This window comes from Niabella digestorum (genome assembly GCF_036409055.1).
GTDB lineage: Bacteria > Bacteroidota > Bacteroidia > Chitinophagales > Chitinophagaceae > Niabella > Niabella composti.
In genome coordinates, this window is the sequence record NZ_JAZGLY010000002.1 from 461,374 (window position 1) to 519,044 (window position 57,671).

51 protein-coding genes and 1 tRNA gene (2 of these 52 only partly in view) are annotated in these 57,671 nt (G+C 40.9%); 23 read left to right on the forward strand and 29 right to left on the reverse strand.

Translation table 11 applies throughout. From position 1 onward, the window contains the following. On the reverse strand, positions 1 to 397 hold the 5' portion of the coding sequence (gene cmk, locus V2H41_RS04695; protein WP_330973973.1) for a (d)CMP kinase. Its footprint begins 290 nt before the window's first position; the window shows 397 of its 687 coding nt (coding positions 1-397); its start codon is at positions 395 to 397; the stop codon falls past the left edge of the window. Positions 398 to 500: 103 nt separating this feature from the next. Between cmk and V2H41_RS04700 the strand changes: the two genes are divergently transcribed. Next, on the forward strand, positions 501 to 1,361 hold the full coding sequence (locus V2H41_RS04700; RefSeq protein ID WP_330973974.1) for a dienelactone hydrolase family protein: 861 nt from the start codon (positions 501 to 503) through the stop codon (positions 1,359 to 1,361). A 344-nt stretch (positions 1,362 to 1,705) separates the two neighbouring features. Then, complete coding sequence (locus V2H41_RS04705; protein WP_330973975.1) at positions 1,706 to 3,067, forward strand: Gfo/Idh/MocA family protein; 1,362 nt, start codon at positions 1,706 to 1,708, stop codon at positions 3,065 to 3,067. A gap of 179 nt (positions 3,068 to 3,246) precedes the next feature. Here the strand turns inward: V2H41_RS04705 and V2H41_RS04710 are convergent, their stop codons facing one another. Together V2H41_RS04710 and V2H41_RS04715 are read right to left on the reverse strand one after the other, a co-directional pair. Further along, a complete protein-coding gene (locus V2H41_RS04710) occupies positions 3,247 to 4,029 on the reverse strand; it encodes an MBL fold metallo-hydrolase (RefSeq protein WP_330973976.1) in 783 nt (260 codons plus the stop codon). 59 nt (positions 4,030 to 4,088) lie between these two features. Next, on the reverse strand, positions 4,089 to 4,391 hold the full coding sequence (locus V2H41_RS04715; protein WP_330973977.1) for a hypothetical protein: 303 nt from the start codon (positions 4,389 to 4,391) through the stop codon (positions 4,089 to 4,091). A 117-nt stretch (positions 4,392 to 4,508) separates the two neighbouring features. Between V2H41_RS04715 and V2H41_RS04720 the strand changes: the two genes are divergently transcribed. From V2H41_RS04720 to V2H41_RS04735, 4 genes are all read left to right on the forward strand, one after another. After that, complete coding sequence (locus V2H41_RS04720; RefSeq protein WP_330973978.1) at positions 4,509 to 5,726, forward strand: HD domain-containing protein; 1,218 nt, start codon at positions 4,509 to 4,511, stop codon at positions 5,724 to 5,726. 81 nt (positions 5,727 to 5,807) lie between these two features. Continuing rightward, positions 5,808 to 6,851: a UDP-3-O-(3-hydroxymyristoyl)glucosamine N-acyltransferase gene (gene lpxD / locus V2H41_RS04725; RefSeq protein WP_330973979.1), complete on the forward strand. Its 1,044-nt coding sequence runs from the start codon at positions 5,808 to 5,810 to the stop codon at positions 6,849 to 6,851. A 22-nt stretch (positions 6,852 to 6,873) separates the two neighbouring features. Beyond that, positions 6,874 to 7,638: a sugar phosphate isomerase/epimerase family protein gene (locus tag V2H41_RS04730; RefSeq protein ID WP_330973980.1), complete on the forward strand. Its 765-nt coding sequence runs from the start codon at positions 6,874 to 6,876 to the stop codon at positions 7,636 to 7,638. A gap of 19 nt (positions 7,639 to 7,657) precedes the next feature. Beyond that, on the forward strand, positions 7,658 to 8,344 hold the full coding sequence (locus V2H41_RS04735) for an SMUG2 DNA glycosylase family protein (RefSeq protein ID WP_330973981.1): 687 nt from the start codon (positions 7,658 to 7,660) through the stop codon (positions 8,342 to 8,344). 61 nt (positions 8,345 to 8,405) lie between these two features. On the opposite strand, the gene V2H41_RS04740 is transcribed toward V2H41_RS04735, so the two are convergent. From V2H41_RS04740 to V2H41_RS04750, 3 genes are read right to left on the reverse strand one after another with little or no spacing between them, the layout of a single operon-like run. Next, a complete protein-coding gene (locus tag V2H41_RS04740) occupies positions 8,406 to 9,308 on the reverse strand; it encodes a DUF4097 family beta strand repeat-containing protein (RefSeq protein WP_330973982.1) in 903 nt (300 codons plus the stop codon). Then, positions 9,286 to 9,945, reverse strand: a complete 660-nt coding sequence (locus V2H41_RS04745) for a hypothetical protein (protein WP_330973983.1) — start codon at positions 9,943 to 9,945, stop codon at positions 9,286 to 9,288. Before V2H41_RS04745 ends, V2H41_RS04740 begins: the two co-directional genes overlap by 23 nt. Continuing rightward, entirely contained in the window at positions 9,929 to 10,483 is a 555-nt protein-coding gene (locus V2H41_RS04750; protein ID WP_330973984.1) for an RNA polymerase sigma factor, read from the reverse strand. Before V2H41_RS04750 ends, V2H41_RS04745 begins: the two co-directional genes overlap by 17 nt. 239 nt (positions 10,484 to 10,722) lie before the next feature. Between V2H41_RS04750 and V2H41_RS04755 the strand changes: the two genes are divergently transcribed. Next, the gene (locus tag V2H41_RS04755; RefSeq protein WP_330973985.1) at positions 10,723 to 12,321 is read left to right on the forward strand and encodes a hypothetical protein; all 1,599 of its coding nucleotides are present in this window, start codon (positions 10,723 to 10,725) and stop codon (positions 12,319 to 12,321) included. 114 nt (positions 12,322 to 12,435) lie between these two features. Here V2H41_RS04755 and V2H41_RS04760 read toward each other — a convergent pair whose 3' ends face one another. Further along, positions 12,436 to 12,657, reverse strand: coding sequence for a PspC domain-containing protein (locus tag V2H41_RS04760; RefSeq protein WP_330973986.1), 222 nt, complete (start codon positions 12,655 to 12,657; stop codon positions 12,436 to 12,438). 140 nt (positions 12,658 to 12,797) lie between these two features. Between V2H41_RS04760 and V2H41_RS04765 the strand changes: the two genes are divergently transcribed. Beyond that, positions 12,798 to 15,068, forward strand: coding sequence for an aconitate hydratase (locus tag V2H41_RS04765; RefSeq protein WP_330973987.1), 2,271 nt, complete (start codon positions 12,798 to 12,800; stop codon positions 15,066 to 15,068). A gap of 233 nt (positions 15,069 to 15,301) precedes the next feature. On the opposite strand, the gene V2H41_RS04770 is transcribed toward V2H41_RS04765, so the two are convergent. From V2H41_RS04770 to V2H41_RS04810, 9 genes are all read right to left on the reverse strand, one after another. Continuing rightward, a tRNA-Met gene (locus V2H41_RS04770) sits at positions 15,302 to 15,375 on the reverse strand. Positions 15,376 to 15,429: 54 nt separating this feature from the next. Beyond that, on the reverse strand, positions 15,430 to 15,759 hold the full coding sequence (ytxJ, locus tag V2H41_RS04775; RefSeq protein WP_330973988.1) for a bacillithiol system redox-active protein YtxJ: 330 nt from the start codon (positions 15,757 to 15,759) through the stop codon (positions 15,430 to 15,432). 14 nt (positions 15,760 to 15,773) lie between these two features. Continuing rightward, positions 15,774 to 16,844, reverse strand: coding sequence for a 3-isopropylmalate dehydrogenase (gene leuB / locus V2H41_RS04780; protein ID WP_330973989.1), 1,071 nt, complete (start codon positions 16,842 to 16,844; stop codon positions 15,774 to 15,776). Positions 16,845 to 16,864: 20 nt separating this feature from the next. Then, on the reverse strand, positions 16,865 to 17,509 hold the full coding sequence (locus V2H41_RS04785) for a hypothetical protein (protein ID WP_330973990.1): 645 nt from the start codon (positions 17,507 to 17,509) through the stop codon (positions 16,865 to 16,867). Positions 17,510 to 17,577: 68 nt separating this feature from the next. After that, positions 17,578 to 19,152: an alpha-isopropylmalate synthase regulatory domain-containing protein gene (locus V2H41_RS04790; RefSeq protein WP_330973991.1), complete on the reverse strand. Its 1,575-nt coding sequence runs from the start codon at positions 19,150 to 19,152 to the stop codon at positions 17,578 to 17,580. Between the two features lie 50 nt (positions 19,153 to 19,202). Then, positions 19,203 to 19,799 (reverse strand): 3-isopropylmalate dehydratase small subunit, encoded by a 597-nt coding sequence (leuD, locus tag V2H41_RS04795; protein ID WP_330973992.1) that lies wholly within the window; start codon positions 19,797 to 19,799, stop codon positions 19,203 to 19,205. Between the two features lie 85 nt (positions 19,800 to 19,884). Continuing rightward, a complete protein-coding gene (leuC, locus tag V2H41_RS04800) occupies positions 19,885 to 21,312 on the reverse strand; it encodes a 3-isopropylmalate dehydratase large subunit (RefSeq protein ID WP_330973993.1) in 1,428 nt (475 codons plus the stop codon). Between the two features lie 339 nt (positions 21,313 to 21,651). After that, on the reverse strand, positions 21,652 to 22,155 hold the full coding sequence (locus V2H41_RS04805; RefSeq protein WP_330973994.1) for a GNAT family N-acetyltransferase: 504 nt from the start codon (positions 22,153 to 22,155) through the stop codon (positions 21,652 to 21,654). A gap of 81 nt (positions 22,156 to 22,236) precedes the next feature. Further along, positions 22,237 to 23,469, reverse strand: coding sequence for an isocitrate dehydrogenase (NADP(+)) (locus tag V2H41_RS04810; RefSeq protein ID WP_330973995.1), 1,233 nt, complete (start codon positions 23,467 to 23,469; stop codon positions 22,237 to 22,239). 166 nt (positions 23,470 to 23,635) lie between these two features. Here V2H41_RS04810 and V2H41_RS04815 point away from each other — a divergent pair, with 166 nt between their 5' ends. Then, positions 23,636 to 24,259 carry a Crp/Fnr family transcriptional regulator gene (locus V2H41_RS04815; protein WP_330973996.1) on the forward strand — a complete coding sequence of 208 codons (624 nt, stop codon included), beginning with the start codon at positions 23,636 to 23,638 and terminating at the stop codon, positions 24,257 to 24,259. 4 nt (positions 24,260 to 24,263) lie between these two features. Here the strand turns inward: V2H41_RS04815 and V2H41_RS04820 are convergent, their stop codons facing one another. Further along, on the reverse strand, positions 24,264 to 26,144 hold the full coding sequence (locus V2H41_RS04820; protein WP_330973997.1) for an Nramp family divalent metal transporter: 1,881 nt from the start codon (positions 26,142 to 26,144) through the stop codon (positions 24,264 to 24,266). Between the two features lie 226 nt (positions 26,145 to 26,370). Here V2H41_RS04820 and V2H41_RS04825 point away from each other — a divergent pair, with 226 nt between their 5' ends. Both V2H41_RS04825 and V2H41_RS04830 read left to right on the forward strand, forming a co-directional pair. Further along, positions 26,371 to 27,342, forward strand: coding sequence for a hypothetical protein (locus V2H41_RS04825; RefSeq protein WP_330973998.1), 972 nt, complete (start codon positions 26,371 to 26,373; stop codon positions 27,340 to 27,342). A gap of 87 nt (positions 27,343 to 27,429) precedes the next feature. Then, the gene (locus V2H41_RS04830) at positions 27,430 to 28,101 is read left to right on the forward strand and encodes a YggS family pyridoxal phosphate-dependent enzyme (RefSeq protein ID WP_330973999.1); all 672 of its coding nucleotides are present in this window, start codon (positions 27,430 to 27,432) and stop codon (positions 28,099 to 28,101) included. A gap of 75 nt (positions 28,102 to 28,176) precedes the next feature. On the opposite strand, the gene V2H41_RS04835 is transcribed toward V2H41_RS04830, so the two are convergent. Together V2H41_RS04835 and V2H41_RS04840 are read right to left on the reverse strand one after the other, a co-directional pair. Further along, positions 28,177 to 28,590 (reverse strand): OsmC family protein, encoded by a 414-nt coding sequence (locus V2H41_RS04835; RefSeq protein ID WP_330974000.1) that lies wholly within the window; start codon positions 28,588 to 28,590, stop codon positions 28,177 to 28,179. Positions 28,591 to 28,766: 176 nt separating this feature from the next. Further along, positions 28,767 to 29,192, reverse strand: coding sequence for a YybH family protein (locus V2H41_RS04840; RefSeq protein WP_330974001.1), 426 nt, complete (start codon positions 29,190 to 29,192; stop codon positions 28,767 to 28,769). Between the two features lie 305 nt (positions 29,193 to 29,497). Between V2H41_RS04840 and V2H41_RS04845 the strand changes: the two genes are divergently transcribed. The 12 genes from V2H41_RS04845 to V2H41_RS04900 all read left to right on the forward strand — a co-directional run bounded on the left by V2H41_RS04845 (position 29,498) and on the right by V2H41_RS04900 (position 42,530). Continuing rightward, entirely contained in the window at positions 29,498 to 30,643 is a 1,146-nt protein-coding gene (locus V2H41_RS04845; protein ID WP_330974002.1) for a DmpA family aminopeptidase, read from the forward strand. Further along, positions 30,640 to 31,476 (forward strand): aminotransferase class IV, encoded by an 837-nt coding sequence (locus tag V2H41_RS04850; RefSeq protein WP_330974003.1) that lies wholly within the window; start codon positions 30,640 to 30,642, stop codon positions 31,474 to 31,476. The genes V2H41_RS04845 and V2H41_RS04850 overlap by 4 nt, the downstream gene beginning before the upstream one ends. Before the next feature lie 10 nt (positions 31,477 to 31,486). Then, positions 31,487 to 31,996, forward strand: coding sequence for a gluconokinase (locus tag V2H41_RS04855; RefSeq protein ID WP_330974004.1), 510 nt, complete (start codon positions 31,487 to 31,489; stop codon positions 31,994 to 31,996). A gap of 12 nt (positions 31,997 to 32,008) precedes the next feature. Continuing rightward, entirely contained in the window at positions 32,009 to 33,331 is a 1,323-nt protein-coding gene (locus tag V2H41_RS04860) for a GntT/GntP/DsdX family permease (protein WP_330974005.1), read from the forward strand. A 160-nt stretch (positions 33,332 to 33,491) separates the two neighbouring features. After that, positions 33,492 to 34,313: a DUF3822 family protein gene (locus tag V2H41_RS04865; protein ID WP_330974006.1), complete on the forward strand. Its 822-nt coding sequence runs from the start codon at positions 33,492 to 33,494 to the stop codon at positions 34,311 to 34,313. Continuing rightward, positions 34,289 to 34,825 (forward strand): RsmD family RNA methyltransferase, encoded by a 537-nt coding sequence (locus tag V2H41_RS04870; RefSeq protein ID WP_330974007.1) that lies wholly within the window; start codon positions 34,289 to 34,291, stop codon positions 34,823 to 34,825. The genes V2H41_RS04865 and V2H41_RS04870 overlap by 25 nt, the downstream gene beginning before the upstream one ends. Positions 34,826 to 34,859: 34 nt before the next feature. Beyond that, the gene (locus tag V2H41_RS04875) at positions 34,860 to 35,429 is read left to right on the forward strand and encodes a 5-formyltetrahydrofolate cyclo-ligase (RefSeq protein ID WP_330974008.1); all 570 of its coding nucleotides are present in this window, start codon (positions 34,860 to 34,862) and stop codon (positions 35,427 to 35,429) included. After that, positions 35,419 to 36,492 (forward strand): tetraacyldisaccharide 4'-kinase, encoded by a 1,074-nt coding sequence (gene lpxK / locus V2H41_RS04880; protein ID WP_330974009.1) that lies wholly within the window; start codon positions 35,419 to 35,421, stop codon positions 36,490 to 36,492. Before V2H41_RS04875 ends, lpxK begins: the two co-directional genes overlap by 11 nt. Before the next feature lie 126 nt (positions 36,493 to 36,618). Further along, the gene (rnr, locus tag V2H41_RS04885; protein WP_330974010.1) at positions 36,619 to 38,598 is read left to right on the forward strand and encodes a ribonuclease R; all 1,980 of its coding nucleotides are present in this window, start codon (positions 36,619 to 36,621) and stop codon (positions 38,596 to 38,598) included. Positions 38,599 to 38,721: 123 nt separating this feature from the next. Further along, positions 38,722 to 39,687, forward strand: a complete 966-nt coding sequence (locus V2H41_RS04890) for a polyprenyl synthetase family protein (RefSeq protein ID WP_330974011.1) — start codon at positions 38,722 to 38,724, stop codon at positions 39,685 to 39,687. Between the two features lie 34 nt (positions 39,688 to 39,721). Then, complete coding sequence (locus V2H41_RS04895) at positions 39,722 to 41,419, forward strand: amino acid permease (protein ID WP_330974012.1); 1,698 nt, start codon at positions 39,722 to 39,724, stop codon at positions 41,417 to 41,419. A gap of 88 nt (positions 41,420 to 41,507) precedes the next feature. Beyond that, the gene (locus V2H41_RS04900; protein WP_330974013.1) at positions 41,508 to 42,530 is read left to right on the forward strand and encodes a Smr/MutS family protein; all 1,023 of its coding nucleotides are present in this window, start codon (positions 41,508 to 41,510) and stop codon (positions 42,528 to 42,530) included. 30 nt (positions 42,531 to 42,560) lie between these two features. Here the strand turns inward: V2H41_RS04900 and V2H41_RS04905 are convergent, their stop codons facing one another. The 10 genes from V2H41_RS04905 to V2H41_RS04950 all read right to left on the reverse strand — a co-directional run. Beyond that, a complete protein-coding gene (locus tag V2H41_RS04905) occupies positions 42,561 to 43,406 on the reverse strand; it encodes a ThuA domain-containing protein (RefSeq protein WP_330974014.1) in 846 nt (281 codons plus the stop codon). 65 nt (positions 43,407 to 43,471) lie between these two features. After that, complete coding sequence (locus V2H41_RS04910; RefSeq protein ID WP_330974015.1) at positions 43,472 to 44,722, reverse strand: DUF6807 domain-containing protein; 1,251 nt, start codon at positions 44,720 to 44,722, stop codon at positions 43,472 to 43,474. Continuing rightward, a complete protein-coding gene (locus tag V2H41_RS04915) occupies positions 44,722 to 46,101 on the reverse strand; it encodes a putative oxidoreductase C-terminal domain-containing protein (protein ID WP_330974016.1) in 1,380 nt (459 codons plus the stop codon). Before V2H41_RS04915 ends, V2H41_RS04910 begins: the two co-directional genes overlap by 1 nt. Before the next feature lie 2 nt (positions 46,102 to 46,103). Continuing rightward, positions 46,104 to 47,534, reverse strand: coding sequence for a Gfo/Idh/MocA family protein (locus V2H41_RS04920; RefSeq protein ID WP_330974017.1), 1,431 nt, complete (start codon positions 47,532 to 47,534; stop codon positions 46,104 to 46,106). Positions 47,535 to 47,780: 246 nt separating this feature from the next. Then, on the reverse strand, positions 47,781 to 49,664 hold the full coding sequence (locus V2H41_RS04925) for a RagB/SusD family nutrient uptake outer membrane protein (RefSeq protein ID WP_330974018.1): 1,884 nt from the start codon (positions 49,662 to 49,664) through the stop codon (positions 47,781 to 47,783). Between the two features lie 11 nt (positions 49,665 to 49,675). Continuing rightward, on the reverse strand, positions 49,676 to 52,816 hold the full coding sequence (locus V2H41_RS04930; RefSeq protein ID WP_330974019.1) for a SusC/RagA family TonB-linked outer membrane protein: 3,141 nt from the start codon (positions 52,814 to 52,816) through the stop codon (positions 49,676 to 49,678). A 369-nt stretch (positions 52,817 to 53,185) separates the two neighbouring features. Next, positions 53,186 to 54,298: a DUF4998 domain-containing protein gene (locus V2H41_RS04935; RefSeq protein WP_330974020.1), complete on the reverse strand. Its 1,113-nt coding sequence runs from the start codon at positions 54,296 to 54,298 to the stop codon at positions 53,186 to 53,188. Positions 54,299 to 54,325: 27 nt separating this feature from the next. Further along, positions 54,326 to 55,525, reverse strand: a complete 1,200-nt coding sequence (locus tag V2H41_RS04940) for a DUF5000 domain-containing lipoprotein (protein WP_330974021.1) — start codon at positions 55,523 to 55,525, stop codon at positions 54,326 to 54,328. 26 nt (positions 55,526 to 55,551) lie between these two features. Then, positions 55,552 to 57,429, reverse strand: coding sequence for a RagB/SusD family nutrient uptake outer membrane protein (locus V2H41_RS04945; RefSeq protein ID WP_330974022.1), 1,878 nt, complete (start codon positions 57,427 to 57,429; stop codon positions 55,552 to 55,554). A gap of 48 nt (positions 57,430 to 57,477) precedes the next feature. Then, a protein-coding gene (locus V2H41_RS04950; protein WP_330974023.1) for a SusC/RagA family TonB-linked outer membrane protein crosses the window boundary here: on the reverse strand, positions 57,478 to 57,671 show its 3' end. It continues 2,950 nt past the right edge of the window; the window shows 194 of its 3,144 coding nt (coding positions 2,951-3,144); its start codon lies off the right edge, out of view — the gene reads right to left on this strand; its stop codon occupies positions 57,478 to 57,480.

The window sequence follows — 57,671 nt, forward strand, 5'->3', positions numbered from 1 at the left end:
GCCCGTCCATGATAATTCCTTTTTTAGCCCCCATTTTTTGCTGCTGTTTTACGGCGAACTCGCGTACTTCAGGAATGGCTGCTACTTCACTTACTTTGTCAGCAACAATCATTTCCCGAATCAAATACTCCACGTTTTCGTTATTCATGAACATTTCTACTTTTCCGGTTTGCTCATTTAGTCTGAAGTCCAGATCCATTCCGTCAAGAGCATTGAGTATTTGTTCTTTATTATTAAAATCGATGTTGTTTCTCAGAAAATATAATGTAATGGCACGATACATGGCACCACTATCTACATACAGATAGTTGAGCTCTTTGGCCAGCTGGCGGGCAATGGTACTTTTCCCACAACTGGACAAGCCATCAATCGCAATGACAATTTTTTTCTCGCTCATTTAATTACTAAATAAATTTGTATAAAGGTAGAAATTAATCTTTAATCAGTAATTTTATTGTCTGCTAGCGATGCTTATTTAATCTGTGATATAAAAAAGTATAATGATGAAGTCATTTAAAATTGCATGTTTTAGTTTGTCTATTATCGCACTTTCTTTACTAAGCTGTAACGGAAACAATAATTCTAAAAACGAATCAGATAGCGATGCTATGAGTACAACAGATTCAACTGTCATTACAGAGTTAGCTGTTGATTATTCAGCAGGGGATCAAACTTTTAAGAGTTATGCCGCTTACAAGGAGGGTGGTGAAAATCTTCCTGTAGTACTGGTAGTACCCGAATGGTGGGGTGTTAATGATTACACTCGCAGCCGAGTGAAACAATTGGCTGAGCTTGGTTACTTTGCCATGGCCGTAGATATGTACGGTGATGGGAAAACTGCAGACGATCCGGCTACAGCGGGCGAACTGGCAACACCGTTCTACAAAGATGCTCAGTTAGCAAGAAAGCATTTTGAAGCAGCACTCGAAAAGGCAAAAAGCTTTAATCAGGTAGATAGCTCCAAAATCGCAGCTATCGGTTATTGTTTTGGAGGATCCATGGTATTGAATATGGCACGTTTGGGGCTTGATCTCAAAGGCGTTGTCAGCTTTCATGGCGGTTTGAATGGAGGGTTACCACCGGCTCAGAAAGGTTCTATAAAAGCAGCCCTTTTGGTTTTACATGGCGAGGCAGACTCTATGGTGCCTGAGGAAGAAGTAAAGGCGTTCAAAAAAGAAATGGATGAGGCTGAAGTTAATTATAAATTTATAGGGTACCCAGGTGCCAAACATGCATTTACGAATCCCAATGCTACAGCTGTTGGGCAAAAACATAATATCGATGTAGCTTACGACGAAACAGCAGATAAAGCTTCTTGGGAAGAACTAGTGAGCTTTCTCAGTTCTGTATTCCAATATTAGGGACAATCGTTTGCACAAACAGTATAATTAAGGGATAATCAGCGTTTCTTAATAGCTGTTTATCCCTTATTTATTGTATGCATTCTCCAGTTGTAGTAATGGGTGTTTTGATATGTTGTTATCATGATTAATGCAATCACTCAAGTATTCCCTATTAGAGTTTATGGTGTTATGAGAGGGAGGAAAATGAATAAGCATAAGCATAAGAAAATATTTCTATGACTATTGTTGAACGAATGCGCAAACGATTGAATGATATTTAATGTTGATTACTGATTATTTTCGTAGAAGTGATACTACAATTGCTTCCATAGCATCCTAAAAATTTAAATTTTTTACAGGAAATGAAAAGAAAAGACTTCGTTAAAAGCACTGGGGTGGTCATGGCAGGACTTTCTGTAATGCCCGCTAACAGTGTGTTTAGTATAATCGGAAAACCACAGGCGGGTTTAAAAACTGCTTTAATTGGTGTTGGCGCCAGAGGGATTACACACCTCGATCTACTGCTCCGCAGGAATGATGTGGATGTAGTGGCTGTGTGTGATATCGATCCAATAATGATCGAAAAATCTAAGCAGCTGGTTGCTAAAGCAGGAAAAAAGCAACCGCAGTATTTTACAGAGGGAGTGGATGCTTGGAGGAAGATGCTAGAGTTGAAGGGTATTGAAGCCATCATCATATCTACTCCCTGGGAGCTTCATAAGCCTATGATTATAGAGTCTCTGGAAGCCGGTATTAAATATGTAGGTACCGAAGTAGTATTGGGTATTACTTTGCAGGATCACTGGGATGTAGTAAAGGCAGCAGAAAAGTATAAAGGTCATGTGATGATGCTGGAGAATGTATGTTATCGGCGCGATGTGATGGCAGTGCTAAACATGGTGCGTCAGGGTATTTTTGGTGAGTTGATTCACTTACAAGGAGGCTATCAGCATGATTTGCGGGGAGTGAAATTCAACGACGGCAAAACCCCTTACGGTAAAGGTGCTGAGTTTGGCCCTGTGGATGGTTACTCAGAGTCCAGATGGAGAACAGATCATTCTGTACATCGCAATGGAGATTTGTACCCAACTCATGGCATCGGTCCTATTGCTCACTACATCAATATTAATAGAGGGAACCGTTTTATTTCGTTGAACTCTTTTGCATCTAAAGCAAGAGGCTTGCATAATTATATTGTAGAAGTAGGCGGTCCTAACCATAAAAACGCTAAGGTGCAGTTTAAACTGGGTGATGTGGTTACCACCCAGATTGCTTGTGCCAATGGCGAAACCATTCTACTACAACATGATACCAACTTACCCCGTCCTTATTCGCTGGGTTTCAGAGTGCAGGGCACCAAAGGATTATGGATGGATGTAGCAAAAAGCATTTATGTGGAAGGTAAGTCCCAATCTCATAAATGGGATGAAGCTAAAAAATGGCTGGACGAATACGACCATCCTTTATGGAAAAAATATAGCCAGGATGCTGCGGGAGCAGGACATGGAGGCATGGACTGGTTTGTTATAAATTCGTTCATTGAGTCGGCCAAGCGTAAAGAGCCCACTCAAATGGATGTGTATGATGCAGCGGCTTGGAGTGCTATCACACCTTTAAGTGAAATGTCCATTGCTCTGGGTAATGAGACGGTGGAGTTCCCAGACTTTACGGGCGGAGAGTGGATGTATCGCAAACCGGTATTTGCACTCAATGACGATTTCTAACAATTCATCTTTGCATAGCTAGCGCTTTCTTTAGGGTAGAACTAAAGGAAGCGTTTTTGTATAAAAAAACCGTCACCTCGTGACGGTTTTTCATTTGTTCGTGTGTTTCATAGGTTAGGCAAACAATTGAGGTCGTACAGTTGCAAAAGTATAGATTTTTTTATATAAACTAACAAATGTTAGTATATTTTTAGTTGTAAGCCGTCATATGAGAGATGTTTGCCCGGAGGGAGTATACGTGTTATTGCATCGTGGGTGCCCAACTGATGCGACATGTGGATAAAATAAGTGTCGGATACACCCAGTTCATCAGCAATTGCTATCGCTTCCTGTAGAGTAAAGTGGGATATATGTTTTTGGTGACGTAGCGCATTGATTACCAGTATCTTACTACCTTGTATTTTATCTTTGGAGGCATCGTCGATACGGTTGGCATCGGTAATATAGGTAAAATCGCCTAGTCTAAACCCTAGGACGGGCATATGCAGATGCCACACAGGAATAGGAATAATGTGCAGATCGCCAATAGTAAAACTTTCGTTTTCCTGAATAGGATGCAGATTGATGGAGGGCACACCGGCATATTTTACCTCCGTAAAAGCATAATCAAATTCGGTTTTGATTCTATCTAGGCTTTGGACACTGCCATAAACATCCATCGGCTTCTGTTGAAAGAAATTGTATGCACGCACTTCATCTAATCCTGCGATATGATCTTTATGCGAGTGTGTAATCAACACGGCGTCTAGCTTCGTGACGTCGTGAGTAAGCATTTGCTGTCTGAAATCGGGACCGGTATCAATAACAATAGTAGTAGTAGGGGATTCTATTAGAATACTAGATCGTAGGCGTTTATCTCTGGGATCTGAAGAGGTACATACCTCACATTTACAACCTATCATCGGGACACCCGAACTGGTACCCGTACCCAAAAACGTGATTTGTAATTGAGGATATGACAAAACGTTAGAGTCGAAATGATAATGAACAATGAAATCAGGATAAAAATATTATTTATTACTCAATTTTTACCCGTTGAGTCCTCTTTAGGTAAAGGCCCCTTCTCATTCTCAAATATTTCGGTATAAAACTTTTTGGAGTTCTCGTCAAGCAAATTCGTGTCAATTTCCAGCTGAGGGATAATTTCCAGTAATGTATTAATACGTCCCTCAATTTGCAGAAACTTATTAATTACAATTACCTTCTTATTGTCCAATATACAATATCCGCTTTGAAAATTACCACGCTCATACCGCAGTATATAGCCGCATTGTTCAGCAATGGTCTCGAGCTTATCTAACGTGTTTTGTGTATATCTGATCATATTGTTTATTGCCCCGCAAAGATAAAGATTTAAAAACAGGCTAAGATACTATGTGAATATTGTGGGGAATGATACAAAATAGGCAGTAGCATCATACATTTGCATTTTTAATAAATTATGCCACAGGCACGCAAAATTATCAATGATCCTGTTTACGGGTTCATTACCATAAACCACCCTGTATTATTACGGGTAATTTCTCATCCGCTGTACCAGCGTTTGCGCAATATACACCAAATGGCTTTTGGTTATCTCGTTTATCCAGGAGCCGTACATAGCCGTTTGCATCATTCTTTGGGTGCTTATCATCTAATGTGCACTGCATTAAATGAGTTGAAAGGTAAGGGGGTAGAAATTACCGAAGATGAAGAGCTGGGCGCTAAACTGGCTATCTTGCTGCATGATATTGGGCATGGTCCTTTCTCGCATGCACTTGAAAATGAATTGATAATAGGAGCCCATCATGAGAAGATTTCTTTGTTGATTATGCAAAAGCTGAATATGGAGATGGATGGTGCGCTGAACACAGCTATTGAAATCTTCACTAACAGGCATCCCAAAAAATTCCTCCATCAGCTGGTTTCGGGTCAGCTAGATACCGATCGTATGGATTATCTCACCCGTGATAGTTTTTTCACCGGTGTAGCCGAAGGGGTAATAGGCTACGATCGTATTATAAAAATGCTTTGTGTGAAAGATGGTAATCTGGTAGTGGAGGAAAAAGCTATTTATTCGATCGAAAAATTTCTCTTGAGTCGCAGACTCATGTATTGGCAGGTTTATCTGCATAAAACAGTGGTAGCAGCTGAAAAAATGCTGATTATGATTATCCGCAGGGCAAAGGAACTGATAGCAAAGGGAGTACCTATCACTGCGGCAACTGCCCCTCTTAATAGATTCTTACATGCCAGAGACACTTCGGTGAATATAGAGGAATTGTTAGATGACTTTTGCAGTATGGATGACCATGATGTAATGGTAACGATAAAGAATTGGTGTAGGCATGAAGATAAAGTACTCTCTACCTTATGTACAGCCCTTATTCAGCGCAAAATCATGCACATCAAGTTACAGGCCCGGCCTTTTGATGAGCAGGTGCTGATTGATAAATGTAAAGAGCTGGCCCAAGTGATGCAAGTTAGTGAAGAGGAAGCGCGATACTTTGCATTTAGCGGTGAGGCTACCAATACATTGTATAACTTAAACGAAGAAAATATCAGTATTTTGTATAAGGATGGTACGCTGAAGGATATTTCTCAAGTAGACAATGCCATTATCGACGTAAAGGCCAGTGAACCTGTTAAAAAATATTATATCTGTTTTTTGCGCCTGTAGCTCGGGTGCCATAAGTTTTTAATATTTTTACCCGTTGGGTTTTCGATCTTAATCAATAAATTATTAATTAAATATTAAACAATGTATTTTTCTGCTTCGCAAATTGCATTAATGATTGGGGGAAAAGTGGATGGCGACCCCAATGCTACTGTGAATTCATTCGGTAAGATTGAGGAAGCTGGCGCGGGGCAGTTGAGCTTTCTGGCAAATCCGAAATACGAAGAATATTTATATATTACCAAAGCTTCTATCATTATTGTAAAGGAATCACTGGAGCTCAAACATCCAGTAGCCTCTACTTTAATCAGAGTAGGCGACCCTTATACAGCCTTTGCTACCTTATTGCAAAAATATCAGGAGTTCATGCAGCAACAGCTGAAAGGGATTCAGCAACCTTGTTATATTGCGCAGAGTGCGAAATATGGAGAAAACGTGTATATAGGCGCTTTTGCGTATTTGGGTGAAAATGTAAAAGTAGGTAACAATACCAAGATTTACCCAGGCGTCTATCTAGGTGATAATGTAACTGTTGGCGACAATTCTGTGATTCTCCCTGGGGTAAAAATTTTGCATAATTGTGTTATCGGTAATAATGTAACCATTCATGCTGGAACCATCATAGGAAGCGATGGCTTCGGATTTGCACCGCAGGCTGATGGTAGTTTTTCCAAAGTACCCCAAATTGGAAATGTAGTGATTGAGGATGATGTAGAGATAGGAGCTAACTGTACTATTGACAGGGCAACGATAGGCTCTACTATTATCCGGAAAGGAGTGAAGATGGACAATCTTATTCAGATTGCCCACAATGTAGAAATTGGTGGTAGCACAGTAGTGGCCGCTCAAGCGGGCATCAGCGGTAGTACCAAGGTAGGTAAGGGTGTGATGATTGGTGGGCAGGCTGGCATTGTAGGGCATCTACATATTGGTGACGGAGCAAAGATTAATGCACAGAGTGGTGTGAGTAAGAGTATTGAACCTGGCAAAGCAGTGACCGGTTCTCCTGCTCATGATTATGCAGCTGCTTTACGCAGTCAGGCACTAAGTCGTAATCTGCCGGATATCGAACGTCGCATTAAGCAATTAGAGCAGCTTGTGCAACAACTGGTAAAAACTACTTCATAAAACTTTTTTCATCTTTCCTGAAATGACGCTACGTATCGGAGCACAACTATGGTCTTTGCGAGAAATACTTCAGAAAGACCCTATGGGTACATTATCGTTGCTCTCCGATGTTGGGTATCGTTATGTAGAGCCTGCCGGATTTAGTGTTCAGGATAAAACAATTCAAGGATTCAGACCTGAGGACTTAAAAACGATGGTAGAAACACAGGGGATGAGTATGCCTTGTGGCCATTTTTTCTTTCTTCCGCAGGAAGTTCATATTGTGTGTGAATGCGCTGCTCAAATGGGGATGCAATATATAGTACTACCCTATTTAGAAGATGCGTATAAATTATCAAAAGATACCTATAAAAAAGCCGCTGAAATGTTAAATGAAATAGGAGTCATTGTTAACTCCTATGGTCTTCGACTGGCATATCATAATCATGCTTACGAATTTGAGATGCTAAATCAGCAACATCCCTTTGATATATTACTTGAAAATACGGATCCGAACTTTGTATTTTTTGAAATGGATATGGGATGGATGGAGTACGCCGCTCAATCTCCTTTGTCTTATTTTGAGCGCTATGCCCATAGATTCCCTTTGTGGCATCTGAGAGATTTAGATGCTCAAACAAAGAATACTACCATTATCGGAAAAGGTATAGTGGATTTTAAAGGAATATTTGAAAACCAACATCAGGCCGGACTGGAGTACGCTTTTATTGAAATGGCCTCGGGGACTACTGCATTGCTGGAGAAGATGATACAAAGTATACGGAACTTACAACAGTGCTTAAGTTGAGGAATATAATTAGAGGATTATGGCGCTCACTTTTGCAGATAGGGTAATTGCATTTAATCAAAACTTAAAGTACATCGGTAAACTGCCTAAAGGTTTTCAGGTGATGAATCCCTATTTAGACAATCCTGAAACTTTGATAGTAATGCAGCAGTTTTACCATAAATATTATGGTGATCACAATAAACGAAGGTTCTTGATTGGTATTAATCCTAGTAGGCATGGGGCAGGGGTAACAGGGGTGCCTTTTACCGATACCAAACGCTTGGCCGCTGCCTGTGGTATCGAAATGAAAACGGCCCATACCCATGAAATATCATCGGTGTTTATGTACGACATGATTGAGGCCTATGGAGGGCCGAAACTTTTTTACCATGATTTTTATATTAACTCGCCATTTCCACTGGCTATTATTCGTAATGTAAAAGGCAAATGGGTGAATGCTAATTATTATGACGATCCTGAATTGTATAAGTGTGTAAAAGATTTTATGATACAATCCCTGAGGGAGCACGTGAAAATGGGTTTGTACACAGAGGAGGTATACGTGCTAGGAAAGAAAAATGCCGGATATATTGCTGCTTTAAATAAAGAGGCACAATTGTTCGGTAAGATTCAAATACTCGAACACCCCCGTTTTATTCAACAATATAAGTCGAAAGAAAAGCAGTATTATATAGAGAAGTATCTTTTAATGTTAAAGCAATAGTAGTTTGTTGATATTCTTAAGTGTAAATTTTCTTTTATTTTGAAAGTGTATCTGAAAAATTTTATTTTAAAGTTATATTGCCGAAGCTAGCGCTAATATTAACCGGCACTTTTCCTGAACCTTTTACACCCTTATAGGATTTGTCAAAGGTAGGTCCGTATCTTTTTTCTCTGGTTTGATTTACAATTTCGGTTCCGCTCAGATTTTTTAGGTCTCCATAGCTGGTGGATATCTGAAAGGTGGCATCTAATGCAGGGGCAATTTTGCATACAATGTCCGAGTAGCTGGTTTTAAGATCCAGTTTTTCAAGAGCATTGTGTAATCCTAAGTGCACCCCACTACAAAAATCGATTTTCCCACTTACTGTGCCTGTAAGCTTGTCAATATGGAGTTTAGAATAGGAAATTTTAATATCTCCACCATGAATCGCAGTAGCGTTCAAGCCTCCAAATTTTACTCTTATACTTTTGACATTAGCGATACTGCCTACCGAAAGCTCTCCGAAGGCCTGGTCGATGTCTATAACGCCCTTCCAGTCGGGAAGGAAAGTGTTTCCAAACTCATTTTTTATTTCCAATGGATTGGAAGAAGGCATATAGATAACATAATTAACTTCCATTTTGGACTGTGAGGATTTTCCTCGGGCCGTGCTTCCCGAAAACCGTGTAGTAAATGTTATAGATGTACCTGCACGACTTTCAATGTTGATATGATCCAATAATTGTTGGGCCATTCTTTCATCCTTTGCAGAAGTAATGATGGTAGCTTCTACTTTTACTTCGTTGCGGTTCCAAGAATTGACTACAACTTTCCCGAATTTGTTGGATATTTTTATCACCTGATTACTTTGCAAGGGGTAGCTCTGTGTATAGGTTTTGATCTTCTCTGCATAGTGAGCATGCGCTGTAATGGTACGGCAGCAGATTGCAATTAACAATATGCTAAAGACTTTTATAGTTTTCATTTTTCTTCTTTTGAATTTCCTTTAAAATATTCAATTGTTTGTTAAGTAGATCAGCTTGCATTTTAAGATTTGTAATCATCGCTTCTAATAGCTGCTCTCTGTTAAGACCTTCTTTAAATTGTTGCTTTAATGCTTTATATTCAGATTCGAGTGCTTCCATATCGGTTGCAAATTCTTTGGAGAGCTCTGGCTCGTTTTCTGTTAGTTTCGCCATCTGCTCCTGTTTAATTTCAATAAGGCGTGAATAATGATATAAAGCCTCCTCCTCTAGGGCATCGGAAGGTGTCTGTTTTTGGTCAGCCAGTAGGGGACTGTTGTTCGATTCTTCCGTTTCCGGAATGGGTACCATCAGCCCTTTGTTGGAGTCTGCCGAGGGCGGAGGAGTTTGTGTATGAGTGATTGTAGGGGAAATATTTTTAGAAATGGTGGTCTGATAAATGATAATGGAAACAGCTAAGAAAACTGCAACTGCTGCGGCAATGCGCATCCATTTATGAGAGTATACTTTTCCCGACTGTTTATCAGGGATGTTGAGCTCCCTTTCAATTCGGTGCCAGAGGGCATCGGATGGTGTGCACTCATCAAAAGTTTCTTTATGTTGTTGTATAAATGTTTCCAGTTTACCTTTTCTGTTCATAATTGATAAACTCCATTATTTTCTTTTTGGCTCTGTGATAAAGGGTACGCACATTATTATGCGAAAGTTTTAGCATTAGCGCGATTTCTTCTTGAGGAATGCCGTCTACCGCATATAAATTAAAGATGATGCGATGCCGGTCTGGAAGTTGCGCAATAGCTTTTTTAATCTGTTCGATATTATAATCCCACTGTTCTTCATCAAACTCATCCTCTTTCAAGGAGCTAAGATTTGTGCTGTCTATGTCTGAAAAATATACTTTTCTTTTGCGGATTAGATTAATGGATTTGTTTATAACAATTCTGCGTAGCCAAGCTTCAAAACTACTTTTGTAAGTAAAACGATCCAGATTTTTAAACGCATCTACGAAAGCTTCCTGTACCACATCTTCTGCATCGGCCAAGTTGTTTAGTATACGCATGCTGCTACTTAACATAGCCTTGCTATATTGTCGGTATACCGCGTAATAGGCAGTTCTATCTCCAGTACGACACCGTTCAACCAGCGGGTCAATTGCTATTTCTTGTACTATCTCCAAATATGTACCGTTGTTTTTATATCTAATAATAGCTAAAAACATCGAAATGTTACACTCAAAGCTTTCCTTATATTTTTCACATAAAGAGTAAAAATATTTCATCGATAAAATAGGTGTATTCAGCGAACAAGTAGTGGCATTCGGCGAATGTTTTCTTCATGAGATGATTTACAGATTTTTTTTGCCCCGTTTTATTACGCCCTTGTGAATTAAAAGTTAACCCTGTAAATCAAATACTTATGAAGAAAATTGAATTTATAATTTCTTTATTTTCAATATTGATTTCAGCCTTCTGTGTGGCTCAAATTCCGTTTCCGGCAGAAACAGCCGTAGTGGTGTCAAAGGCAGGATCCAATTCCCATTATACACTCTACACTATACCGAATGCGGGTATGGAGAATGCCTTGGGGTTCACTTCATGTGCCACAGTGGATTTTTCGCCTCATGAAGTAAACGGGGTTGGTTTGAATAATGTGGACAAATTATTGTATTCTGCTGTGTACAGTGATAACGGCACACCTGAAAATCTCACCGATGACGTACACCTTTACAGAATTGGTGCCGATGGTACTTATCAGGATTTAGGCGTATTGCCCGTTACAGGTGAAGGCAAGAATGTTTCTGATAGGGGATACAAAGTAAAAGTTGAGTACGTGAACTTCTTAGCTGGAACCGTTTATAATGACAAATACATTTATTTCACTATAGCTTTAAGTCATTTGGGGAAGATGGAATCGGTGATAGCATCTAGGAAAAAGCTTTTAGACTTAGATGCTGATGATATTACGATTTATGTAGCTGAAATAGATAATATTTCTTCTTTGACCAGTACCCCCGCCGCTCCTTCTCGTTATTATAAACTGGACATTAGTAACGCGCGTGTAAAGGCAGCCGTTAATGCATTCGTGCAAAGCTTTAATGATAATTACAATAATACGCCTGGCAACTGGGGCGACAAGCTTTACAGTGCCTCGAGAACTGAATCAGGCTTTCACGATATAGATGTGCATCCTGAAACCGGATTATTGTATTCTTATATCAACTATCCACATCCGACACTCGGAGGGGAAGATATGGTAGGTTTCCCAATAGCAGCCAACCTGAACGCATCGAGGAAAGCCTATATCGCTAATCCGGTAGGCACCATAACTAATGAAGTACCCTCTTCACCACTGGTTGGTTTGGCTTTTAATATTGCCGGGAATCATCTGTATGCATTGTTTGCTTCGGGGGAGTATGGCGAAATAGATCTGACAACAGGCGGTGTAAATATTCTGGATGTAAGTAATATTCATAATGATGGAATGGGGTTGATGAATATGAGGTCCGGAGCAGAATATACGCTGCTAGGCGACATGGCTCGTCCTTTTGGAGATATTGTTAATCCGGTTCAGTTTGGCACTATTCAAGCTCTTTTGGCCAAAGAAGGGTTGATTGTAAATTGGCAAACATTATCAGAGGTAAATAATCATCACTTCGATATAGAAGTATCTGTTGATGGTAAACACTTTACCAAAGTAGCAACAGTACTGAGTAAAGCTCAACTGGTAAGCAACACACCGCTGGATTACACACACACTATTGATCGCAGTGCATTACCGCTAGGTGTATTGTCAGTGTCTGTGTTAGGATTGATGAGCCTGGCTGGTTTAGGAAGAAGAGTGTCGAAATGGGGCGTAGCAATGATGATTGCATTAACCGGTATGGGGCTGTATGCATGTAGCAAATCAGATGTTGTTAATACCGGAACAGATAAAACGATTTATGTGCGTATTGCACAGGTAGATATTGACGGAACAACTACCTATTCAAAAGTTATTAAGGCCGTTAAATCTTAAAACACCGTGAAATTCTCAAAGAAGGATGTTCTGCGTATTCGGAACATCCTTCTTTGTTTTTAATTGGGGCTGATAGAAAAATAAATGTAAGAAACAAAAAGATATAAAAGGATGTTATAAATAATACCAAGGGTTTCTTTTGTAAGAATAGATGTACTTTTTGATGTTTTTTAGAAAAGCGAGAATCATGTAAACAACAATGGGCGATCCCATGGTAAGCATGGAGGTGTAAATAAAGTACTGTCGAATACGGCAGGGAGAAATGTTTAACCTTTCACCAATAGATGCACATACACCGAAAGCGCTCCATTCAACAAAACTTTTCAGGCGGTTCATAACTAATTGATTTTAGGTTAACACACCCAAATTTATTAAAACATCTTGTAAAATGCATATCGGATAACCTCTTTACGCCTATTTTTTGTAATTTTGTAACCTTTCTTAAGGGCCTATTATTCAGATAAAAACAACTTCAAATGGCATTTGATATCGATCTAATTAAAAAAACGTACGCAGAATTTGAACAAAAAGTAAATGCTGCACGCCAACTACTTGGCCGTCCTCTGACTTACGCTGAAAAAGTATTATATGCTCACCTTACTACCCCTGCTACACGTCCGTTTGAACGCGGCGTAGATTATGTGGATTTTGCTCCTGACCGTGTAGCGATGCAAGACGCCACTGCCCAAATGGCTTTGTTGCAGTTTATGCAGGCGGGGCGTGATAAAGTGGCTGTGCCTTCTACGGTTCACTGTGATCACCTTATTATGGCACAGACCGGAGCCGAAGAGGACCTGAAAAGAGCCAATGCAGAGAGTAAAGAAGTATATGATTTTCTTGCTTCCGTATCCAATAAATACGGCATCGGTTTCTGGAAACCGGGAGCCGGTATTATTCACCAGGTAGTACTCGAAAACTATGCATTTCCCGGCGGTATGATGATCGGTACCGATAGCCATACCGTAAATGCTGGTGGTTTGGGGATGATTGCAATTGGTGTGGGTGGTGCTGATGCCTGTGATGTAATGGCAGGTCTCCCCTGGGAATTGAAAATGCCTAAATTGATTGGTGTAAAACTGACCGGTAAACTGAACGGTTGGGCTGCACCCAAAGATATCATTCTCAAAGTGGCAGGTATTCTTACCGTAAAAGGTGGTACAGGCTGTATTATTGAATACTTTGGAGAAGGAGCTCAATCATTGAGCTGTACCGGTAAAGGTACCATCTGTAACATGGGGGCCGAAGTAGGAGCTACTACTTCTACTTTTGCTTATGATGAAAGCATGAGCCGCTACTTGAGAGCTACTAACCGTGCCGATGTAGCAGATCTGGCCGATGCACTGGCTGAGCATCTTACAGCGGATCCCGAAGTTTATGCAAATCCTGAAAAATACTTTGATCAATTAATAGAAATTAATCTGGATGAACTAGAGCCGCACTTGAATGGTCCGTTCACTCCTGATTTGGCTACTCCAATTTCCAAAATGAAAGAAGCGGCTGCTGCCAACGGCTGGCCCACTAAAGTAGAAGTAGGCTTGATTGGTAGCTGTACCAACTCTTCTTACGAAGACATTAGCCGTGCGGTATCGCTGGCTAAGCAGGTAAGCGAAAAAAATCTGAAAACTAAAGCCGAGTTCACCATTACCCCGGGTTCTGAACAAGTGCGCTATACCATAGAACGCGACGGGTTCTTGGAAACCTTTGATAAAATCGGTGCTACTGTATTTGCCAACGCTTGTGGACCTTGTATCGGTATGTGGAACAGGGTAGGAGCTGAGAAAAAAGAAAAAAATACCATCGTTCACTCTTTCAATAGAAACTTTGCTAAACGTGCCGATGGTAATCCCAATACTTACGCCTTTGTAGCTTCTCCTGAAATTGTAACGGCACTGGCTATTGCCGGAGATCTAACCTTTAACCCGATGACGGATACGCTGGTGAATGAAGATGGAGTGGAAGTAAAATTGGATCCTCCTACAGGAGATGAGCTGCCTGTTAAAGGTTTTGCAGTGGATGATCCGGGTTATCAAGCCCCAGCTGCAGATGGAAGTAGTGTTCAAGTGATAGTAGATCCTAACAGCCAGCGTTTGCAATTGTTGGAGCCATTCCCCGCATGGGAAGGTACCGACCTGAAAGGGCTGAAACTACTGATTAAAGTAAAAGGTAAATGTACTACCGACCATATCTCTATGGCAGGTCCCTGGCTGAAATACAGAGGTCACTTGGATAATATTTCCAATAACTTACTGATTGGTGCGGTAAACTATTTCAACGATAAAACTGATAACGTTAAAAATCAGCTGACCGGCGAATACGGCCCGGTTCCTGCTACACAGCGTGCATATAAAGCCGCAGGTATCGGAAGTATTGTGGTGGGAGATGAGAACTATGGTGAAGGTAGTAGCCGTGAGCATGCCGCAATGGAGCCCAGACACCTAGGTGTACGTGCTGTGTTGGTAAAGTCATTCGCACGTATTCACGAAACAAACCTCAAAAAACAAGGTATGCTGGCGCTGACTTTTGCTAATAAAGATGATTACGAAAAAATTCAGGAAGACGATACTATCGATATTATCGGCCTGACTGAGTTTGCTCCAGGCAAACCACTTACCTTGGTGTTACATCACGCTGATGGTACTTCAGAGGAAATTCTGGCCAACCATAGCTACAATGCTCAACAAATCGAATGGTTCAAAGCTGGTGGGGCATTGAATATTATCAGAAAACAATTTGCAGGTAATAACTAACCAGGCCTGACATACTAAATAAAATAGGGGTGTTTAGCATTATCTAAGCATCCCTATTTTTTATTTGCTGTGACAGGTTATTGTAATAAAAATTGCTTTTCCATAAAATGTCAAGTAAAGAATGGGGGGAGGAGGCGTAAAAACCGATAAAGTACCTGAGTAAAGATCGATTTCAATAAGTGAGTGTATAAAAAAAGGATTTTCATTCAACAATGAAAATCCTTTAATTTTTGTAGCGGGGATGGGAGTTGAACCCATGACCTCAGGGTTATGAATCCTGCGCTCTAACCACCTGAGCTACCCCGCCGACGGGCCGCAAAAATAGAGATATTTAATTGAAAAAAGAAATCATTTTTTAAGTTTATGAAGCCTTTTCTAGAATATCTTCCATATAAATAGCACTATGGCTTTCATGGAAAATGCATACTCCATCTTTAATCAATAAAACCTGTGGCGATTCGTGCGTTACCTGATAGCGCTCTGCTATTTGATTGGAGATATGCCGATACGCTATGAGGTCTAAATAATAAAAATCCACAGTGTCCGGTGTCTCGTTTTTAAACAACCTGTTTTTTACCACTGTGCTGATAGAACAACGCGTACTGTGTTTAAAAATCAGCTGAGGTTTTTCAAACGATTTTTGATGAATAGTATTTAGCATTTCCTCACTCTCTAAGTTAGTCCAGCCCATAAAAAATAATGTTTTTATAATCGTTTAATGATTTCTTCTCCTATAGCATCGGTACCCAGAATTTTTTCTTTAGGAGTAGATGCATCGGCAATATCGGCAGTTCTGAAACCGGCTTTCAGTACAGCATCTACGGCGTTAATAATAGCATTGCTTTCTTCTTTCAATCCAAAAGAAATATCTAGCAGTAATGCAGCAGAAAGTACGGAAGCCATCGGATTGGCAATACCTTTACCGGTAATATCGTGAGCTGACCCGTGAATGGGCTCGTATACGCCAGTGCCGTCGCCAATAGAGGCGGATGCTAGCATGCCCATAGAGCCTGCAATCTGAGAAGCTTCGTCAGTCAGGATATCTCCAAACAGATTGGCAGTTAACACTACGTCAAAGCGCTTAGGATCCTTAATCAGCAACATAGCGGTAGCGTCTACAAACTGATATTCTACTTCTACATCTGGATAATCCTTAGCTACCTGCTGTACTACTTCTCTCCAAAGACGGCTTGTTTCCAGTACATTGGCTTTATCTACAGAGCATAGTTTTTTTCTGCGTGTGCGTGCTGCTTCAAATGCTTTGCGGGCGATGCGCTCTACCTCAAACTTACTGTAAGTAGCTATATCGTAAGCGCTGTCTCCATTATCTTTTCTACCTTTTTCCCCGAAATAAATATCCCCGGTTAGTTCGCGGAAGAATAAAATGTCGGCACCTTTCAGAATTTCAGGTTTAATGCTGGAAGCACCCAATAATTCGTCGAACAATTTAATGGGGCGTAGATTGGCGTATAGGCCTAGTTCCTTGCGCATTTTCAGCAAACCTTGTTCTGGTCGTACTTTGGCCGAAGGATCGTTGTCGTATTTAGGATGTCCTACAGCTCCAAACAGTACGGCATCACTATTTTTCATTTTTTGCAGGCTTTCGTCTGGTAAGGCCTCCCCAGTAGCTTCAATAGCTACATGTCCTATTAATGCCTCATCATATACAAACTCATGACCGAATTTTTCGGCGATTTTATCCAGCACTTTCTTACCAACCGCTGTTACTTCTTGCCCGATGCCATCACCGGGAACTATAAGAATGTTTTTTTTCATTTCAGGTATTTTATTGAGTGTTATACTATTTTCTTTAATGCTATGGATATCATATAACCGGCAAGCAGGCTTGCTGTAATCATCGATCCGCCATGTATTAATATATCTACTACATTATCATAGTTGAGTTTATTATTGACTGCTGCCCACTGATATGCCTGATTTAGTACAATATCGCAAAATAAAAATAATAGTAATAGAACCAGCGCTTTTAAGCAATGGTTTTTGAATACGATATCACCGCGTTTATAGGCTTCATGGCAAGGAACAAAGACGATAAAACTCAAAAATACTGCCGCAAAAGCTTTCATTAGTGTGAGTCCCTGTTGCCCACTCGTCATGCCAAAAACATTGTAAAAAAAATGACCGAGATAATGATGTATATGAAATATATCTTCCAGTAGCAAGAATGCAGGTATCAGTAACCATGTGAGGTATTTTTTCTCCTTTCTACTCCAGGACAGGGTTAGTATAGCTGCAACGGTGATCAACTGTTTACAATACTGAAAGTATCCACCATAGCTATATTCTTTAGTGATATCATAAGGAGTGTTTTCTGAATGTGTTTCGTGAGGATGACGCACATTCAGCACTATCAGTACTATATCTATACTGAGTAATAAAAGAATCGAAATAAGATATGTGCGGTTCCTTAGTATGTCCAATCCAGAAAATATTTTATCCTCACTAATATTGCTGAAACCTTTGCTTTGGAAGCGGAGTGCCTTCTGTCTTAAATAAGATTAAGCATTTTTTGTGTGGCTTTGATAGCTGCTACGGTTTGGTCACTATCCAGTCCTGTAGTAGTAAATTCTCTTCCGTTAAGCTCCCAGGTAATATGGGTTTCGCAAAGCGCATCGGTTTTACCTCCCGGTGGGATGCGTACTACATAATCACGCAGTTTCGCAAGAGGTAATTTCTTTTTATTGTAGATTTTCTTCAGCGCATTCATGAAAGCATCGTACTGACCATCTCCTGAAGCATGCTCTTCTACCACCTCGTCTTCAAATTTTAAGCGCACGGTAGTGGAGGGACGCATATTTTTTGAATGTGTAAGTACATAATCTTCCACCACCACTTTTTCTGCAAAGGAATGGCTGTCTAGTACATCCGATATGATAAAAGGTAAATCGTCTTGTGTAACGGTTTCTTTCTTATCGCCTAATTCAATTATGCGCTGTGTAACGGTTTTTAGGTCTTCTTCTGAAAGCTGAATGCCCAGTTGTGCCAAGTTATTTTCGATATTGGCCTTTCCGGAAGTCTTGCCTAGCGCATATTTACGTTTACGACCAAATCGCTCCGGCATCAAATCGTTGTGGTAAAGATTTTTCTTTTTATCACCATCGGCATGGATGCCGGCTGTTTGTGTAAATACGTTTTCTCCCACAATAGGCTTGTTCGCCGAAATTCTGAAGCCGGAAAAGGCTTCTACCAGCTTGCTTACTTTGTATAGTGCTTTTTCGTTCACTGAGGTTTTTACATCCTTCTGAAAATCGTTCAATACCGCTACGGTACTTTCCAAAGGTGTGTTGCCGGCACGTTCACCCATACCGTTAATGGTAAGATGCAAGCCACGCACCCCTGCTTTCACGGCTTCGAGTGCATTGGCTACACTAAGGTCGTAATCGTTATGGCCGTGAAAATCGAAATGGATATGAGGATAGCGATTTACGATTTCAGACAGATATGCGTAAGCCTCGGATGGGATTAATATACCCAATGTATCGGGGAGCAGTACTCTCTTTACAGGCTGAGTAGACAGGAAGTCGATAAAGCGGTACACGTAATCTCTCGAATGGCGCATACCGTTACTCCAGTCTTCCAGATACACATTGCACTGAATACCCTTTTTAGTGGCCAATTTAAGAACGGAAGCAATTTCGCTGAAATGCTGCTCGGGCGTTTTTTTCAGCTGATGGGTGAGGTGATTCAAAGAACCTTTGGTGAGCAAGTTCATTACTTTAGCCCCCGCTTTCTGCATCCATTTGATGGAGACGTCTCCGTCTACAAATGTTAATACCTCAACTCTGTCGATAAATCCATTATCGGCAGCCCAGTCTGTAATTTTTTTTACAGCTTTGAATTCGCCTTCCGAAACTCGGGCCGATGCAATTTCAATGCGGTCTACTTTTACTTCGGTTAGTAATAGCTGAGCAATTGTTAGTTTCTCCTGTGCAGAGAAAGACACTCCGCTGGTTTGTTCCCCATCGCGGAGTGTGGTATCCATGATTTCGATATGTCGTACGCCACTTTTATTTCCTTCCTGCACTGTAGATGTATTTACACTATTGGTATGTTGTGAGGTCATTTTTGGTTTAAACGGATTTTAGAATAATGTGGCCGTGTAATCCATTTGTCTTAGTACATGCTTTTCTCGGCAAAAGCCATGATTTCGCTCTTCATGGATTGCAAATAATCGATGTCGTCAAAGCCGTTCATCAGATTATGCTTCTTGTATCCGTTTATATCAAAGGATTCGCTTTCACCGGTAGAAAGTATAGTTACTTTCTGGTTAGGCAGGTCCACCTCGAATGTAGCTTTAGGATCGGCTTCAATGGCTTTGAAGATTTTATCCAGAAATGCTTCGCTTACAGTTACGGGTAGTATGCCGATGTTTAAAGCATTGCCTTTGAAGATATCTGCGAAGAAGCTTGAAATCACACATCTGAAGCCATAGTCATAAATCGCCCACGCAGCGTGCTCCCGGCTACTACCGCTACCAAAGTTTTTACCAGCTACGAGTATTTTACCTGAATAGATAGGATTGTTTAGTACGAAATCTTTTTTAGGCGTATTGTCGCTGTTAAAACGCCAATCGCGAAAAAGATTATCACCAAAACCCTTGCGCTCTGTAGCTTTTAAAAAACGTGCTGGAATAATCTGATCGGTATCCACATTTTCAATTGGCAGCGGAACTGCAGTGGAGGTTAATACTGTGAATTTATCGTATGCCATTGTTTAATTGCTGATTTGAATTGGGTTTAATAATCCATTCCTGACAATATCACTATTCAGGAAATGTGTTCTCATCGAAGCTGCATTAAGCACTTACCGCGGCTTCTTCCTGCAGAAGCTCTCTTGGATCGGTAACCACACCGGTTACGGCTGCGGCTGCCGCTACATAAGGGCTAGCCAGTAAGGTGCGGGCCCCCGGTCCCTGACGACCCTCGAAGTTACGGTTGCTGGTACTTACGGCATATTTACCTGCCGGAATTTTATCATCGTTCATAGCCAGGCAAGCGGAGCATCCCGGTTGTCTTAATTCAAATCCAGCTTCGGTAAGTATATCTAAAATTCCTTCTTCTTTGATTTGTTGCGCTACTAGATGTGAGCCCGGTACGAGCCATGCAGTTACATGGTCGGCTTTCTTTCTGCCTTTTACTATAGAAGCAAAAGCGCGGAAGTCTTCAATACGGCCGTTGGTGCAGCTTCCTAGGAATACGTAGTCGATTTTTTTACCCAGTAAAGGTTCGCCTTCTTTAAAATCCATGTAGTCCAAAGCCTTTTTGAAGGTGATAGCACCGTCTTTTACTTCAGAGGCTTTGGGGATCGTTCTGGTGATGCCAGTTCCCAAGCCGGGATTGGTTCCGTAAGTAATTTGAGGCTCAATATCGGCAGCATCAAATATCAGCTCTTTATCAAATACAGCACCCTCATCTGTTTTCAATGTTTTCCAATACGCTACAGCTTTATCCCAATCTTCTCCTTTAGGGGCTTTATCTCTTCCTTTGATGTAGTTGAAAGTAGTTTCATCGGGAGCAATCATACCACCGCGGGCACCCATTTCAATAGACATGTTGCACACGGTCATACGGCCTTCCATGCTCATGTTTTCAAATACCTCACCGGCATACTCCACAAAATAACCGGTAGCACCGCTGGCAGTGATTTGTGAAATCATGTACAGTGCCACATCTTTAGGTAATACGCCTTTAGCCAGCTTGCCGTTGATGGTGATACGCATTTTTTTAGGCTTCGGCTGCATGATACATTGAGAGGAAAGTACCATTTCTACTTCTGAGGTACCGATACCAAATGCGATACAACCAAATGCTCCGTGAGTAGAAGTATGAGAGTCTCCACACACAATGGTCATTCCGGGTTGGGTAATACCGTTTTCCGGACCTACCACGTGTACAATACCGTTTTTAGGACTTCCCAGTGCCCAAATAGAAATGCCGTATTTAGCTGCATTTCTTGAAAGGGCTTCCAGCTGTTTGGCCGATAGTGGATCCTTTACAGGCAAGTGCTGGTTGATGGTAGGCGTATTGTGGTCGGCAGTAGCAAAAGTACGCTCTGGATATAGCACGCCAATACCTCTGTTTTCCAGGCCTAAAAAGGCTACCGGGCTGGTTACTTCGTGAATAAAATGACGATCGATGAACAACACATCGGGTCCATCCTCAATTTTTCTTACCACATGGGCATCCCAAACTTTATCAAACAAAGTGGTTGGAGTTGTACTCATTTTTCTTGATCAATTTATAGTGATAATATTCTATGCAATCGAAGTTTTCGAAAGGATGTAAAGGTAACAATTATTTGAGGTAAAATGGTGGCTCACAAGCCCTTTTTGCCCCGACGTGGCATGAGGATTGCACTATTGGAAACTGTAAAAAATTGCATTAAAAAATGCCCATCCTTATGGTATTATGTGTCTGAAGGGGTACAGAGAGATGTGTTTTAATATATTGATAGTCAAATGTTTACTTTCGTTTCATTTCTATCTGTTCTCTTTCTGAAAATTGTATTTTTGAGATTTATAAAATGCAATATCTGTTTTGGATACTGTAATTAGGGATGCAATTTATTCGGGCGTGAAATCCTTACGCATTATATAGTCGTTCATCCAAAAGTCGTTGCCAATGGGTATGTCGTCTTCCTTAATGATGCTGTATCCGCAGGCTTCGTAAAAGTAACGTGCTATATTGTATCGGTTCACGTTAAGGGTCATATACCGGGCGCCGTTTTGGGAAGCCACGTGCTCTACATGTTGAATCAGTTTTTTGCCAATGCCCTGCCCCTGATACCGCTGGTGAAGGTAAATTTTGTGTAAATGCCAATACGCGGCATCTTTTCGTTCCACACACGCATAACCGGCATCTATTGAGCCGATACGCATAATAAAGAAATGGTAGCCCTCTTTATGGTATTCGGTGTGTAATGCCTTTAGGCTATAAAACAACTCTAGCATATACCGTATTTGTTCCTGCGACAGAATAGGCGAGTAGGTCTCGGGCCAGATATCGTATGCTAATTGTTGTATGACTTTAAGGTCTGCTTCGGATGCTTCTCTTATCTGAATATTCATTAACACTAAGTTGAAAAATTATGTGCAAAAAAAATGCACCAATGAAAAATTGATGCATTTTTTTGGATTGTAGAAAAAGTATTAAGCTAATTTCTTTTTCAGGTTTTGATCAAGTTCTTCCAGGAACTCTTCGGTGTACAGATAATGGGTGCCATGCTCTACTTTATTGCCATGGATACATACGGCCAGGTCTTTGGTCATTTTACCGGATTCTACGGTTTCGATACATACCTGTTCCAATGCATTAGCAAAGTCGATAAGTTGCTGGTTACCGTCCAGTTTTCCGCGGAAGGCTAAACCACGAGTCCATGCAAAAATACTTGCGATAGGGTTGGTGCTGGTAGGGTTGCCTTTCTGATGCTCGCGGTAGTGACGAGTAACGGTACCATGTGCAGCTTCGGCCTCCATAGTTTTTCCGTCGGGAGTAATCAGTACAGAGGTCATCAACCCCAGCGAACCGAATCCCTGAGCAATGGTATCGCTTTGTACGTCGCCATCGTAGTTTTTACAAGCCCAAACAAAATTGCCGTTCCATTTCAGTGCACTTGCAACCATGTCGTCGATAAGGCGGTGTTCGTAAGTGATACCTGCTTCATCGAACTGGGCTTTAAATTCATTTTGGTAAACTTCTTCGAAAATGTCTTTAAAGCGACCATCGTATTTTTTAAGGATGGTGTTTTTAGTAGAAAGGTATAAAGGCCATTTTTTGTTTAAGGCCATGTTGAAACAGCTACGTGCAAATCCTCTGATGCTCTCATCGGTATTATACATGGTCAATGCTACACCATCGCCTTTGAAGTTGTATACTTCGAAGGTTTGAGGTTCGCCACCATCTTCGGGAGTGAAGGTCATTGTCAGCTTACCTTTTCCTTTGATTACGGTATCGGTAGCACGGTATTGATCTCCGAATGCGTGACGACCAATGATAATAGGAGCGGTCCAGTTAGGCACTAGGCGCGGAATGTTTTTAATTACAATCGGCTCACGGAATACGGTACCATCCAATATATTTCTGATAGTGCCGTTCGGGCTTTTCCACATTTGTTTCAGATTGAATTCCTTTACACGGGCCTCGTCTGGAGTAATTGTTGCGCATTTGATACCTACACCATACTCTTTGATAGCATTGGCTGCATCAATAGTAACCTGGTCATTGGTAGCATCGCGATTTTCTATACCTAAATCAAAGTATTTGATGTCTACATCCACATAGGGCAATATCAACTTATCTTTAATAAATTTCCAGATAATGCGGGTCATTTCATCGCCGTCCAGTTCTACAACCGGGTTAGCTACTTTAATTTTTTCAGCCATACGTATATTATTTTATTTAATTTGTGTAATGTGGCAAACTTACAGATAAAACATCAATACGACAATAACTTATTGCTTCCTGTTGGCGGTAGGCCTTGACGGGGTATATAATTTTGTTTAAAAATGCGATGTAACAATAGTATAATATGTACTACCTTTGCATTGTATGACTGTAAACGAAAAAACCGCCGCGGAATTTATCCGATTCCTGAAACAATTCGTGCCCCTTACAGACACCGAAGTCAGAAAACAATTACTTCCGATCATCACCCTTAGAGAATTCAATAAAAAAGAAATTATTACAAGAGCAGGAGAGGTAGAGGATTACATTAATTTTATCAATAAGGGGCTTCTTAGAAAGTATTTTAAGAGCGATGAAGAGGAGCATATTGTACAGATATCTAGAGAAGGGCATCTGATATCCAGCCAAGAATCATTCTATACCCGTACACCTTCGGAATATTATGTGGAGTCCATCGAGCCCAGCGTATTGTTGTCCATATCTTATGACGACATGGAAAATATGTTTCAGCAGAGTCATAATCTGGAACGACTGGGTCGTCTGGTAACCGTACACACCATGGTACTGAAAGATAAATGGCAGACAAGCCTTATTATGCAGTCACCTAGGGAGCGTTTTCTCAACTTTGTAGAGAATCATCCCGAAATCATACAACGGGTACCCCAGAAATATCTAGCTTCTTATCTAAATATTAAACCCGAAACGTTTAGTCGCTTCAAGCATCTTATTAAAAATAGGAGATCTACATCCGTTACGCCTATTGTATAATTCATTATCCCTGTACTACAAGTACCGGAATATTTACAAGGTGTCGGAGGTTGTTAATGGTTTCGCCATAAATGAAATCTTTGATCCCTTTATGGCCATGCGCTCCTATAACCAATAAGTCGCAGCCTGAGCTTTGAACAATATTGGCAATACTCTGTGCAGTTTTACCAAAGCCCAGTCTTGCCTCGGCTTTATATCCGGCAGCGGTAAGTTGTTGTACGTATTGGTTTAAATATTTACTGTCGGTAAGTGTTTCGTTATCGACACTCTCTGTATAGTTGGCAGTTCCGGCTACACTTTCGGTAATGTGAATGAGTAGATAGGTGCAGTCGGGACTACCTTGTGCTAAAGCGTGATTGATGACCTTCTCATCCTGATCGCCAAAGTCTAGCGTAATGGCAATTTTACGATATCGACTTATAGGAGCAATCTGCAAGGTTTGGGGTTCGTCGTGTATGGTGATATTTTTGGGTGGGGTTGTCTTTTTAAAAGGCAAGACGATGGTGTAATACAATAGTACTATAATCAATAGTAATCCAATTACGATGAGGATTTTCCAGAATATATTTCCTGGAGATTGGAAGTAACCGGAGATTTCTTCTGCTACCATCCATGCATTCAGATATACCAATACCACGGTAATCAACCAAGAGGCAACTTTTAACCACGGTTTGATAGCAAACTGCCCCATTGTTTTTTTATCGCTCACAAAATGAATGAGCGGAATGATGGCAAAGCCCAATTGCATACTCAATACTACCTGGCTAAATATTAATAGGCGGTCTACATCTTCTTCGCCGTTGATAAGGATTACCAGTGCTGCAGGTACAATAGCAATAAGTCGGGTGATTAATCTTCTTACGATAGGGTTAATACGCAGTCGTAAATACCCTTCCATAACAATTTGTCCGGCAAGCGTTCCGGTTACTGTACTGCTTTGTCCGGCTGCAATAAGCGCTACGGCAAAAAGTTTAGCAGCAATACCACTGCCCAGATGCTGTGGAAGCAGTTCATAAGCCTGCTTGATTTCTCCTACATCGGAACGTCCGGTTTTGAAAAATACCGTAGCTGCCAGTATGAGTATGGCTGCATTCACCAGGAAAGCCATGTTTAGTGCTACGGCACTATCAATAAAATTGAGTTTTAAGGCCTTTTTGATACCTGCCGCATCAGTCTTGAATTTGCGGGTTTGTACGAGCGCCGAGTGTAGATACAGGTTGTGAGGCATTACAGTAGCGCCTATAATACCAATAGCGATGTATAGAGCAGTGTCGTTCTCGATATGCGGAACAAAACCAGAAACTATTTCCCCAGCATCGGGCTTTGCCACAATGATCTGAATGAGGAACGACATGGCGATGATGAAGATAAGCCCGATGATGAAGGCTTCCAGTTTTCTAATGCCCAAACGCTGTAAGGCCATTAACAGAAAAGTATCCAAGGCAGTAATGAGTACTCCGTAAATCAGTGGCATACCTGTAAGCAGCTGTAAGCCTATTGCCATTCCTAGTATTTCGGCTAGGTCGGTAGCCGCTATGGCTATTTCGGCAAGAATGTATAGCGCAAAGTTGATGTATTTAGGATAAGTTTCTCGATTGGCCTGAGCTAGGTCGCGATTGCGTACGATGCCCAATCGTGCCGAAAGGCTTTGTAGTAATAGGGCCATAATATTGCTCATGAGTAGGACCCAGAGTAGGGAGTATCCAAACTGACTACCCCCTGCCAGATCGGTAGCCCAGTTTCCCGGATCCATATACCCTACACTTACCAGATAGGCAGGTCCAAAAAATGCTAGAATCCTCCTCCACCTTGATTTCTGTATCCGGGTAGTGTCAACAGACTGATGAACTTCGCTTAGCGATATTTCCGAATGATGCCTTTTCATCCTATTCTAAATAGCCCATTTAGCAGCTTAGTTATGTATCAATGATAATTTGTTATATGAAATCTATATTTGCCTAATAAAAAACTTAGACAAACCTAAATTATTTATTTATTTTTTCAAAATATCTTTCGGAAATCATCTCTCGTATTTGTCTCTTTAAAAAAGACGATATCAAATTATTGAACAACTATTGTTTATTTGTATATTGAATAATAATTCAATAAGTATGTTATACAGATTCTGTACTTTGGCTCTTGTGATCGTTTTATTGACGTCATGCGGAAAGAAAAAGAAAACTATGGCCGGGGAGGATGACGTAAACATACAGGAGTATATCGAATTTTTCCCAGAGGTCACCCTACCTTTCTCTTATTCCGATAGTGCGTTATATGCTCCTACACATGACAGCCTGCTCATCAGTCCTGAAATTTTCAACGAGTTTACGCCCGATTTTGTACTAGCTGAAAATTACGGTGCCGATCAACCTAAACTGTATGCTATTGGTAAATTCAAGGATAAAGATGGGTATGCTTATTTGATGTCAAAGGCTGCTACCGAAAAGCTTAAGGTAATGTATATCACAGCTTATGATAATAAAAATGCATTTGTGGCGGCATTGCCGGTAATGAAAAGCAAGGCTAATAAGGAAGTTGCGGTAACTGTTACCATCAATAAGCTATTTAATATTTACAAAAAGAGTAAAAAGGTTTTGCCTAACGGTATAGAAATTACAGGTGACGATGTATATGTGCTTAGTGGTGCTGCTCGAAAGTTTATACTGGTGATGACTGATTTGCTAGGGGATGAGGCAGAGCTCATTAATCCTATCGATACCCTAGGTACCACCTTTAAATATGCAGGGGATTATGGCGTAGGTGCTAGGAATATTATTTCGGTAAGGGATGATATCCGCCCCGGCCGCGTGCAGTTGTTTATTCACTTGGAAGAGAAAAATTCTGATTGTAAAGGAGAGCTGATGGGAGAAGGAATTATTACTTCGGATAACACGGTTGAATACCGACAGGCGGGCGATCCCTGCGTACTGGAGCTGAAATTTCAGAAAAACAGTGTTACACTAAATGAAGTAAGGGGATGTGGGTCGCGTATGGGGGCGCTGGACTGTACCTTCAATGGTACTTATCCTAAAAAGAAAAAGGAGCAACAGCCATCGGATAAATCCGCCAAGAAAACTTCGTGAATTTTTAATCAGTTGGATGTAAGGCATTTTGCTCAGAAATCCTCCGTGTACTTAGCTTGAGTTCAAGAACATTGTTATTTTTGTTTCATGGCAGTTAATGAGCAGGTATACAAGGAGCTGATTCAGGAGTTAAGCACAAAACAGGTAGTTCTGGTGGCGGTATCTAAAACCAAGCCCGTGTCGGATATTCAGAAATTGTATGATTTGGGACATAGGGATTTTGGTGAGAATTACGTGCAGGAGCTGTTGTCTAAACAGCCTCAGTTGCCCACTGATATTCGTTGGCATTTCATAGGTCATTTGCAAAGTAATAAGGTGAAATATATAGCGCCGTTTGTACATCTGATACACGGTGTGGATAGTCTAAATCTATTGAAGGAAATCAATAAGCAAGCAGCAAAACATAATCGCATTATCAATTGTCTTCTACAGGTGCACATTGCACAGGAAGAAACTAAGTTTGGTTTAGATTCAGATGAACTGGAGGCTATTTTGAATAATGTGGGAGATTTTCAGAATATCTGCATCAAAGGGCTAATGGGCATGGCCAGCTTTACAGAGGACGTCAATAAAGTGCGTAACGAATTTGCTGTATTGAAACGCCTGTTTGATTTGCATACACAACAGCAAGCTCCCAATATTCAGTTTTCAATTTTATCAATGGGTATGAGTGGCGATTATAAAATCGCAGTAGAGGAGGGAAGCACTATGGTTCGGATTGGTAGTTTATTGTTTGGTGCGCGGCAGTATAATTCATAATACAGCTGTGTTGGTATCATAGTAGATAGATAGTAAAAATCAAAGGGCATAAAGCCCTTTGAGAAGTCATTTACATTATGACCAAGCTCCCCAGTCGATATTTACTTCAATATCCGGGTGAATACTTTTCGCTACAGGACAGGTGATGCCCGTGTTTTTTAAAATGGTGATGGTTTTAGGTTCCAATGCGGCAAGATTATCCGGAATATGAAATTTGAGATCAATGCCATTTACTCTGCGTGGATCGGCAGCCATTTTTTTCAGCACTTCTACTTTTATTCCGTTTAAATCAAAATTCATGCTGCGTGCTTTGATACCCATTACCGTAACCATGCAGGCTGCTAGGCTAGTAGCCAGTAAATCGGTAGGAGAGAATCGTTCGCCTTTTCCGTTATTATCGGTAGGGGCATCGGTTTCAAATGTCGAGTTACTTTTCAAGTGGGTGCAGGTAGTGCGTAAATCACCGTTATAAACTACTTCTGAAGTCATAATAAGCTTTTTTGTAAAGATAGGATACTGTGAGACCAAAATGAAGAAGTGTATGGGACAAAATAAAGCTTATTAAACACCGGAATAGCGTAGGGGAAGGAGTTTCTAAAAACGATTTTTTGTAGATGTGTGGCTTTTCTATAATTAGAATCCTGAGTCAACTGATAGTGTTATATCTATTTTTGAGACGGAGCTACCCGCGCACTAAACGGGTTATCTACGATGTATAGCCAACTTCCATCGCTTTGCTTTCGTACTATTTCGGTGCTAACACTGCTTATGGTGATGGGTTCTCCTTGTTCATTCTTAGTTTTAATTTCCCATTCGGCATTAAGCAATGCAATATCGTTATGTATAATGCACGATTTATTTATGGAGGTCATTACACCTCCTATTTTGACTAGGTTTTGATGTTCCTGTGTGTAAGCATCCACACCTTGGATCACAGACCCATTAGGACGAACAACAACAGCATCCTTTTCGAAAAGTAGATTAATATTGCTTACATCTCCAGAGTTATATGCTTTCACAAATATTTCATTCATTAAATGTGGTTCTCTGGGAGCTTGAATTGAGGAAGAGTGTGTTTCCCTGGGTTCCATCTTAATAATATTTTAAATTGTTGTCTTGATTGAGAACGCTCTCTTCATCTTTCAATAAAGAGATCAACAATTAAGCTTGTAACAATGATAGGGCACTATGGGTTTAAAATTAGGGGCTTTGAGTACACTTCTTAAAGCAAAGTACAGTATTTACCCCAGAAGCATGAATCAGGGTTAAGAAGTGTTGTATACTTTGTGTTCATTCTATAACAAACTGCAGAAAGACGTAGAGGTTTGATGTTCTAAATTGATGGAGTTTAAAAAAAGCCTTAAAACTCTTAGGGATTCATTATTTTTAGGGTAGTATGAAACTATCCGAAATCTTAGTACAATTTTCTTCGGCTCTCCTGCTTTTATTTTCCGTAACAACCCTAAATGCCCAGCAGGCTTTTCATCCACCAGTAAAAATAGGTGTGTTGCCTAAAGGAAAATATAATGCCATTACGGATGTGAAAGGAGTTAAAGTAGGGCACACCACATTGATAAAAGGTGATGACATTAGAACAGGTGTTACGACGATCATTCCGCACGAAGGCAATTTGTTTCAGGAGAAAGTGCCGGCGGCCATTTATGTAGGGAATGGTTTTGGGAAGCTTGCAGGCATTACACAGGTGAAGGAACTCGGTAATCTGGAAAGCCCTATCATTCTTACCAATACATTAAGTGTAGCTACCGCCATAAATGCGGGCATTACATATACCTTAGCTCAACCGGGAAATGAGCAGGTACGTAGTGTAAATGTAGTGGTGGGTGAGACGAATGACGGTTATCTGAATGATATACGTGGCAGACATGTAACGGAGCAGGATGTATTAAGTGCCATTCAAAATGCTAAGTCGAGATATGTAGAGCAGGGTAACGTAGGCGCCGGAACGGGAACGGTGTGTTTTGGATTTAAAGGCGGAATTGGTACGGCATCGCGTGTGCTGCCGGTTGCTTCAGGAGGGTATACGGTGGGAGTACTGGTGCAAACCAACTTTGGTGGTGTACTGGAAATTGCCGGAGTGCCTGTGGGAAAAGAACTGGGCAAATATTTTTTAAGTGATCAATTGAATCAGCAGGCTGATGGAAGCTGTATGATTGTTATAGCAACAGATGCACCGCTGGATGCCCGTAATTTAGAACGTCTGGCCAAGAGAGCTTTTATGGGGTTAGCAAAAACCGGAGGTATTGCCAGTAATGGTAGTGGCGATTATGTGATTGCCTTTTCGGCCAATAAGTCGGTACGCATGCCTCATAAGAAAGAGCAAGAACTCTATCAAACAGCTACGGTTCATAACGACGATATGTCTGCTTTGTTTTTGGCGGCAATTGAGGCAACTGAAGAAGCTATTATTAATTCTTTATTTACCGCTAGCTCCATGACGGGGCGTGAGGGGAATAAGGTATCTTCGCTTCCTAAAAATGAGGTGATCTCTATTTTAAAAAAATATAACAGGTATCAACCATGAAATGGGTTTTTGTAAACAATCAGTTTGTTGAAAAAGAAAAAGCTTTCATCCTTACCAATGATTTAGCAATACAAAGAGGGTATGCAGCATTTGATTATTTGAGAACAAGAGATCATAAACCTTTGTTCCTGGATGATTACCTGACACGCTTCTTTAATTCCGCAAGGGAAATGTTCATTAATATCCCGTTATCTAAAGAAGCGGTAAAGGAAGTGATTTTACAACTGATAGAAAGGAATGGTATGCCTGAAAGCGGCATCCGTCTTGTAGCAACGGGTGGCTATTCTCCTGATAGTTATACTCCAGTAGCAGGAAATTTGATTATCAATCAAGAGCCTATTACTCTCATATCGGAAGATAAGTTTTTTGCGGGGGTGAAAATTATGACGCATGAATATATGCGCGATTTGCCCGGCGTGAAATCTATCAATTATCTGATGGGTATCTGGTTGCAACAACAACTTCGTGCAAAGCAGTTGGATGATGTGCTCTATTATCATAACGGCATTGTTACGGAGTTTCCCCGAGCGAATGTATTTATTGTTACCAAGGAGGGAGAGCTGGTAACGCCTGCACAAAATGTATTAGAGGGTATTACAAGAAAAAGAATTTTGGAGTTTGGCCATAAATTAGTGCCCACAGTTATGCGCGATATTCATATAGATGAATTAAGAGATGCCGCAGAAGTGTTTATGACGAGTACTACCAAACGTATTCTTCCGATTGTAGAGATTGACGGCAAGCCAGTGGGAGCTGGAAAAGTGGGTTCAGTAAGTATCTTATTAAACCAGAAATTTCTAGAGGTGGAGGAGGAATACTTACGCTCTCATTAAAACAATAAATATGGCCGCACGGGTAATTATCGTAATGGGGGTTTCCGGTTGTGGTAAAACTACATTAGGGAAAATTATTGCTGCTAATCGCCATGCCGTCTTTATCGATGGCGATGATTTACACCCGAAAGAAAATGTAGCTAAGATGCAGCAGGGTATCCCGCTCGAGGATGCAGACCGCGAAGGGTGGTTCGACCGGATTATTAAAGAGGCGAATACATTGAGTGACGGCCATCAAGAATGTGTGATTGCTTGTTCTGCCTTAAAGAAACAATATAGAGATACATTAAGAGCCGGAATAAAACAATTGACGTTTGTGTATCTTAAGGTTACATATGAGCAAGCGTATAGGCAAATGCTTTTACGAAAGGAGCATTATATGCCCGTGGCTTTGCTGAAAAGCCAATTTGAGACATTAGAAGAACCGCTACCGGACGAGGGGAATATAGAAACTGTTATACTTACGAAAACACTGGATGAGAATGCTGCGATGGTACTTGATCGGCTTTCATCCTTATAAAAAGTAGCTTGCATGTCGCCTGTATTGATTTTGCTTAGTGGTATTGTATTGTTATTATGCCTTATCAGTATAGCCAAACTGAACGCTTTTATATCCATACTTATTGCCACTTTATTCATTGGCATTACAAATGGATTGAGCGCTGCCCAGTTGTTATCCACCATTAGCAAGGGGGCTGGAGATATGCTGGGTTCAGTAATTATGGTCTTGGGATTGGGAGTGGTACTGGGTAGTATTTTGACAGAAACAGGTGCTACCAAGCAGATTAGCTATAGGTTATTGCGTGTGTTTGGTATTAAATACGCAAAGTTAGCTCTGGCAATCACCAGTTTCTGTGTAGGTTTAGCCTTGTTTTATAACGCTGGTTTTATAGTGTTGATACCGCTGGTATTTACGGTGGCCTACCAGAGCGGATTGCCATTAGTATATCTGGCCATTGCCATGGCGGTTCCGCTTTCCGTAACCCATGGCTTTTTGCCACCCCATCCCGGACCGGTAGTCATTGCAGGCGTTTTTCATGCAGATGTGGGTAAAACTTTATTGTATGGATTGATGATATCCATCCCTGTATTGTGGGTGGCAGCACACTTTTTCCCCGAATGGATAAAAAAGGTAAAATCGCAACCACCCAAAGGGATCTTTAACGAGGAGGCTTTGCAGACAGATGATTTGCCGCCATTCTACGCTAGCTTGTTTATAGCGTTGTTGCCTGTTTTGTTACTGACCATTTCAACTGTAGGTATTCATATTCTAAAAATCGAACAAGGGTTGTTAAGTGATGCATTGATATTTGTTGGAGATCCCGGAATGTCATTGCTGATTGCGGTGCTATTAGGCATACTGCTGTTAGGTGTGAAGGAGGGGAAAAGTACTGCGGTATTGATGGATAAAGCGGGTGGCGCAGTTAATGCCATCGCTTCCATTATTCTCATCATTGCTGCAGGCGGTGCATTGAAGCAGATCCTTGTTGATACCGGTACTGCTGAATACATTACTCAATATTTTAAGAATAGCTCGTTGCCACCGTTGGTATTGGGATGGCTAGTAGCTACGGCCCTTAGAATTGCTATCGGATCGGCCACTGTGGCAGGGTTAACCGCTTCGGGAATTGTGCAGCCTTTGGTAGCCTCCATGCATGTAAAGCCTGAATTAATGGTGCTTGCTATTGGAGCAGGAAGTTTGATGTGCTCCCATGTGAATGATACCGGATTCTGGATGTTTAAAGAGTATATAGGGCTCAGTTTGAAAGATACCTTCAAAACCTGGACGGTAGTGGAATCATTGATTGGTATGATGGGATTGGTAGGCGTATTGGTATTGGATTTATTTGTGTGATGTGGGGATAAGCTCCATACTCCTCCTCAATTTATGCATTAATATTTTTTTATAATTCTTATTATTCAATAATCAGTTTACTACATATTTGCGCTGAAGCAATATTATACCTTCCCCTATACGATTATATAATATATTTGCGCATACAAATTGAATTATTTTGCAGGAACAGTTTAATATTTTAGGTACGGAGGAAATTTACACGGAATCTTGTTGTTTGGCTATTCAACTCAACAACGGGAGTTTTTCATTTTGTATTTATGAACCGGAAGAAAACCGATTGTTACAATTAAAGCGGTATCGGTTTGATAATCTTACAACAGATACTCTTGATACTATATTAGCGCAAAATGCCATACTGGAAAAGCCCTTTCACAAAATTATTACCAGTTTAGATTTTGGCTTTAATGCGCTATTGCCGGAGGCAATGAGTAAGGGGGATCTTACATTTTTAATGTATCTGGAGCATGCCGACCAGCAAGATCATGTCATCACAGAGCTTATCGAGGGTAGGGGTATTACCAATGTGTACACCACACCTCCTTCCATTCTTACTTGGATGGTGCATAACTTTCCATCATCTGATTATCTACATGCTTTATCAGTAGCCATTGGCACTGTGAATAATACTCCGGAAGAGGGATTGTTAAGATTGTATATATCGGAGAAGAGTTTTGATGTGGTTGTATTTAAAGGAGCCTCATTGTTGTTGGCAAAAAAATATACATACACAGTTCCGGAGGATGTTGTTTTTTATCTGCTGAAAATATGTGAAATTTATGGGCTTTCTCAGGAGAAAGCCGAATTACAAATATCAGGGCTTATAGATGAGGATTCAGCTTTGTATAAGACCATCTACGATTATTTTCTTCTCATTTCGCTGAAGCAGGCAACATGGAATGATGTGATCTCTGGTCTGCCGGCACATTATTTTACATCGCTTAACGAACTCATATTATGCGGATCATTGCAGGAAGCCTAGGAGGAAGAAAAATTAATCCGCCGGCAAAAATGCCTTATACTCGTCCTACTACTGATGTGGCAAAAGAAGGACTGTTTAATACCTTACAGCATCGTATCGATTTTGACGGTATTAAAACGCTTGATTTATTTGGTGGTACAGGAAGTATCAGTTACGAACTGGCGAGTCGTGGTGCAGGAGATCTCACCATCGTGGAAAAGGATAATCAGATGTTCAATTTTATCAAGAAAACTGCCGGCGAGTTGAAAATTCAAAATATCCGTTTTGTGAAGATGGATGTGTTTAAATTTTTGCAAAATCATACCGAGCAATATGATTTTATCTTTGCAGGCCCTCCTTACGCCCTTGTAGAAATAGACGAATTGCCAAAAATTATTGTAGGGCAAGATCTGTTAGCTCCCGGTGGAATATTTGTATTGGAACATACTCCGCGCAACGATTATAAGAATTTCGAAAAGTATAGCTTCGAAAAAAAATACGGAACTACCATCTTTTCAGTATTTGAGAACTAAGTTTCTCAGCAGCGTCTTTAACGAATGAGTTCATATGCTAAAATCAGAGGCCCGAAAATTGTTTAGTAAGAAGCGGAAAGAAATACCCTATCAGCAACGGTTGAAATGGGATGATCTGATTCTGATTCATTTTCAAAAGCTACCTCTACTAGACATTCGTACTGTGCTTACTTATGCAGCGATGGATGTAGAAGTAAATACAGACCCTCTGGTGGATTATATGTTGTTTCGCAATCCGATGTTGCAGATAGCGTATCCTATCAGTGATTTTTCCAACGGTACCATGCAGGCCGTGGTGGTATCTCAAAGTACCTCCTTTATAAAGAGCCGGCGCGGTATTCTTGAGCCTGACCCGGCTACAGCAGTAGCCATACCTCCGGAGAGTATTGATATGGTCATTGTTCCTCTTCTATGTTTTGACAAGGATGGGTATCGTGTTGGTTACGGTAAAGGTTTTTATGATCGTTATTTGGCTCATGCTCGTCCGGATGTTATAAAAGTAGGGCTGAGTTATTTTGATCCTATAGATAAAGTAGAGGATCGCAACGAATTTGACGTACCTTTAAATTATTGTATCACACCCGAAAGGATGTATGAATTTTGATAATTTAATACGCAAGAAAAATATTTTACTGCTTCCTTTTTCCTGGTTGTATAAGACGGGTGTATGGGTTTATCATAAACTCTATGATTTTAAGATCGTTCCATCATATCAACCTCCTGTAAAAACTATTTGCGTAGGTAATTTATCTGTAGGTGGAACCGGAAAATCACCCATGGTGGAGTATTTATTGCATTTATTGGTAAATGCAGGGCAGGAGACGTTCTCCCCGCAAGTAGCTGTGGTAAGTAGAGGATATAAAAGAAAAAGCAAAGGCCTTGTAGTGGCTGATGCTCAAAGTACTACGTCAGATATAGGCGATGAGCCTATGCAGTTTCATCAGAAATTTCCACAAGTGAAAATTGTGGTGCATGAGCAGCGTGCAAAAGGGATTGAAATTATTTTTAAACAATTTCCAGAGATAAACGTTATTATACTAGATGATGCTTTTCAGCATCGTGCAGTAACTGCTGAATTTAATATTTTACTTACCGAGTATCAGAACATTTTCACAGAAGACTGGTATTTACCTGCCGGAACCCTGCGCGATTTGAAATCCAATTACAAGCGGGCCAACATTATAGTGGTGACCAAATGCGATATTGCTCTTACCGAAGCGGAAAAACAACGTATTATTGAAAGTATTCAACCCCAACCTTATCAGAAAGTATTTTTTACCACTTTCGATTACGGAATAGCTTATCAGATTTTTGACAAACAAACTATCTCTCTTAGCAATGTGAAGGGGGTAGTGCTAATAACGGGAATTGCCAATCCGCAACCGATTATAGACTATTTAGGTCAATATGAATGTACGGTGGAGCATCTCCAATTTGCCGATCATCATCACTTTTCCACTAATGACATTGGGGATATTTTGGGAACATATCAGGCATTAAATACCGAAAATAAAATTATCTTAACAACTGAGAAAGACGCCGTGCGATTGGCAGACTTTAGCGAGTTGAGAGATTTTCCGGTTTATGCATTACCTATTCGGCATCGTTTCTTGTTTGATGAAGGAGGAATATTCGACGAATGGGTTCTAAGATATGTCGGTAGGTAAGCCACCGCTGAGAATGAAAATAAATGCATTCATCTGAGAAATGTAATGTGCATCAGAGCTAGCAACGTTATTAAACTATGCTAGATGTGTCTGATGCACTGATTAAAAATTGAGTAAAGAAAAACAATGAGTAAAAGCAGTAATAAACCAAAGAAGAAAACCAAAGCACAAAAAAAAGCCCGGCGCACAAAGCGCGAAGCCGAAACTACACTTAAGGGTAGACTAGAAGTTACGAAATCAAGGAGAGGGTTTGTAATTGTGGACGGACTGGAAGAAGATGTTATGATAGCGCCGAATGCCCTCAAAGATGCCATAGACGGCGATATTGTTCGGGTAAAGCTGATTAGTGGTTTTGCTACACGGCTTAAAGGAAAAATTACCGAAGTCGTACAACGCAAGCGCACCGAGTTTATCGGAAAACTTCAGATGAATCGAGGGTATGCTTTTGTTTTAGGCGACGGCGAGAAAAATGTTCCTGATTTTTATATTGCTGAAGGTAATATTAATGGTGCACAGAATGGTGATACCGTCGTAGCCCGTGTATTGGACTGGGGAGGTAAGGGAAAGAGCCCATCGGCAACAGTGGTTTCCATACTTAATGAGGAAGATGCGGCCGATGCGGCCATGCGAAATATTCTCCTGGATCATGGCTTCCCGCTAAGCTTCTCCGACGAAGCGTTGGAAATGGCTTCCCGCCTGCCAGAAACAATCTCTAAGGAAGAGCTTAGTAAGAGAAAGGATGTTCGAAAAATCCTGACATTTACGATTGATCCGGCCGATGCCAAAGATTTCGATGATGCCATTTCTTACAGAAAACTGAAAAACGGTAATCATGAAATTGGTGTACACATTGCGGATGTAAGTCATTATATTACGCCAGGAACTGTACTCGATGAGGAAGCTTACCAGCGGGCTACATCAGTATATCTGCCCGACCGTGTAAATCCCATGCTCCCCGAGCAGATATCTAACGTGTTATGCTCGTTGAGACCTAATGAAGATAAACTGGCTTTTTCCGCAATCTTTCAAATTAATGATAAGGCAGAAGTAAAACAGTACTGGTTAGGCAAAACCGTTATTCATTCCCGACGTAGGTTTACTTACGAAGAAGTACAGGAAATTATTGAAACCGGAAAGGGTGATCATGCGGATGTGATTTTAACCCTAAATAAACTGTGTCAAACCTTAAGACAATACCGCTTCGACGAAGGAGCCATCAATTTCAATTCTACAGAAGTGCGTTTCAAACTGGATGAGAAAGGCTTTCCTGTGGGTATCCTGCTCAAGGAAAGCAAGGAAGCGCATCAGTTGATTGAGGAGTTAATGCTATTAGCCAACCGGTATGTGGCTAAACATATATCCAAAATAAAGGTTAATAACAAAGCTATCCCTTTCCCTTATCGTATTCATGATACCCCGGATGAGGAAAAGTTGCTTCCCTTTATTGCATTTGCCAACAAGTTTGGTTACAAATTCGATATTTCCAGTGCCGAAGCTATTGCGGAGTCATTTAATAAGTTGATTAAGGATGTAAAGGGCCGACCTGAAGAAGCCGTGTTGCATCAACTGGGAATTCGCACCATGGCGAAAGCAAAATACACGCCTAGCAATGTGGGGCATTATGGTTTGGGATTTGAGCACTATTGTCATTTTACTTCTCCTATTCGCCGTTATCCCGATATTATGGCGCATCGTATCTTGCAGGATGTACTGGAAGATCGCGTAAAAGTAGATAAAAAAATGGAGGAGAAATGTACCCATTGTAGTGAGCGTGAAAGAGCTGCTATGGAGTGTGAACGATCTGCCAATAAGTACAAGCAAGTGCAGTACATGAGCAACTTCATAGGCGAAGAGTTTGATGCCATTGTGAGTGGGGTATCCAAGGTTGGATTCTGGGCCGAAACCGTGGAGCATTTGTGTGAGGGTATGGTACCTATTACCAGTCTTGCTTCCTATGACAGTTTCAAACATTCAGAAAATGATTATGCGCTCATTGGTATGCGTACGGGAATTCGTTTTACTATGGGCGACAAAGTGCGTATTCGGGTGGTTGCGGCCAATCTGGAGAAAAGACAGCTGGATTACGAGTGGGTAAGGGAAAAATAAATACCGCATATTTTATAGGTTGAATTGCGAGGATTGATGCTGTAAATCAATATTCGGTATCATTGTTGTCTTCTAAATAGGAATTCATTCGCAGAATAATATCGATTTCTCTATTTTTGGTCAATGCAATCATTTGACGAATTATCCAAGAAGTTTGCCGATTATTTCAGCCGCTCGCATTTTCCGGCACAACCGGCTACGTTATACGAACCCAATAATTATTTCTTGTCATTAGGAGGAAAGCGATTAAGGCCGGTTTTATGCCTGATGGGTAATGAATTGTTCGGAGAGATAAAAGCCGATGCATGGAATGTAGCTACAGCCATCGAGCTGTTCCATAATTTTACACTAATACATGATGATATTATGGATAAGGCGCCGCTGCGTCGCGGAAAGCCTACTGTACATCATCAGTATGGGGAGAGTACAGCCATATTAGCCGGTGATGTTATGCTGGTAAAGGCGTATGATTATATCAATCAATTATCCCCAGTTTATATTTCACGTATTCTTCATATATTTAATAAAACTGCCAGGGAGGTTTGCGAAGGACAACAATTGGATATGGATTTTGAAACGCGTAATGATGTGTCCTTTGATGAATACCTGCATATGATTACCCTGAAAACTTCCGTGCTGCTAGCCGCAAGCTTACAGATGGGGGGTATACTGGGAGGTGCCGATGAGCAAAATCTAGAGTTGTTGTATCAATTTGGGTTAAAGATAGGATTGGCATTTCAGATGCAAGATGATTATCTGGATGCATTTGGGGATCCGAAGAAATTTGGTAAACAACCCGGGGGAGATATTCTCGCTAATAAGAAAACATTTTTGCTTATAAAAACCCTAGAGATTGTTAATGATACACAGCGTAGCGAACTACAACATTTACTAGCAACCAACGAAGCGGATAAAGTGCAACGGGTATTACAGTTATACAATGATTGTAAAATAGGCGAGTGGGCAAAGGAGCAAAAAGAAGTGTATCTCACCCAAGCGCTGACTCATATTGATGAAATCCCTATAGCGCCTGAGAGAAAACAGCCTCTAAAGGATCTGGCGGTACTATTGGTAAAACGAGATTATTAAATCATGTATTTATCACTATAAAATATTTAGGCCAATGTCTGTACTGCGGAAAAAGAAAATTGAAAACATTCTGCAAGAGGCTGAAGCGCACGTCGGTCAGGATAAGCAGGGATTAAAAAAAGTTTTAGGTGTAAAAGACTTGACTTTTCTGGGGATTGCGGCTGTGGTGGGTGCTGGAATTTTTTCAACCATTGGCGGCGCTGCCTATCATGGAGGTCCAGGTGTATCGGTATTATTTATCATTACTGCTATAACCTGTGGTTTTTCTGCTTTATGTTATGCCGAGTTTGCAAGTCGGGTACCGGTGTCTGGTAGTGCTTATACATATTCTTATGTGAGTTTCGGGGAGATCGTGGCTTGGATTATCGGGTGGGCTTTGATTCTAGAATATGCTATTGGAAATATTGTTGTAGCAATTTCGTGGAGTGGTTATTTCAATAATTTGCTAGAGCATGTCTTTAATATTCACTTGCCCGACTGGATGCTGGTAGATCCGCAAACGGCAGTGGCAGCTTATAATAAAGCTTCTGCAGCATTGGCAAGTGGTGCTACACTTTCACCGGAGGAGTTAGCCAGTTATCGGTTTGCCATAAATGCTTATAATGAAGCCCCACGAATCGGTAATACTCTTATCTTTTTTAACCTTCCAGCCTTTATTATTATAGCTCTAGTAACATGGCTAGCTTACATTGGTATTAAGGAAAGTAAACAGTCTGCAAATTTTATGGTAATCTTTAAGGTTGCCGTTATCATATTTGTAATTGTGGCCGGAGCGTTCTTTGTTGATACTAATAATTGGAAGCCTTTTATGCCGGAAGGGTTTACTGGTGTATTAAAAGGTGTATCGGCGGTGTTTTATGCTTATATCGGCTTTGATGCTATTTCTACTACAGCAGAGGAGTGTAAGAGTCCACAACGCGATCTACCGCGCAGTATGATTTATTCGCTGCTCATCTGTACTGTTTTGTACATTGCAATTGCACTGGTGCTTACAGGAATGGAGCACTACACTCGCTTTCAGGGGGTAGATGATCCGCTGGCTTTTGTTTTTGAAAAACGCGCACCCTGGATCGAAAAAATTATTTCGGTAAGTGCCGTGGTGGCTACTACTTCTGTTATCCTAGTATTTCAGCTTGGACAGCCCAGAATATGGATGAGTATGAGCCGCGACGGGCTATTACCTAAAGTGTTTCAGAAAATACATCCTAAATATAAAACTCCTTCTTTCTCTACTATCGTAACAGGTGTAATTGTAGGGATAGGTGCGCTTTTTTTGCAAAGCGACCTAGTAACGGATCTTACCAGCATCGGAACCCTGTTTGCGTTTATATTGGTGTGCGGAGGTGTGCTTTTGCTGCCTCCAATTCCTAAGGAGGAAGGCAAGTTTAAACTTCCTTACATTAACGGACGCTATATTATACCGGTGTTGTATGTGCTGTTTGTTTACTTCTTTAGAGAAAGAATTGTGGAGGCTTTTCAGAATATTGGCCACGAAGCGTATCAAGAAATCCTATTTTTGATATTTCTGGTAGTGGCATTAATTATTGCCATGAAGACCATCGTTCACAAATATTCCTTTATCCCTGTAATGGGAGTATTATCTTGTTTGTATCTGCTGATTGAAATTCCGGCTGTAAGTTGGTTTTGGTTTTTTGTATGGATGCTGACAGGGCTTGCTATCTATTTTCTTTACGGCTACCGAAATAGCACGTTGGCAAGATCGGCGGATTAGTAGACGAATCTGTGTTTACTCTCAACCTTGTTTATGGTCTTAATCATCACTTTTTATTTATCTGAAAGAAGCTGATTAAATTTGCCGGATGAAATTTCAGGTTGGTGATAAGGTATTGGTACTGCACTCTAACGAAGAGGGTGAAATCGTAGATTTTATTAATGATAAGATGGCTATGGTTGAGGTAAGGGGTGTACGATTCCCTGTTTATCTAGACCAGATCGATTTTCCTTACTACAAACGTTTTACAGAAAAGAAAAATCAGCCTACTACCCCTCGAAAAAAATATATTGACGATATCAAAAAGGAGAAAAAGTCAAAAGAGCAACGTAGGGAAGATGGGGTTTGGTTGAATTTTTTACCAGTAATGGATGTTGATGAGTTTGGCGATGAGTATGTCGAAAAGTTGAAAGTATATCTGGTAAATAATACCCGTATTACATACAATTTTGAGTATTATCTCACTTTTTTCGGAACACCTGAATTTAATCTTAAAAGCACTATTCAGCCTTTTGATAACTTTTATATCCATGATGTTGACTTTGGTGATATGAGTGATAGCCCGGCTTTTGAGTTTGATTTTACATTGGCAACACCTTCCAAACAAAAGGCAGATCATTATGAAGCAACAGTAAAACTGCGCCCTAAGCAGTTATTTAGCCGGATTGAAGAGCTTCGACAAAAAAATGAAGCATCCTTTTCTTATTTATTGTTTGAAGAATATCCTGATAAAGAGCCGGAAGAAGAAAGGTTGCCTCTAGATAAACTGGCCAATAGAGGGTTTAAAATATATAATGCCAAGGATGCGCGCAATCACTTAGAACCTCCGCGGAGTGTTGTGGATTTGCATATAGAAAAACTTACGGATGATCATTCGCGTATGAGTAATTTAGAAATTCTGGCGCTGCAATTGAAAACTTTTGAAAAGTATTATGACTTAGCAGTTGCGCATATGCTTCCTAATCTAGTGATTATTCACGGAGTGGGTACGGGTAAATTACGCGATGAAATACATGATGCGTTAAAACTAAAAAAAGAAGTAAGCTATTTTGTGAATCAGTATGATCCCCGTTACGGCTATGGTGCCACGGAGATCTTCTTCAAATACTAGCTTACTTCTTCTCAATAAAGGTTCTATCTGTTAATATCGAACAGGTTCGTCGTGTCTTTGTGCATATGCCTTTGCAAAGTTCAGCGGCTTTACAGTACTAGCTACGTATTCAATGCCGCCCCAAATATGTTTCAAATATGTGGGGTCTGTATAATCTTTTTTATCATGTCCTAGAGTAGTACACCAAGTAATACCGCCGTCAAAATCATGTGTCCACGCACTTGGAAAGTATTTGGCAAAGGTCCCCGCGTTTTTCTTCAACAAGTCTTTTTGTTTAGCATCTGTAGTGTCGATTGTAGAAAAATCGTTTACCATCAGCACTCTGGGGCCGGGGTAAAGTTCTTTGGCAAAATAACATTCATCTGCTTTTTCCCATACTGTAGGGGTGCCTTTCATGGAAGGATGCTTAGTGTCAATCACTCTTACGGTGAATGTCTGAAATTTGGCATGCCAAGAGAAAGTACCTCCCAGCATCATTTTAAACCATTCCCAATTACGTTCGGTACCAGTAACGGAATGGATGCCTACAAAACCGCCACCTGCTTCAATATATCTTCTAAAGGCTAGTCTTTGTGCATCGGTATCGAATACATCATTATTAGTACTTGGGAAAATGATCAATTGATATTTCTTTAAATTATTTTCATTCATTACCGCGGGGTTGGAAGATGTGTCCGCTTTAAATCCATACTGCTTACTGAAATTTAGAATTGCCTGTACTGCATAAGGAATGTTTTCATGAACATATCCCTTACCGTTTTTCGTGTACACGAGCACCCGCACATTCTTCCAGTTTACTTTAGTTTGAGCAAATGAAGAGCTAGCAGCGCTTAATAAAAGCGCAATTGTTATAACTATAGTGATACTTTTTTTCATTCTAGGATTTTTTATGGCAATAGCAGTGTTAATGTATTAATGGTGGCTTTGTAATTGCGATAGCCTTATTTGATAATTTTTACTGCCGGCGGCTGCGCAAATGCTCGCCAAGCCTCCTCTGCTTGTTCTTGGGATAATTGATTGTCGAACACCAGCAGCCTGTATTTAAGCAGATATGTTTTGCCAGGCTCCAGTAGCCAGTCTTTATTTTTAGTAGGGGAGAAGTTGATAAATACATCTCCGCGTCTGTTGGAGTTTTCAGGCCATACTCTCAATGGTTCCGGATGATTATAGTTGGTGGGATAACTCATCATTACCAATCCTCCATAGTCGTTTCCCAACTGACCCTGAACCATACACCATCTAGCTGTACTGCCGTCGGCTTCTCTGCGGTTTTTGCCTTCGGAAGTGAGGGTCGTACTATTGTCTTTGTTCCAAAGTTCTGTAGCTCTGATACCTAACCCCCCATAGCGGTATTCCAGTAGCAATACAGGACTCGAAGAAGCGCAACTGAGCTGAGAGGTTATATCCAGAATATAATAAGGATCGTTGGGTTGTTGTCTGTAAATCCGTATGTTTTGAATTTCATTGATAGCGACTTTCTGAGTGCCATTTTTTTTAAATGCTACATGTTCATGAAGGACATTTAAGCCTGCGAAAACGCTTCCTTCTTCTATAGCATTAAAGCCGGCAAAGCGTACAGTGCCTTTTCTGTCTTTCAGATTCCAAAAATCGAGCGTATCATTTTCAAACAATACATGTGTCCATGGGTTCCACATCCCCCAGTGGTGATAATGGTCGGGTGCATTAATGCGTGTGAGTGCATGACCCGATGGAGTATTAAGCGGGTGTATGAACCCGCTTCTTTTGTAAGCAGTATCTACTCCCTTGGGTGGATAAACAGTTTTGTAATTATATTGTAAAAGCTCCTTATTGTTGCTAGCAATCACTAAGGCTCCATCTTTTTCAAGAACATTCAATGTTTTTGAAACTATATTGGATGGTCGAGACTGTGCCAACTCGAATGTTCTTTGCGACCTCTTAGAAGAAGTGACAACCCAATGTAATGTACGTTTATTACCCGTAATGGCAATCTGAAAAGCTACCGGCTCTTTTTTACCGCTGATAATTTCGAACAACTGCAGACTACTGTCGGCCAGAGTAGTGATAGCGTCCAGATCTACCTCGACAGGAATATTTAGTTTTTCTTTTCCTGAAGTATTTACCTGTAAAGTTGCAATACGCTGCGCCTGTAAGGTCGTGCTTAGTAGCGCAAGTGTAAGCGCAGCGCATACTGTGTATATATATTGTTTCATTATTTACCTGATTCTTTTGCCAGATCCAAAGCTTTAGTGGTGATATAATATTTAGTGATCATGTTAGGAACTTCCCAATGAGGAAGTTTGCCTTCGCTCAGGTATTTTAGGTAGTTTTCAGTAACCTGAGCAAAGTGTGCTTCATGACCTGTATCATACTCAGCAGGCACTACAACTTGCCACTTATTGGCCAATTTTTTTAGTGCTACACCAGGGTATTTAGCTTGAATGGTGGCCAAGGCTTTTGTCAGGTCTTCCTCGAAAGTAGCGTCATCTTTTTTAACAGGCTCTATGTACAATACAGGTTTGAAGTTTTCTTCCTTTCCCTGTTTGATGATCAAGTTGGCTCTGGTGCCGCGCATTATAGAGAAGTGCGTATCACCAGTTCCTTCGGGGGCTTTATAGTCCCATTTTACCAGTACTTTAGCATGAACGCCACGCAGTTTGTAGTTAATTTCTCCATTGCAGAACACATTCAGTGTGGTGTCGTTGCTCAAATCTTTTTGTAGGTAGTCGGGAAAACTGTTTTGCTTAGTTATAGCATGAAACTGGCTTAAAGTCATTGTAGTAGGCCAGCGTTTAGCAGTAATCAATTCTACATCTTTGGTGTAGTCCAATGCTTGTTCGGGGAAACATGCCCATTGGATGAGGTCTACCAAGTGTGTAGTTACGTCCACAATACCTTCTCCCTGTTGTGTAACATCCATAAACCAAGCCGGGCGCTGTAATACGTTGCCCGATACGAATTTATAGAAATGGTGAACGCTTTCCTTAGTGACAGCAGGGTTTTCGGGAGTGCCTTTTTCCAGTTCGCCGAATACATCTTTGAGCTGCGAAAATTCTCTCTGAAGAATGGTAGTGATTTCAAATCGCTCGGTCATGATATCGTACAAGAGCACATTTTTTTCTGCAGCTTTTTCAAAAGCTTTTTTTAACAGTTCAAAGCCTTCTGAGTTAATGGCCATAGGTTTATCGGCCAATACATTCATTCCTGCGTCAATAGTATTGTAGATGTACTCTGTTTTCTTTTGGTTGTTACCTGCCATTACAACAATATTGCCTTTCTTCTCTTCAATCATTTTCTGAAAGAAGTCGGCGCCGGTATATACATGCTCTGCCCAACGGGTAGGGTCTTCAGCTCTAGTGTTATAGGCATTAATCCTATCCATATGTAGCTGGAGGTCTGGTCCCTCGGGAGCATATACATATACGTTACTGTCTACATTAGGGTACATGCTTTTCTGTACCAAGGCTGCATGGAAGTGACCCGGGTCTAATGTAACTAGTGTCATCTTAGAAGGGTCACTGCTATTTTTATCGGTATTTGTACAAGCTATAATCGAAGCCAGAACTAAAGGTGTAAATATTTTTCTGATCATAATTATTTTTTGATTTTATGCTGAACATAATTGGTACCATAAGGATAACGTTGCGGTCTGCTAAGCAGTTTGTTCGCTTCTATATTGTTTTTGAAAACTTCTTTCACAGGATCCCAATATAGAGTAGTGTTGAGTTTCATGGCAGCGTGTGCAATCAGACAGGCACTGCATGAACGGTGTGCTACTTCTGCCGGGCTTATGGTTTGTTTTTTGGATTGAATACAATCCAACCAGTTTTTATGTTGCTCAGGGCTTTCATACAAATGAATTTCTCTGGGCCCGATAACAGATTTAAGGATCTCGGGGTTGCTTGCATTGAATGCTTTATTCTCCTTGCTATTACCACTAGTAGGATCGGTAGCTGTTACGCCTACATTACCGCGAGAAACAAATATCCATCCATCGGTTCCCACAAATTTAACACCGTTGGGATTTTTGCTATTAATGTACATGGTAACGCCATTAGCATATTTGGCTACAACTTCGTAGTCGCCATGAACATTCCACAGTCCAGTTTTAGGGAAATCGGCTCTTCCGGTAACTTCAATAGGTCCGGTTAGTTCCGTATTCATGCCCCAGTGGGCGATATCGATATGATGCACGCCCCATCCTGTTATCATTCCAGCTCCGAATTGTTCCACTCTTAGCCAGCCGGGTCTTGAATCAATATCGGTAGGATGGTGCACTCTGTCTTGAGTGTAATAAACGTAAGGAGTGGAGCCCAACCACATATCGTAATCCAAGCCGTCTGGAATAGGCATTTCGGTGGTATTTCCTCCGGGAGGATCCGAGGGGAGTCCGACGTGAACTTCTATTAGTTTGCCTATGCGTCCGTTACGGACTAGCTCGCAAGCTCTTTTGAACTGAGGCCAAGGAGAGACGGAGCGTTGTTGGCTACCCAATTGAAAGACTACTCCTGTTTTTTGGATCACATTGCTCATGGTGCGGCCTTCTTCAATGGTAAGAGAGGTTGGTTTTTGCAGATAAATATGTTTGCCCGCCAGAGCAGCTTCCATGGCCGGTTGTGCATGCCAATGATCGGGAGTACTAATGATCACTGCGTCGATATCTTTATTGGCAAGCATATCGTGATAATCATTGTAAAGTTTGACATCGATATATTTGCTATTGCCTGTTTTTTTTGTATACCAACCTTCAATCAGTTCTTTACCTTTTTCTCTACGATATCGATCTACATCTGCTATAGCTACGATGCGCGCCACATCATTTTTAAATGTTTCGGGTAAATCATGTGTGCGAGCAATACGACCACATCCGATCTGTCCGATGTTGATCTTATTACTAGGTGCGTTTTTGCCAAATACTGTAGACGGTACAATAGTTGGAGCGCCAAAAACAAGAGCGCCGGCAGACACACTTAATGTGTTCTTAATAAATTTTCTTCTGCTTTTGTTGAAATCGGATTTAGCCATCACAATCGTTTTAAAGTAGTAGGAGAATAACGTTAAAAGTGATTTCTAAGGTACGTCATAAATCTTTGTTCTGATGATTTTTGGAAGAGTAATTTGTATTACAACGTTTGAAATATTTAAGCTGAAAAAATGATGTTTAAAGAGTCGATATTCAGCCTGTTTTGCTAATCTATTTTGAGTTTAAAAATGAATACCATTCTGATTATTCAGAATGGTATTCCTGAGAAAAACTGCTTATATATTGCATTATTGCACCTCTACTCTTAATGGTGGTACATTGTTTTCGGCACCGGGATATCCGATGTTCTGATTGATTACACCTTTAATATTGGTAGTGATTACTGTGGAAGGTACCGGCCATAATATATGGTGTACACTGATTTTGTATTCTGCCCATTTGTGTTTTACACCTTTGTTGTAGAAGTTGTTCTTAGTCACAACCCAATCGTACCAAAAGTTGATGCCCATTTGTTTGACGTTGGCATTAGTACCTCCTGGTCCGCTTAGATTTTCTAATTTATACACACGCCCACCGAAAACTTCGCAAGACTTACCCGTTCTTGCGTAGATATAAGATATACGAACGAGTTCAATATGTCTGTTTTCTTCATAATATAATTCACGGGCTCTTTCATCAAGAATTTCTCCAATGTTTATATCAGCGGCAGTAAGGGGTTCTGCGCCGGCTCTAGTACGAACTTCATTCAGTGCCACTGCGGCTTCTGCTGGTTGCCCTTTCCAGTAATAGCATTCGGCTAGTAGCAGATATACTTCGGCAGAACGATAGATATACCAAGGAGTTTCTCCACCTGCCCATTGTGTTTGTAGTGGATCGGGGACAAACACCTTATAATGAGGCCATGGATACCAACACCGGATAGTGTCTTCCACACTCATAGAAGCCGGTTTTACTAAGTTCTTGCCATACCATGGACTGGGACTGGACCCTGTTTTCAGATTAGGGTGATTATATCTCAAATCTTCCATTCGTTTCCAGCTATCACGGTTGTGAATACCACGCATGTCATTCGCTTCCTTATCGGCGCGCCAGATATCATTGGTAAAGTACCATGTCGACCTTAATCGCCCGATTCCGCGGCCATAAGTTTTGTTCAAATCCATGGTGGGGTCTGTTTCATCGGCAGCCGGTGTGACATTGGTACCGGTTCTGCCATCAGGTGTAATTACACTACCACTATTCCAGAAGGGAACGGCGTTGCGCATGCTTTGTATACGATCGGAACCAGTTACTTCCGGATAAGCTACCACATACATCAATCCCTCGGTATTTGACATGTCCAACTTAGCTTCTACACTGTGGAGGTCAAACATCAGATTGGTATTAGGTTTATTCCTATTAGAAGTAAAACGTTGTTTCATCAAAGGGTGAGCTGCAACGATCTCTTTGCCGATGGTGATGGCGCGATCAAAATCTCCAAGCACCATGCAGATTTTCATCAACAATACTCCACATGCAGATTTGGAAGTGCGGCCACGGTCTACATTATCCGGCACCCATTGGTATGCAAACTCTAGGTCTTTTTTCATCTGCTCCAAAATAGTCCAACGATCGTATGAATAGAAGTCATATTTGGGTTCGCTGATTTCATCACCGATGTAAGGTACATCTCCAAATTGGTGGGTTAATTTGAAATAGCGATAAGCCCTCTGAAAATATGCGGCACCTAGTACAGCGTTTCTTTCTTCTTCGCTTGTAAATTGCGCATTATCTATTCTGGCAATAACGGAGTTGGCGTATTTAATGCCTTTGTATCCCTCGTACCAATACCATCCGACGCGAGTTGTATTCACATTATTTAGGTCTGCATCAGGCAACAAGGATATATCCATATCCATTTGAGGACCTGCCTTGTCTGTAGTTCCTTCCACGGCAACATCGGATTGGATGATTTCGGTAAGAATAGGAGAGCCGTCTCCAAAAAACTCATGGCGCATGTTTCTTTCGCAGGAAGTAAGCGCAGAATACATGCCCTGCACATCTGATAGTGCTACACCAGGCTCGTAAAATGATAGGGGCTTTGGTTTGAGCCAATCTTTTTTACATGCTGCAAGTGAAAGAGCAAGCGCTGATACAAGCAATGCACTTTTATATATATGTTTCTGTTTCATAGTATCAATGATTAAAGGGTTAAGTTAAAGCTTAAGTTGTAGGTGCGGGGTGTAGGGTTGGCGCCTGATTCTGGATCTCCGAATTTCCATTTAGGGGCCCATACAGCAGCATTTCTTATTGATGCTGATATTCTCAGTCCCATTACATTTATTTTGTTAAGTATGTGTTTGGGGACAGCATAAGAAAGCGCAACGCTTTCGAGTCGAATGAATGAGCGCTCCACATAATTATTGCCTAGGTTTTTAGAACCTATGCGTGCATAATCATTGATCGGATTGTCTGGAGTCCATCTGGGCATTGCATAATCAGTAGTCCTGTCTGTAAAGCTGGCATTATTAGCCGCACGGTTGAATGTTCCCATTTGTCCCCAATTGGAGTAAAGGAAGAAAGAGAGATTGAAGTTTTTGTAATCAATATCATTTCTCCATGACCAGCGGAAGCGCGGTGTAGAGTATCCTTGGAAGATGCGATCTTCATTGGAAAGAATACCGTCTCCGTTTTGATCCTTATATTTGAAATCGCCCGGCTGATTACCATATTTGGCTGCTTCGGCTTCTTCGCCGATTTGCCATACGCCAATGCGTTCATAATGCCAGTATCTATCTGGATCCTGACCTATGAACCAGCCATTCTTAATATCATCTGCTTCTTTTTGACCGATTACATTGCCGTTCTCATCCAAAATGTCGATCATATCGCCATAAAGACTCTTGATTTTCCTGCGATTCAGCATGAAGATTACGGAAGAGGTCCATTTGATATCACTCTTACGGATAATATCTCCTGTGAGGGTAAATTCGAAGCCTTTATTTTCCATTTTACCTAGATTGGCAGCTACGCTATTGAATCCGATAATTTCCGGAAGCACGCGATCCACCAATAAGTCTTTGGTTGTAGCGATATAAGCATCAATGCTACCACTTAATCTGTTATTGAACAATCCGAAGTCAAGCCCTAGGTTGTAGGACTCTTTAGCTTCCCATTTCAGAGCCAGATTGGCCATACGGTTAACATATAGCTGAGAGTACAGATAAATGTTGCCGTTTTGATCTATATACGGGTGTAGGCCGGAGGTCATATCAGACAATGCGTCATAAATACCAATTTCTCTGTTTCCGTTTCTACCCCATGAAAGTCTTAATTTGGAATAATCGAGCCATTGGATATTGCTCATGAATTTTTCTTCTGAGAAATCCCAGGCAAATGCCAATGCGGGGAATGTAGCACGGGGATTTTGAGAACCGAAAGCGGAATACCCATCGCGACGCACAGATGCTGTAATCATATAGCGATCTTTGAAAGAATAGAACACTCTTCCCATTAATGCATCACCAGTTCTATAAGTATCATCACTTTCGGCTAAAGGAACAGCCCCTGCCTGCAAGCGGTGATAACCCAGAATGTCGCTGGGACTATATTGTGAAGATTTGGCGGTAGTGCGCCACCTCTGACCCTTTTCAGCATTCTGTAATAAAGTTACTTCAACATTATGTTCGTTAAAGCGACGTTTCCATCTGATGATATTATCTATTTGCCAGTTGAAGGTTTTTTCGAATGTACGCTCGCTGGAGCCCCCGGTTGCCGTCCATTGCGGGTTTTTGGAGGATTCGTGGTTATAGAATTCTCTCCATACGAAGGAAGGCGTGTAGGTGGACTGGAATTCTATACCCAAAGGTAGATTGATAATACCATAGATACTTGAGTTTAAGGTATTATACATGTCCTTTCTATCCCGATAAAGATTGTCGTGGAATGGATTGACAGGAGTGGGGTCTCCGGTGGGCAGTCGTCTGAACGGGCTATTGGGATCATCCAGATTATTGGAGCCAAAAGGAGAGATGTTGGTCATTTGTCCCCAGTCAGCTTGGAGAAAACCTTCATCACGTACGGCGAAGTTTGTATTAGCGCCTACTTTTAAGAAGGACGTGATTTTCGATTCCAGATTTAACCTAGTACGAAAATTTTTATAACGATCCCCAACAATCACTCCTTTACGATCCACATAGTTTAAGGAGAAATAATAATTGGATTGATCATTTCTATTAGATACACTTACTGAATAATCCTGCTGGAACCCTTTCTGGAAAACTAGTTTTTGCCAGTTTGTAATTTTATTATTTAAATAGTTTTCAATTTCGGGCGCTTTTAACTCTAGGCGGGATAACCACATGCGTATTAATTCTTCCTCGGTAACAGAGGTAACGGGAGTCTGCATGTCGTAGTTGTACCATGTCAAGGGATCTACGTTTTGAAGTTTTCGCGGATCTACAAACTTCTCTGGATATTGTTGGTGGTAAGCATCGTTGTTTTTCCCCATTTCATAATCATAGCGCCATTTAAGAAATTCTTCAGCATTCATTACACGGGGCGTTCCTACTTCTTTTACGAAGCCTATATTACTATTAAAAGTGATACGGGGCTTACCTCTTGCACCTTTTTTGGTAGTAATCAAAATAACTCCGTTGGCGGCTCTGGCTCCAAATACAGCAGTAGCACTCGCATCTTTAAGAATGTCGATAGACTCAATATCGTTGGGGTTGATGTCTGTAAAAGCACCGTCAAATATCACTCCGTCCACGACATTCAGTGGACTGTTGCTTGCTTTCAGTGTTCCACTACCTCTCACCAGAAAGCTGGCAGTAGATTTTGCATCGTTAGTCATACCCACAATAATACCGGCAGCATTACCTCTTAAAAGATCCTGAACCGATCGGGGCGATTCTTTTTCGAGATTGGTGGCTTTGACCGATGCTACAGCTCCTGTAACATCTCTTCTGCGTGCCGTAGCATAACCGATGGCCACTACTTCGTCCATGCTAGAGGCGATGGGCGTCATTGTTACATCTACTACTGCGCGACCACCCACCTGAACTTCCTGATTGTTATAGCCGGTATGGCTAAATACGAGTGTACCATTTGCTGGCACTCCCGAAATATGATAGTAGCCACTATCGTTCGTTGCTGTACCTAGGGTTGTATTATTAACAATAACACTTACTCCCTTCATGGGTTTTTGTTGTTCGTCAATAACCCTACCCCTGACTTCCTGATTTTGTGCCTTTGTGAAGTGAGGAATAATGAATAGAGAGCTTAGAAAAGTAAATGCAAGCAAAGTTTTTCTGGGCCGTTTTTTTGATAAATACTTTTTCATACGAATGGCTTTAACGTTTAAACTGTAAATGATTTTTCAAATGAAAAACTGGCAAGCTCAAAAGAGTATAGGCAATTGAGTGAAACAATAATAAATAATATTTATTACAACTTGAGACTTTGCACTTTTGATCACCTGTAATCCCTATTTACAACGTTTGAAATAGAAAATTTTATTCCGAAGTCGTTGCTGGTAGCAGCTTTAGTGAAAAAACGATTTTGTGAAGGGTGATGGAAGGCTTCTAGAAATGAAAAAAGTTCCCCTTTGGGGAACTTTTGTGATGTGAGCACGAGTAGATGGTTATGACGAAGGTGTTTGAATATTTAACTTAACTTATTTAATTTATTTAAGTAGCTCTATGTGTGCACTTTAGCGTGCATAAGCTCCAAATTCAGCTAAGGCTACATTGTTTGAATTTCCGTAATCATTCAATGCAATCAATTTAATATGGCGAGCTTGTGTAGTCTCCGGTAAATCAATATAATGCTCCGCACCTGCACGGTTTTCGAGTGTGTATTTCATATGGAACGTCCAGTTAACACCATCCATACTGGTATACAATTCGATATCTTTTACAGGATTTACGTTTTCTGGTCTTTGTCGTACGATGAATCCTTCAATAGATTTTACATCTCCCATATCAATGGCTGCCCAGTGCGGATAATAAGTTTGCGGCGATATTTGATTTACCCATAAAGTACTGGGGTTATTGTCAATAAGATTAGATGGAGGTCTGTAGCTACTACCCGGGCGAGTATCAAAGCTGGATGCTGTAGCTACCCAACCATCTTTAGGTAAGGGGTATCTCTGCCCTTTTACATACATTCCCACCCAATCTGTATAGAAAGTGTCGATGGCATTAACAGGCAGATATACGGTTCGGTACTCAATATCTCCCCGCGAGAAGTCGGGAGTCATAGAAAGTAAGACGCTTTTGTCGATAAAGAACAGCCTTGGTTCATCATTATTGTCTATGTATTTCACTTCTGTTCCGATAATTGTTGTATCCGACAGACTACCCCATAGGATGTTTAAGCTGTCGTTAACAACGGTGGCATCATTAATAGGTCGCGACAAGAGTCTGGACTTGTATACATCTCCATAAACCCGGCCAATGGCCTCAACCTTAATTGAACTGTTCCCTTCTTTATCGAATGTGTATATTTCAAATACATATGGCCCTTCAGGCATATTATTGAAAGGGATATATACTGATTCGATCGAGGGATCAATTGGCACTTGAACCGAGTCTGCACGATTGTTCCAATACACCTTGGCGTGAGTAACCTTAGGATCGGCTGAATTGGTCCATGTTAGTATAAGTCGATTATAACCCGGAAGTACTTTTACCTGCACCGGTTTTCCGGGATATTTTGACTGGCCATAGTTAAGATACTCTTTATAGGTATCATCCATCTTAGAGCAGGTGCTCAAAAGTAGGATCATCAATGCTAATATTGTAAGAAAACTATACTTTTTCATATTTTATTCATTGGGATAGGTAAGTGTTTATGGTGTTATATCTGCATCTCCCCAGAAGGTTAGTTCTGCTATATAAATATAGTCAAGGTAACCCCAGGTTTCATTTATCTTGAATCTCAGATATCTTACGGGAATCTGTTCCGGAAATACAAAGTCTTCTCCTTGTTCTGATGCAAATGTTGCATCTTCTGCTGTAATCGGTCCCTCGCCCGAGGGTTTGTAGGATTCGCAATCCATGAGTTTAATCCAGCCGTTCCAACTACCCGAAGGATCAGGCGCTGTAGCAGAGCCCCATACTTCCCATTTACGAGGCGCGCCTAACTGATAAACATATTGCGTGCCGTATCGGTGATAGAATTTATACCGGCTTAGGTAACATAATCTACCCATATCAATTGTAAACCACTGAGGGATTCCTGAGCCAGGGCGCGTATGGAACGGAGCTGACCCCGATCCATAGTTGCCATCCCATAACTTATCTAGTGTCCAGCTAGCGTTGGCATGACCTCCGGCAACATCGGTAGGTAATGCCACAATGCGAAACTGATCCTTAGGAATCATTTCTTCGAAGATAGGTGTAATCGTTTCGGTAATAGTATCAGAATAATTACCCCAACGATCTCTGATTACAGCTCCAAATAGTCGAGGCACGCTAGGAAATCCGCGTAAAGAATATCTTCCCTGTGCAGATTTGGTATAGTAAGTTTCTACCTCAGTCAGCTTCCCCGAAGAGTCTGTAGTTAATAAGGTTACTGCCAGACTAGCTTCTCCACTATTACTAAAAGAAATTGTGGTGCCGCCGAATGTTTCGCTGAACTCAAATGTATTAAAAGCTTCCAGCAAGGGTGGTGTAAGTGGCGTGAACTTTACACTAACGGGTTGAGATGGTTTTTCACCTTCGCTTACCGAATATAGCTGTATCTCATACTCCTTTACTGCAGGAAAACCATCCACCAAAATACTATCTACGTATTGAGAAGCAATACTTTCTCTTTTTACTCCGGGTCTTATTTCATATACTGCTTTTACATAACGTAGATTAGCGTCTGTAGGAAGCTTGTATTTTACAACTGCGGCTCCGGGTAATGCTCTTACAGAGACTACAGATACGGGACCCGGTGCCGGTCCATCTTCTAAAGGTCCAATATATTTTTCTCTGGAGCATGCCCATATTAACGTCAGGCAGCAAAACATTGAAATATATGTTATGTGCAATCTGTTCATCATAATCTTGTTTATTACTTGAAAATTTATTACCAACCAGGGTTTTGTACCGTATTATTATTGGCAAATATTTCTACTTCACGTATCGGCCATAAATAATCCTTGAGTCCGAATGTTTGTTGATATAGTACTTTCTCACGATAATAACCTGCCGGAGTTACCTGATCGATATCCCACCCAGTAATGGGTTGATTTAACTCGTCAATTGCTTTTTTCCATCTTCTTAAGTCCCAGAATCGTTGTCCTTCAAACATGAGTTCGATAGCACGCTCTCTGTGTATAATCTCTCTGAGTCCTTCTTTAGTTGATGGTTTGGTAGGATTAGTAGAGTATGCCGTCCAAGCATCTACTACGCCGGGCAATCCGGCTCTCTGTCTGATTAAGTCCAAATAGTAGTATACTTCATTGGAGGGACCGTTTACTTCATTCAATGCTTCAGCGTATAGGAGATACAGGTTTGCTAATCTAATTATCGGCCAAGGATAATTTTCTCTGGAGTAAGTATTACTTTGGATAACATTTACATAGTTGACGTATTTCTTCGGCCAGATGCCTGTACTGTTATAACTGTCGTTAGCAATATTAGCCGCAGGTTCACCTTTCTTTGAGGAAACATACCATGTATCATCTGCGTCAAATTTACCCTGTCCGTACCAAACGCCACCATCGAATCCTAGGTTAGCATAATACCGAGGCTCTCGATCCACATTAAAACGGACAGTTGTATATTCATTAACGATATAATATTTGTTTTCGGGGGTACCTTGGGTAAGATTAAAACGTGCGCCGTAATTCCAGCTATTATCTTCTTCGATGGGAACCCCATTTTTGGAATAATAAAGCGCTGCAATTTTTAATGGCACTGCACAATTCCCTAAGGTACTGCGTGAAGCTCTGAGTGCGGGATCTAGGCCTCTTGGTGTAGATTGAATCTGAAGGTTGTCCACCATACTGTTGGTATTACCCCAAACAATTTCGGCATTCCACTTTTCATTGAATGCATTTCGAATGTTCATCTGCGTGCGAATCACTTCCGGTACATTATATTGTCTCACACTTTGGCTGTAATAATACAGCTTATGTCCTGCAGCATGACAAGCATCAATAGCTTCTTTACAGGCTTCTTTAGCCTTTACCCATTTTTCAGGATCGTACACAGGATTGAATAATTGTACACCTCTACTGTCTTTGAAGTTGGCATAATCCGGATTGCCATTGAAAAGAGGACTGGCAGCCGTAACTAGTACCTCGGCTTTAATAGCTAGTGCAATGGGCTTAGTAACACGTCCTAATTCATCTGCTTCATTCGTGATGAGATCCGGTAAGTCAGCAATGGCTTCATCTAATAACTGTACTACATAATTAAAACAAGAGTCAACCGGATCTCTGAAGACACGCACCGTTTCCGGATCGGCATTGATGGGTAAGTTTACTCTTTTAATAGGAATGGGGCCATACATTCTTGTGAGATAATAATGATAATAAGCTTTCAGGAACTTTACTTCGGCAATCCACCGGAGTCTTTCACTCTGATCTATATCGGGTGTTCTACCTATATTTTCAAGAAAGATATTGCAATCACTAATGCCCTGATATAAGTCTTTACCGCCTTGTGTGCCCTGCCAGAAATTGTTGTAAGGATTAACCACGTTTTGAAATCCACGGGCTATGTTCCAGCTATAAGGTTGATAGAAATTGTGAAACCAAAGTTCGTCACCTGCTCCTAATGCAGGATTCTCATTGGCTGAACCCGATAAGACACTGTGTCGGGGAAGATAGCTGTAGCAGGTGAATAAAAACTTCTCTGCCTGCTGTCTCATGTTGAATGCATGATCGATGGTGGCTATATTATCCGGAACTACATCCAAATATTTTTTACATGCAGTAAGGGATAATGTAATTAACATAACAATTATGAATAATTTGCGTTGCATAGTTCTCTCAGATTAACAGTTTTAAAAATTAACTAACAGGCCTAAGTTGTATACCTTCTGATTCGGATATCTGAGCCCGTTTCCTGCCATCTCAATATCCCATGTTTTGAATTTGCTCCATGTATAAAGGTTTACGCCACTTAAATACAGTCTTGCAGAGGAGAGCCCGATTCTTTTTAATAATTGCGGTGTAAACTTGTATCCAATCTCTATGT

Coding starts and splice junctions, on each gene's coding strand:
- V2H41_RS04870 (WP_330974007.1), top strand. CDS start 34,289: ATGCGGATCATTGCAGGAAGCCTAGGAGGAAGAAAAATTAATCCGCCG.
- V2H41_RS04925 (WP_330974018.1), bottom strand. CDS start 49,664: ATGAAACAGAAACATATATATAAAAGTGCATTGCTTGTATCAGCGCTT.
- leuB (WP_330973989.1), bottom strand. CDS start 16,844: ATGAAAAAAAACATTCTTATAGTTCCCGGTGATGGCATCGGGCAAGAA.
- leuC (WP_330973993.1), bottom strand. CDS start 21,312: ATGAGTACAACTCCAACCACTTTGTTTGATAAAGTTTGGGATGCCCAT.
- V2H41_RS04715 (WP_330973977.1), bottom strand. CDS start 4,391: ATGATCAGATATACACAAAACACGTTAGATAAGCTCGAGACCATTGCT.
- ytxJ (WP_330973988.1), bottom strand. CDS start 15,759: ATGGGCTGGACTAACTTAGAGAGTGAGGAAATGCTAAATACTATTCAT.
- V2H41_RS04930 (WP_330974019.1), bottom strand. CDS start 52,816: ATGAAAAAGTATTTATCAAAAAAACGGCCCAGAAAAACTTTGCTTGCA.
- V2H41_RS04850 (WP_330974003.1), top strand. CDS start 30,640: ATGAAATGGGTTTTTGTAAACAATCAGTTTGTTGAAAAAGAAAAAGCT.
- V2H41_RS04835 (WP_330974000.1), bottom strand. CDS start 28,590: ATGACTTCAGAAGTAGTTTATAACGGTGATTTACGCACTACCTGCACC.
- V2H41_RS04825 (WP_330973998.1), top strand. CDS start 26,371: ATGTTATACAGATTCTGTACTTTGGCTCTTGTGATCGTTTTATTGACG.
- V2H41_RS04755 (WP_330973985.1), top strand. CDS start 10,723: ATGAAGAAAATTGAATTTATAATTTCTTTATTTTCAATATTGATTTCA.
- V2H41_RS04740 (WP_330973982.1), bottom strand. CDS start 9,308: ATGAAAACTATAAAAGTCTTTAGCATATTGTTAATTGCAATCTGCTGC.
- lpxD (WP_330973979.1), top strand. CDS start 5,808: ATGTATTTTTCTGCTTCGCAAATTGCATTAATGATTGGGGGAAAAGTG.
- V2H41_RS04790 (WP_330973991.1), bottom strand. CDS start 19,152: ATGACCTCACAACATACCAATAGTGTAAATACATCTACAGTGCAGGAA.
- V2H41_RS04920 (WP_330974017.1), bottom strand. CDS start 47,534: ATGGCTAAATCCGATTTCAACAAAAGCAGAAGAAAATTTATTAAGAAC.
- V2H41_RS04760 (WP_330973986.1), bottom strand. CDS start 12,657: ATGAACCGCCTGAAAAGTTTTGTTGAATGGAGCGCTTTCGGTGTATGT.
- V2H41_RS04745 (WP_330973983.1), bottom strand. CDS start 9,945: ATGAACAGAAAAGGTAAACTGGAAACATTTATACAACAACATAAAGAA.
- V2H41_RS04805 (WP_330973994.1), bottom strand. CDS start 22,155: ATGAATATTCAGATAAGAGAAGCATCCGAAGCAGACCTTAAAGTCATA.
- V2H41_RS04910 (WP_330974015.1), bottom strand. CDS start 44,722: ATGAAACAATATATATACACAGTATGCGCTGCGCTTACACTTGCGCTA.
- V2H41_RS04820 (WP_330973997.1), bottom strand. CDS start 26,144: ATGAAAAGGCATCATTCGGAAATATCGCTAAGCGAAGTTCATCAGTCT.
- V2H41_RS04810 (WP_330973995.1), bottom strand. CDS start 23,469: ATGGCTGAAAAAATTAAAGTAGCTAACCCGGTTGTAGAACTGGACGGC.
- V2H41_RS04875 (WP_330974008.1), top strand. CDS start 34,860: ATGCTAAAATCAGAGGCCCGAAAATTGTTTAGTAAGAAGCGGAAAGAA.
- V2H41_RS04940 (WP_330974021.1), bottom strand. CDS start 55,525: ATGATGAACAGATTGCACATAACATATATTTCAATGTTTTGCTGCCTG.
- leuD (WP_330973992.1), bottom strand. CDS start 19,799: ATGGCATACGATAAATTCACAGTATTAACCTCCACTGCAGTTCCGCTG.
- V2H41_RS04705 (WP_330973975.1), top strand. CDS start 1,706: ATGAAAAGAAAAGACTTCGTTAAAAGCACTGGGGTGGTCATGGCAGGA.
- V2H41_RS04815 (WP_330973996.1), top strand. CDS start 23,636: ATGACTGTAAACGAAAAAACCGCCGCGGAATTTATCCGATTCCTGAAA.
- V2H41_RS04840 (WP_330974001.1), bottom strand. CDS start 29,192: ATGGAACCCAGGGAAACACACTCTTCCTCAATTCAAGCTCCCAGAGAA.
- V2H41_RS04895 (WP_330974012.1), top strand. CDS start 39,722: ATGTCTGTACTGCGGAAAAAGAAAATTGAAAACATTCTGCAAGAGGCT.
- V2H41_RS04830 (WP_330973999.1), top strand. CDS start 27,430: ATGGCAGTTAATGAGCAGGTATACAAGGAGCTGATTCAGGAGTTAAGC.
- V2H41_RS04855 (WP_330974004.1), top strand. CDS start 31,487: ATGGCCGCACGGGTAATTATCGTAATGGGGGTTTCCGGTTGTGGTAAA.
- lpxK (WP_330974009.1), top strand. CDS start 35,419: ATGAATTTTGATAATTTAATACGCAAGAAAAATATTTTACTGCTTCCT.
- V2H41_RS04915 (WP_330974016.1), bottom strand. CDS start 46,101: ATGATCAGAAAAATATTTACACCTTTAGTTCTGGCTTCGATTATAGCT.
- V2H41_RS04845 (WP_330974002.1), top strand. CDS start 29,498: ATGAAACTATCCGAAATCTTAGTACAATTTTCTTCGGCTCTCCTGCTT.
- V2H41_RS04730 (WP_330973980.1), top strand. CDS start 6,874: ATGACGCTACGTATCGGAGCACAACTATGGTCTTTGCGAGAAATACTT.
- V2H41_RS04860 (WP_330974005.1), top strand. CDS start 32,009: ATGTCGCCTGTATTGATTTTGCTTAGTGGTATTGTATTGTTATTATGC.
- V2H41_RS04735 (WP_330973981.1), top strand. CDS start 7,658: ATGGCGCTCACTTTTGCAGATAGGGTAATTGCATTTAATCAAAACTTA.
- V2H41_RS04890 (WP_330974011.1), top strand. CDS start 38,722: ATGCAATCATTTGACGAATTATCCAAGAAGTTTGCCGATTATTTCAGC.
- V2H41_RS04765 (WP_330973987.1), top strand. CDS start 12,798: ATGGCATTTGATATCGATCTAATTAAAAAAACGTACGCAGAATTTGAA.
- V2H41_RS04720 (WP_330973978.1), top strand. CDS start 4,509: ATGCCACAGGCACGCAAAATTATCAATGATCCTGTTTACGGGTTCATT.
- rnr (WP_330974010.1), top strand. CDS start 36,619: ATGAGTAAAAGCAGTAATAAACCAAAGAAGAAAACCAAAGCACAAAAA.
- V2H41_RS04700 (WP_330973974.1), top strand. CDS start 501: ATGATGAAGTCATTTAAAATTGCATGTTTTAGTTTGTCTATTATCGCA.
- V2H41_RS04900 (WP_330974013.1), top strand. CDS start 41,508: ATGAAATTTCAGGTTGGTGATAAGGTATTGGTACTGCACTCTAACGAA.
- V2H41_RS04905 (WP_330974014.1), bottom strand. CDS start 43,406: ATGAAAAAAAGTATCACTATAGTTATAACAATTGCGCTTTTATTAAGC.
- V2H41_RS04935 (WP_330974020.1), bottom strand. CDS start 54,298: ATGAAAAAGTATAGTTTTCTTACAATATTAGCATTGATGATCCTACTT.
- V2H41_RS04945 (WP_330974022.1), bottom strand. CDS start 57,429: ATGTTAATTACATTATCCCTTACTGCATGTAAAAAATATTTGGATGTA.